General features: G+C 67.3%; 53 protein-coding genes and 5 pseudogenes (1 of these 58 cut by a window edge). 30 read left to right on the forward strand and 28 right to left on the reverse strand.

Annotated elements, in window-relative coordinates; translation table 11 throughout:
- Positions 1-102: 102 nt before the first annotated feature.
- Entirely contained in the window at positions 103-1,494 is a 1,392-nt protein-coding gene (locus BST14_RS11050; RefSeq protein WP_083064556.1) for a PPE family protein, SVP subgroup, read from the reverse strand.
- Positions 1,495-1,961: 467 nt separating this feature from the next.
- Between BST14_RS11050 and BST14_RS11055 the strand changes: the two genes are divergently transcribed.
- The gene (locus BST14_RS11055; RefSeq protein ID WP_083064557.1) at positions 1,962-3,128 is read left to right on the forward strand and encodes a glycosyltransferase; all 1,167 of its coding nucleotides are present in this window, start codon (positions 1,962-1,964) and stop codon (positions 3,126-3,128) included.
- Here BST14_RS11055 and BST14_RS30880 read toward each other — a convergent pair.
- The gene (locus tag BST14_RS30880; RefSeq protein WP_245845376.1) at positions 3,120-3,350 is read right to left on the reverse strand and encodes a hypothetical protein; all 231 of its coding nucleotides are present in this window, start codon (positions 3,348-3,350) and stop codon (positions 3,120-3,122) included. The two genes, BST14_RS11055 and BST14_RS30880, sit on opposite strands and share 9 nt — an antisense overlap.
- On the opposite strand from BST14_RS30880, the gene BST14_RS11060 reads away from it, so the two are divergent.
- The gene (locus tag BST14_RS11060) at positions 3,241-4,233 is read left to right on the forward strand and encodes a class I SAM-dependent methyltransferase (RefSeq protein WP_245845370.1); all 993 of its coding nucleotides are present in this window, start codon (positions 3,241-3,243) and stop codon (positions 4,231-4,233) included. The two genes, BST14_RS30880 and BST14_RS11060, sit on opposite strands and share 110 nt — an antisense overlap.
- 13 nt (positions 4,234-4,246) lie before the next feature.
- Here the strand turns inward: BST14_RS11060 and BST14_RS11065 are convergent, their stop codons facing one another.
- Positions 4,247-5,737 (reverse strand): FAD-dependent oxidoreductase, encoded by a 1,491-nt coding sequence (locus BST14_RS11065; RefSeq protein ID WP_083064613.1) that lies wholly within the window; start codon positions 5,735-5,737, stop codon positions 4,247-4,249.
- Between the two features lie 62 nt (positions 5,738-5,799).
- Positions 5,800-6,621 (reverse strand): hypothetical protein, encoded by an 822-nt coding sequence (locus BST14_RS11070; RefSeq protein ID WP_083064559.1) that lies wholly within the window; start codon positions 6,619-6,621, stop codon positions 5,800-5,802.
- A 156-nt stretch (positions 6,622-6,777) separates the two neighbouring features.
- Between BST14_RS11070 and BST14_RS11075 the strand changes: the two genes are divergently transcribed.
- The 3 genes from BST14_RS11075 to katG all read left to right on the forward strand — a co-directional run bounded on the left by BST14_RS11075 (position 6,778) and on the right by katG (position 10,875).
- Positions 6,778-8,061, forward strand: a complete 1,284-nt coding sequence (locus BST14_RS11075) for a L,D-transpeptidase (RefSeq protein WP_083064614.1) — start codon at positions 6,778-6,780, stop codon at positions 8,059-8,061.
- Positions 8,062-8,156: 95 nt separating this feature from the next.
- The gene (locus tag BST14_RS11080; RefSeq protein ID WP_169926075.1) at positions 8,157-8,597 is read left to right on the forward strand and encodes a Fur family transcriptional regulator; all 441 of its coding nucleotides are present in this window, start codon (positions 8,157-8,159) and stop codon (positions 8,595-8,597) included.
- A gap of 37 nt (positions 8,598-8,634) precedes the next feature.
- Entirely contained in the window at positions 8,635-10,875 is a 2,241-nt protein-coding gene (katG, locus tag BST14_RS11085) for a catalase/peroxidase HPI (protein WP_083064561.1), read from the forward strand.
- A 103-nt stretch (positions 10,876-10,978) separates the two neighbouring features.
- On the opposite strand, the gene BST14_RS11090 is transcribed toward katG, so the two are convergent.
- Positions 10,979-11,797, reverse strand: a complete 819-nt coding sequence (locus BST14_RS11090) for a DUF1906 domain-containing protein (RefSeq protein ID WP_083064562.1) — start codon at positions 11,795-11,797, stop codon at positions 10,979-10,981.
- Between the two features lie 321 nt (positions 11,798-12,118).
- Here BST14_RS11090 and manT point away from each other — a divergent pair, with 321 nt between their 5' ends.
- The 3 genes from manT to mmpH are packed head-to-tail and all read left to right on the forward strand — an operon-like array spanning position 12,119 to position 15,184.
- Positions 12,119-13,369, forward strand: coding sequence for an MMP alpha-(1->4)-mannosyltransferase (gene manT / locus BST14_RS11095; RefSeq protein WP_083064563.1), 1,251 nt, complete (start codon positions 12,119-12,121; stop codon positions 13,367-13,369).
- The gene (locus tag BST14_RS11100) at positions 13,363-14,121 is read left to right on the forward strand and encodes a class I SAM-dependent methyltransferase (protein ID WP_083064564.1); all 759 of its coding nucleotides are present in this window, start codon (positions 13,363-13,365) and stop codon (positions 14,119-14,121) included. Before manT ends, BST14_RS11100 begins: the two co-directional genes overlap by 7 nt.
- Entirely contained in the window at positions 14,108-15,184 is a 1,077-nt protein-coding gene (gene mmpH, locus BST14_RS11105; RefSeq protein ID WP_083064565.1) for an MMP endo-(1,4)-3-O-methyl-alpha-D-mannosidase, read from the forward strand. Before BST14_RS11100 ends, mmpH begins: the two co-directional genes overlap by 14 nt.
- Before the next feature lie 12 nt (positions 15,185-15,196).
- On the opposite strand, the gene BST14_RS11110 is transcribed toward mmpH, so the two are convergent.
- Positions 15,197-15,859: a class I SAM-dependent methyltransferase gene (locus BST14_RS11110; protein ID WP_083064566.1), complete on the reverse strand. Its 663-nt coding sequence runs from the start codon at positions 15,857-15,859 to the stop codon at positions 15,197-15,199.
- 119 nt (positions 15,860-15,978) lie between these two features.
- Here BST14_RS11110 and BST14_RS11115 point away from each other — a divergent pair, with 119 nt between their 5' ends.
- Entirely contained in the window at positions 15,979-16,677 is a 699-nt protein-coding gene (locus tag BST14_RS11115) for a cutinase family protein (protein ID WP_211280705.1), read from the forward strand.
- Positions 16,678-16,694: 17 nt separating this feature from the next.
- On the opposite strand, the gene BST14_RS11120 is transcribed toward BST14_RS11115, so the two are convergent.
- Positions 16,695-17,846, reverse strand: coding sequence for an LLM class flavin-dependent oxidoreductase (locus BST14_RS11120; protein ID WP_083064568.1), 1,152 nt, complete (start codon positions 17,844-17,846; stop codon positions 16,695-16,697).
- Between the two features lie 64 nt (positions 17,847-17,910).
- Here BST14_RS11120 and BST14_RS11125 point away from each other — a divergent pair, with 64 nt between their 5' ends.
- From BST14_RS11125 to BST14_RS11145, 5 genes are all read left to right on the forward strand, one after another.
- The gene (locus BST14_RS11125) at positions 17,911-18,684 is read left to right on the forward strand and encodes an enoyl-CoA hydratase/isomerase family protein (protein WP_083064569.1); all 774 of its coding nucleotides are present in this window, start codon (positions 17,911-17,913) and stop codon (positions 18,682-18,684) included.
- 107 nt (positions 18,685-18,791) lie between these two features.
- Positions 18,792-19,469, forward strand: a complete 678-nt coding sequence (locus BST14_RS11130) for a TetR/AcrR family transcriptional regulator (RefSeq protein ID WP_245845369.1) — start codon at positions 18,792-18,794, stop codon at positions 19,467-19,469.
- A gap of 125 nt (positions 19,470-19,594) precedes the next feature.
- The gene (locus BST14_RS11135; RefSeq protein WP_083064570.1) at positions 19,595-20,236 is read left to right on the forward strand and encodes a carboxymuconolactone decarboxylase family protein; all 642 of its coding nucleotides are present in this window, start codon (positions 19,595-19,597) and stop codon (positions 20,234-20,236) included.
- Entirely contained in the window at positions 20,229-20,933 is a 705-nt protein-coding gene (locus BST14_RS11140; protein WP_158085864.1) for a GntR family transcriptional regulator, read from the forward strand. The genes BST14_RS11135 and BST14_RS11140 overlap by 8 nt, the downstream gene beginning before the upstream one ends.
- Positions 20,930-21,700, forward strand: coding sequence for an SDR family NAD(P)-dependent oxidoreductase (locus tag BST14_RS11145; RefSeq protein ID WP_083064572.1), 771 nt, complete (start codon positions 20,930-20,932; stop codon positions 21,698-21,700). The genes BST14_RS11140 and BST14_RS11145 overlap by 4 nt, the downstream gene beginning before the upstream one ends.
- On the opposite strand, the gene BST14_RS11150 is transcribed toward BST14_RS11145, so the two are convergent.
- The 5 genes from BST14_RS11150 to BST14_RS32630 all read right to left on the reverse strand — a co-directional run bounded on the left by BST14_RS11150 (position 21,647) and on the right by BST14_RS32630 (position 28,298).
- Positions 21,647-22,588, reverse strand: a complete 942-nt coding sequence (locus BST14_RS11150) for an LLM class flavin-dependent oxidoreductase (RefSeq protein ID WP_083064573.1) — start codon at positions 22,586-22,588, stop codon at positions 21,647-21,649. The genes BST14_RS11145 and BST14_RS11150 overlap by 54 nt on opposite strands.
- The gene (locus tag BST14_RS11155) at positions 22,585-23,784 is read right to left on the reverse strand and encodes an LLM class flavin-dependent oxidoreductase (protein WP_083064574.1); all 1,200 of its coding nucleotides are present in this window, start codon (positions 23,782-23,784) and stop codon (positions 22,585-22,587) included. The genes BST14_RS11150 and BST14_RS11155 overlap by 4 nt, the downstream gene beginning before the upstream one ends.
- A gap of 82 nt (positions 23,785-23,866) precedes the next feature.
- Positions 23,867-25,240 carry a 4-hydroxyphenylacetate 3-hydroxylase N-terminal domain-containing protein gene (locus BST14_RS11160; RefSeq protein ID WP_083064575.1) on the reverse strand — a complete coding sequence of 458 codons (1,374 nt, stop codon included), beginning with the start codon at positions 25,238-25,240 and terminating at the stop codon, positions 23,867-23,869.
- A gap of 17 nt (positions 25,241-25,257) precedes the next feature.
- Complete coding sequence (locus tag BST14_RS11165) at positions 25,258-27,570, reverse strand: acyl-CoA dehydrogenase family protein (protein WP_083064576.1); 2,313 nt, start codon at positions 27,568-27,570, stop codon at positions 25,258-25,260.
- Positions 27,571-27,929: 359 nt separating this feature from the next.
- Positions 27,930-28,298 (reverse strand): hypothetical protein, encoded by a 369-nt coding sequence (locus BST14_RS32630; RefSeq protein ID WP_083064577.1) that lies wholly within the window; start codon positions 28,296-28,298, stop codon positions 27,930-27,932.
- A 92-nt stretch (positions 28,299-28,390) separates the two neighbouring features.
- Here BST14_RS32630 and BST14_RS11175 point away from each other — a divergent pair, with 92 nt between their 5' ends.
- Complete coding sequence (locus BST14_RS11175; RefSeq protein WP_083064578.1) at positions 28,391-29,239, forward strand: glycoside hydrolase family 16 protein; 849 nt, start codon at positions 28,391-28,393, stop codon at positions 29,237-29,239.
- Here the strand turns inward: BST14_RS11175 and BST14_RS11180 are convergent.
- Positions 29,214-30,092, reverse strand: coding sequence for a class I SAM-dependent methyltransferase (locus tag BST14_RS11180; protein ID WP_083064579.1), 879 nt, complete (start codon positions 30,090-30,092; stop codon positions 29,214-29,216). The genes BST14_RS11175 and BST14_RS11180 overlap by 26 nt on opposite strands.
- Before the next feature lie 30 nt (positions 30,093-30,122).
- Positions 30,123-30,809, reverse strand: a complete 687-nt coding sequence (locus BST14_RS11185) for a hypothetical protein (protein WP_083064580.1) — start codon at positions 30,807-30,809, stop codon at positions 30,123-30,125.
- 157 nt (positions 30,810-30,966) lie between these two features.
- On the opposite strand from BST14_RS11185, the pseudogene BST14_RS11190 reads away from it, so the two are divergent.
- Positions 30,967-31,220 (forward strand): annotated as a pseudogene (locus BST14_RS11190) (hypothetical protein).
- A 71-nt stretch (positions 31,221-31,291) separates the two neighbouring features.
- Here the strand turns inward: BST14_RS11190 and BST14_RS11195 are convergent.
- The 4 genes and pseudogenes from BST14_RS11195 to BST14_RS11210 all read right to left on the reverse strand — a co-directional run bounded on the left by BST14_RS11195 (position 31,292) and on the right by BST14_RS11210 (position 35,247).
- Entirely contained in the window at positions 31,292-32,746 is a 1,455-nt protein-coding gene (locus BST14_RS11195; RefSeq protein ID WP_083064616.1) for an aldehyde dehydrogenase family protein, read from the reverse strand.
- A 172-nt stretch (positions 32,747-32,918) separates the two neighbouring features.
- A pseudogene (locus BST14_RS11200) lies at positions 32,919-33,041 on the reverse strand (AraC family transcriptional regulator); the annotation flags it as partial.
- A gap of 18 nt (positions 33,042-33,059) precedes the next feature.
- Positions 33,060-33,962, reverse strand: coding sequence for an NAD-dependent epimerase/dehydratase family protein (locus BST14_RS11205; protein WP_083064581.1), 903 nt, complete (start codon positions 33,960-33,962; stop codon positions 33,060-33,062).
- 100 nt (positions 33,963-34,062) lie between these two features.
- Complete coding sequence (locus BST14_RS11210) at positions 34,063-35,247, reverse strand: acyl-CoA dehydrogenase family protein (protein WP_083064582.1); 1,185 nt, start codon at positions 35,245-35,247, stop codon at positions 34,063-34,065.
- Positions 35,248-35,323: 76 nt separating this feature from the next.
- Here BST14_RS11210 and BST14_RS11215 point away from each other — a divergent pair, with 76 nt between their 5' ends.
- Together BST14_RS11215 and BST14_RS11220 are read left to right on the forward strand one after the other, a co-directional pair.
- Entirely contained in the window at positions 35,324-35,704 is a 381-nt protein-coding gene (locus BST14_RS11215) for an NYN domain-containing protein (protein WP_083064583.1), read from the forward strand.
- Positions 35,701-36,666: an NAD(P)H-dependent flavin oxidoreductase gene (locus tag BST14_RS11220; RefSeq protein ID WP_083064584.1), complete on the forward strand. Its 966-nt coding sequence runs from the start codon at positions 35,701-35,703 to the stop codon at positions 36,664-36,666. Before BST14_RS11215 ends, BST14_RS11220 begins: the two co-directional genes overlap by 4 nt.
- Positions 36,667-36,682: 16 nt before the next feature.
- On the opposite strand, the gene tpx is transcribed toward BST14_RS11220, so the two are convergent.
- Positions 36,683-37,177, reverse strand: coding sequence for a thiol peroxidase (gene tpx / locus BST14_RS11225; RefSeq protein ID WP_083064585.1), 495 nt, complete (start codon positions 37,175-37,177; stop codon positions 36,683-36,685).
- Positions 37,178-37,287: 110 nt separating this feature from the next.
- Between tpx and BST14_RS11230 the strand changes: the two genes are divergently transcribed.
- Together BST14_RS11230 and BST14_RS11235 are read left to right on the forward strand one after the other, a co-directional pair.
- The gene (locus tag BST14_RS11230; protein ID WP_083064617.1) at positions 37,288-38,238 is read left to right on the forward strand and encodes a GlxA family transcriptional regulator; all 951 of its coding nucleotides are present in this window, start codon (positions 37,288-37,290) and stop codon (positions 38,236-38,238) included.
- A gap of 19 nt (positions 38,239-38,257) precedes the next feature.
- Positions 38,258-39,004: a DJ-1/PfpI family protein gene (locus BST14_RS11235; RefSeq protein WP_083064586.1), complete on the forward strand. Its 747-nt coding sequence runs from the start codon at positions 38,258-38,260 to the stop codon at positions 39,002-39,004.
- A 51-nt stretch (positions 39,005-39,055) separates the two neighbouring features.
- Here the strand turns inward: BST14_RS11235 and BST14_RS11240 are convergent, their stop codons facing one another.
- Positions 39,056-39,532 carry a nuclear transport factor 2 family protein gene (locus BST14_RS11240; RefSeq protein WP_083064587.1) on the reverse strand — a complete coding sequence of 159 codons (477 nt, stop codon included), beginning with the start codon at positions 39,530-39,532 and terminating at the stop codon, positions 39,056-39,058.
- Positions 39,533-39,590: 58 nt separating this feature from the next.
- On the opposite strand from BST14_RS11240, the gene BST14_RS11245 reads away from it, so the two are divergent.
- On the forward strand, positions 39,591-40,370 hold the full coding sequence (locus BST14_RS11245; protein ID WP_083064588.1) for an SDR family oxidoreductase: 780 nt from the start codon (positions 39,591-39,593) through the stop codon (positions 40,368-40,370).
- Between the two features lie 7 nt (positions 40,371-40,377).
- Here the strand turns inward: BST14_RS11245 and BST14_RS11250 are convergent, their stop codons facing one another.
- Both BST14_RS11250 and BST14_RS11255 read right to left on the reverse strand, forming a co-directional pair.
- Positions 40,378-41,052, reverse strand: a complete 675-nt coding sequence (locus tag BST14_RS11250) for a hypothetical protein (protein ID WP_083064589.1) — start codon at positions 41,050-41,052, stop codon at positions 40,378-40,380.
- Positions 41,053-41,089: 37 nt separating this feature from the next.
- Positions 41,090-42,937: a fatty acyl-AMP ligase gene (locus BST14_RS11255; RefSeq protein ID WP_083064590.1), complete on the reverse strand. Its 1,848-nt coding sequence runs from the start codon at positions 42,935-42,937 to the stop codon at positions 41,090-41,092.
- Between the two features lie 211 nt (positions 42,938-43,148).
- Between BST14_RS11255 and BST14_RS11260 the strand changes: the two genes are divergently transcribed.
- Complete coding sequence (locus tag BST14_RS11260) at positions 43,149-43,616, forward strand: SRPBCC family protein (RefSeq protein WP_083064591.1); 468 nt, start codon at positions 43,149-43,151, stop codon at positions 43,614-43,616.
- Positions 43,617-43,787: 171 nt separating this feature from the next.
- Here the strand turns inward: BST14_RS11260 and BST14_RS11265 are convergent, their stop codons facing one another.
- The 4 genes and pseudogenes from BST14_RS11265 to BST14_RS11280 all read right to left on the reverse strand — a co-directional run bounded on the left by BST14_RS11265 (position 43,788) and on the right by BST14_RS11280 (position 48,759).
- The gene (locus BST14_RS11265; protein WP_083064592.1) at positions 43,788-44,951 is read right to left on the reverse strand and encodes an LLM class flavin-dependent oxidoreductase; all 1,164 of its coding nucleotides are present in this window, start codon (positions 44,949-44,951) and stop codon (positions 43,788-43,790) included.
- Between the two features lie 161 nt (positions 44,952-45,112).
- The gene (locus BST14_RS30040; RefSeq protein ID WP_158085865.1) at positions 45,113-45,457 is read right to left on the reverse strand and encodes a hypothetical protein; all 345 of its coding nucleotides are present in this window, start codon (positions 45,455-45,457) and stop codon (positions 45,113-45,115) included.
- 194 nt (positions 45,458-45,651) lie between these two features.
- Complete coding sequence (aceA, locus tag BST14_RS11275) at positions 45,652-47,940, reverse strand: isocitrate lyase ICL2 (RefSeq protein WP_083064594.1); 2,289 nt, start codon at positions 47,938-47,940, stop codon at positions 45,652-45,654.
- Positions 47,941-48,182: 242 nt separating this feature from the next.
- Positions 48,183-48,759, reverse strand: a pseudogene (locus BST14_RS11280) (MBL fold metallo-hydrolase).
- A 95-nt stretch (positions 48,760-48,854) separates the two neighbouring features.
- Here BST14_RS11280 and BST14_RS11285 point away from each other — a divergent pair.
- From BST14_RS11285 to BST14_RS11300, 4 genes are all read left to right on the forward strand, one after another.
- Positions 48,855-49,178: an ArsR/SmtB family transcription factor gene (locus BST14_RS11285; protein WP_083064595.1), complete on the forward strand. Its 324-nt coding sequence runs from the start codon at positions 48,855-48,857 to the stop codon at positions 49,176-49,178.
- Entirely contained in the window at positions 49,175-49,591 is a 417-nt protein-coding gene (locus BST14_RS11290; protein ID WP_083064596.1) for an SRPBCC family protein, read from the forward strand. The genes BST14_RS11285 and BST14_RS11290 overlap by 4 nt, the downstream gene beginning before the upstream one ends.
- A gap of 52 nt (positions 49,592-49,643) precedes the next feature.
- Positions 49,644-50,090 (forward strand): SRPBCC family protein, encoded by a 447-nt coding sequence (locus BST14_RS11295; protein WP_083064597.1) that lies wholly within the window; start codon positions 49,644-49,646, stop codon positions 50,088-50,090.
- A gap of 65 nt (positions 50,091-50,155) precedes the next feature.
- Positions 50,156-50,779, forward strand: coding sequence for a YbhB/YbcL family Raf kinase inhibitor-like protein (locus BST14_RS11300; protein WP_083064598.1), 624 nt, complete (start codon positions 50,156-50,158; stop codon positions 50,777-50,779).
- Positions 50,780-50,789: 10 nt separating this feature from the next.
- Here the strand turns inward: BST14_RS11300 and BST14_RS29470 are convergent.
- Together BST14_RS29470 and BST14_RS11310 are read right to left on the reverse strand one after the other, a co-directional pair.
- Positions 50,790-51,731 (reverse strand): annotated as a pseudogene (locus BST14_RS29470) (phytoene desaturase family protein); the annotation flags it as partial.
- A pseudogene (locus BST14_RS11310) lies at positions 51,727-52,641 on the reverse strand (LLM class flavin-dependent oxidoreductase); the annotation flags it as partial. The pseudogenes BST14_RS29470 and BST14_RS11310, both read right to left, overlap by 5 nt.
- Before the next feature lie 197 nt (positions 52,642-52,838).
- On the opposite strand from BST14_RS11310, the gene BST14_RS11315 reads away from it, so the two are divergent.
- The 4 genes from BST14_RS11315 to BST14_RS30565 all read left to right on the forward strand — a co-directional run.
- On the forward strand, positions 52,839-53,321 hold the full coding sequence (locus BST14_RS11315) for a carboxymuconolactone decarboxylase family protein (protein WP_083064600.1): 483 nt from the start codon (positions 52,839-52,841) through the stop codon (positions 53,319-53,321).
- A 21-nt stretch (positions 53,322-53,342) separates the two neighbouring features.
- Positions 53,343-53,984: a nitroreductase family protein gene (locus BST14_RS11320; protein WP_083064601.1), complete on the forward strand. Its 642-nt coding sequence runs from the start codon at positions 53,343-53,345 to the stop codon at positions 53,982-53,984.
- On the forward strand, positions 53,984-54,478 hold the full coding sequence (locus BST14_RS11325) for an SRPBCC family protein (RefSeq protein WP_083064602.1): 495 nt from the start codon (positions 53,984-53,986) through the stop codon (positions 54,476-54,478). The genes BST14_RS11320 and BST14_RS11325 overlap by 1 nt, the downstream gene beginning before the upstream one ends.
- A gap of 72 nt (positions 54,479-54,550) precedes the next feature.
- Positions 54,551-54,622: the 5' portion of an Rv1352/Rv1906c domain-containing protein gene (locus BST14_RS30565; protein WP_083064603.1), read on the forward strand. It continues 516 nt past the right edge of the window; 72 of the gene's 588 nt are visible here — the first part of the coding sequence; its start codon is at positions 54,551-54,553; the stop codon falls past the right edge of the window.

A 54,622-nucleotide genomic window follows, 5' to 3' on the forward strand; every position in this document is an offset into this window, starting at 1 on the left:
TGTGGACCAAGACCGCCGACCAAATCCTGGACAGCATCGCCAACTACTGCCGACGAATTAACGACTCAGGACACTAGCGAACGCACAGCAGCTGCGCTCGGATCAGCTTGGCAGCAGGCGTTTTTTCTGCTCTTCGAACTCCTGCTGCGTCAAAATCCCCGCATCGCGCAGCGATGCGAGTTCGCGCAATTCTGCGGCGATGCTCGTGATCGGTCCCCCGGCGACAACCTGCGGCGCTGCCGGCTCCTTCGCCTGTTCCTTGGCCGGGTCGCGCTTCGCCTTGCCGGCGTCGGCGGCCCGGGCCCGCTCGCGGCCCGAGGCGCCGCCCGTACCGGCCATTGCGCGCCCGGCCATGCTCGCCACGGCCATCTCGCCGAACAGGCTCCCGGCGCCACCGGGCGCGGCCGCGGCCGCGGCGGCGGCTTCGACGCCGGCACCGGCACTGGTGGCCGGCAGCACCAAGGCGGCCGGCCGGATCGCCGGTGCGGCCGCCGTCCAGCCGGGAGGCACCGACAAGCCGCCGACCGTGTTGGCCTGACCCAGACCCGCGGACGCCAAAGTTCCGAAGCCGCCCGCCGGGTTGGTGATGACCGGGAACGGCGTGGGAGGCACCGCGCCCGTTCCGGGCCAGGACTGCACCCCGGCCCAGCCGCTGACGATGTCGTCGGTGTGGAAACCGGTCAGCGCGCCGGCGATGTCGAAGGGCAGGGCGATCGTGGCCGAGGGTGCGTCGACGCCCATCCCGACCACGCTGCCCGGGGCATCCAGAAGAATCGTGATGAGATCGGCCGATACGTCGAGCAGGCCCGTCGCCGACGGCGGGTCAAGGGCGGCGGCGTTCGGACCGAATGCCGCGCCGTTCAGCAGGTTGGGTACCGCGGAAAACGATTGCTGGGCCACGGCGTTGCGGGTGCCCCCGGCCGCCGTGCCGGTGGCCTGGGCCACCGCCTCGGACTGCGGGACGTCCGAGTTGGTGGTCCGGTCCGGTTGGGCGAATGGCGTCAGCCGCGTCGCCGCGGCTGTAGTGCCCGCGTAACCGAACATGGCCGCGGTGTCTCGCGCCCACATCTCGGCGTACTCCGCCTCTGTCGTGGCTATCGCGGGCGTGTTCTGCCCCAGAATGTTGGTGGCGACGAGCGTCGCCAGCAGGGTGCGGTTGGCCGTGACCACCGGCGGCGGCACCGTCTCGGCGAACGCCGTCTCGTAGGCGAACGCCGCGGTTCTGGCGTGGTTCGCGGCCTCTTCGGCCTGGGCGCCGGTGGTCCTCATCCACTCCAGGTAGGGGGTGATCGCTGCCACCATGGACGCCGCGGACGGCCCGACCCACGGGCCGGAGGTCAGGGCCGTGATCTCGGCCTCATACGACGTCGCCGTCGACTGCAGCGCGGCGGCCAGCTCGTCCCAGGCCATCGCGGCGGCCAGCATCGGTCCCGACCCCGGACCGGCGTACATCCGCGCGGAGTTAACCTCCGGCGGTAGTATCGCGAAGTCCATGTCGTTCTTCTCCGGTTGCCTTCATGACCGCGAGGGCCTCGAACGCGCTCGATGCGCGTCGTATGGGGATAGCCAGCCGAGCAGCAAACAAATCGCGTTCCCTCCGGTGCTGCCAGTGCCACGAACCAAAACAACCGAATGAGACCGTCCCCAGCGTTAGCGGACCGGCCTCACGGGTTGCAGCTGCCCCCGCGTCAACGAATACAGCGAAATTGTTGCCGCGCGGGTTAACGATAGGTTACCTGCACATGACAGCAGAAACCCGCAAGGGTTCTGCTCGCATTGCGCGAATCCCTCAGGCAATCCTGAACGGGACTGCGCGGGGCCGCGCCCACCGCGCCGCGGTGGGCGCGTACAGGGTAACCGCCGGCAAAAGGCGTGGTCAGCGCGCTACGCGCGCGTCCATCGAGTCGGGCGGGGGCAATTCTGCTTGGATCTGTTTGCATCCCCGCGAGTGAGGTCTGTTGATGAGATTTGTGCTGGCCGGCTACGGCAGCCGCGGCGACGTCGAGCCCTGTGTCGCCGTCGCCCGCGAACTGCACTGTCGAGGACACGACGTCGTCATTGCGGTGCCGCCCGACAAGCTCGGCGTGGCCGAATCGGTGGGGCTGGCGGCGGTCCCGTACGGGCCCGACAGTCGCGAGCAGGTCAACATGGCCACCGCGTTCGTCCGCACTGTGCACAACCCGACGAGCGTGTTGCCGCAAGTCATCGAGCGAGTCACCTCGGTGTGGACCGGCAAGAGCGAGACGCTGGCCTCGTTGGCGGCGGGCGCCGACCTGCTGGTGGCCGGGATGAACGAGCAGCGGCTCGCCGCCAATGTCGGACAACATCTCGGCATCCCGCTGGCCGCGCTGCACTTCTTTCCCGCCGAGACGCTGGAACTCGGCCGGCTGCAGTCGGACGTCGTCAGCGCGGCCGAAGGTGCGCAGCGCCGAGCCTTCGGTCTGCCCGACACATCGCCGGCGCGATCGCCCCTGGAGATTCAGACCTACGACGAGCTGTTGGCGCCCGAGCTGGCAAGGCAATGGGCCGGCTCGGGACACCGCCGGCCCTTCGTCGGCTCGCTGACCCTCGGACTGCCCACCGACGTCGATAACGAGGTGTTGTCCTGGATAACCGACGGGACGCCGCCGATCTATTTCGGATTCGGCAGCACGCCAGTTACCTCCCCCGCCGAGACGGTGGCCGTGATCGGCGCGGCCTGCGCACAGATAGGCGAGCGTGCGTTGATTTGCAGCGGCCCAAACGATTTCACCAATATCCCGCCCGCGGCCCACATAAAGATCGTGGAAGCGGTGAATCACGCCGCAGTCTTTCCGGCGTGCCGTGCGATCGTGCACCACGGCGGGGCCGGCACCACCGCCGCGGGCATGCGGGCGGGCGTGCCCATGCTGATCCTCTGGCTCTGGCTCGATCAACCGATCTGGGCCGAAGCGGTCGGCAAGCTGGAAATCGGGGTGGGACGGGCGTTCTCGGCCTCCACCCTGGACTCGCTGGTCGCCGACCTGCGCTCGGTGCGCTCCGCGCTTTACCTCAGCCGAGCCAGGCAGGTCGCCACCCGGGTGAGCAAACCCGCCGAAAGCGTCGCGGCGGCGGCCGACCTTCTCGAAGGCGCCGCCCGGTCAGCGTAGCCGGAGGGCCAGTTCGTCTTCAGCGGTGGTGCAAAGGCCGGCGGTCGTGTAGAAGGTTCTGGTGCAGGATCCGCCGAATGCGTCGTTCGACCCGCTGATGTTGCGCGAAGCGATGATCAGGCGGCTGTATCGGCGCTTGTCGGCCGAGGGCCACATCAGGGTGCCGGCGGTGCCGGCCCTCATCGACGAGTACGTCCAGCTCTGCGGCAACGTCTGCGCCACGCTGGGAGTCTGGTACACCGCCGAGAACTCCGCAAGGTTGCGGGCCGCGCTGGAAGTCGAGTTGGCGAAGGCCTTCAAGGCCTCGCCGCGCTCGGAGGTACTGATCTCGTACCAGGCCCCGTTCGGGATCGACGTGAATTTCCGGGTGCAAGCCGATTGGCGCACGATCGAGGCCGACTACGACCAGTGGGTGCAATTCCGCCCGCCGCCGCTGTTCGGAACCGCGCCCGATGCACGCGTGCTGGCGCTGGCGGCGGAGGCGGCCGATCCTTCGGCCTATCGGGTGCTGGACGTCGGCGCGGGAACCGGACGCAACGCGCTGGCCCTGGCCCGGCGCGGGCATCCGGTCGATGCTGTCGAGATGACCGCCAAGTTCGCAGAGGTGATCGTTGCCGAAGCCGCCGGAGAATCGTTGAGTGTGAACGTTATTCAAAGCGATGTCTTCACGGCGATGGAGGGCGTACGCGGGCGGTATCAGCTGATGGTGCTCTCGGAGGTGGTGTCCGACTTCCGGACGCCGCGCGAGTTACGCGGCATGTTCGAACTCGCCATTGATTGTCTGGCGCAGGGGGGACGGCTGGTTTTCAACACCTTCCTGGCCCGCGACGGCTATGTTCCCGACGACGCGGCGGTGCAATTCAGTCAGCAATGCAACAGCATGATTTTCACCCGCGACGAGGTGGCCGCGGCGGCGGCCGGCCTGCCTCTCGATCCGATCGCCGACGACTCCGCCTACGAGTACGAAAAGGCCCGTTCAGCTTCGGACGCCTGGCCGCCCACGGAATGGTTCGAGGGATGGGCCGGCGGCCTCGATGTGTTCGACGTCGAGCGTGACGACTCACCAATCGAGTTGCGCTGGCTCGTCTTTGAGAAGACGGGCTGAATACGGCGCCCGTCTACGCGGTCAGATCCCGGGTGGCCGGCCCCTCCAGCAAGGTGCCGTCGGGCGCGAACCGCGACCCGTGCAGTGGGCACTCCCACGCCTTGTCGGCGTCGTTCCAATTCACGATCCCACCCAGGTGTGGGCACACCGGCGAGACACGATGCTCGGTCCCGTCGACGCGGCAGCGCGCCTCCAAACGCCATGGCGGGCCGCTCACCACGCCGCCCTCCCCGTTGACGGGGCTGCGGCGGTGCGTCCGTATCGCCGGGGTGATCCAGCCCTTCGTCAGATTGAAGCCGACCTCCAGGTTGGCCTGCAGGGCCGTCGTCAACCCCGACAGCTCGTGCGGACTCCAGCTGGCGAACGCGCGGGCCCAATCCATCCGCCCGCCCAGGATGCGGCTCGACAGCGCCAGCGCCGCGGCGGCCCCGTTGGTCATGCCCCACTTGTTGAATCCCGTTGCAACAAAGATGCTTTCGGTGTTCGGCAGGATCGGTCCCACATAGGGCAGATGGTCGATGGGCGTGTAGTCCTGCGCCGACCAGAAGTGGGTCTGCACGGCACCCGGGTAGTGCTTGCGCGCCCATGCCGATAGCTCGTCCAGCGCCTGGGACGGACTCTTCTCGCGCCCCACGGTATGACCGGCCCCGCCCACGATCAGCCTTTCCCCGTCCGCGACCGGGGCGTAGCGCACCGAACGGGTCGGCGAATCGGTGGAGATCATCATCGGCCGGGTGACGTTGCCCGGAACCTTGAAGGCCAGGCAGTAGGACCGGCTGGGCTTCACCCGCGCGAAATAACCGCCGCGATCCAGGATCGGGATGCCGGTGGCAAGCACCAGCTGGCCGGCCTGCAGCTCGACGTCGCGCTCGGCGGCATCGTTGACCTGCACGCGCACCTGCTTGCCGCGCCAGGAGACCCGCCGCACCCGGGTGTGCTCGACCAGCCGTCCACCGCGGTCGAGTAGCTCGACGACCAGCGAGTCGAGGAATGACATCGGGTTGAACTGCGCCTGGTCGGCCAGCCGCACCCCGCCGTGATACGCGAACGGCACGTCGGCGTCGTCGTCCCATACCGCCGGCAGGCCCACCGCCTGACACGCGGCCAGTTCGGCGCGCGCCGACGGTACGCCCCGCACGGACTGGGCGTAGGTGTAGGCGTCCTCGCGCTGCACCGCCAGACCCTTGGCCTCGCAGTGGCCCAGCACCCACTCCTGGCCTTCGCGGTTACCGTCGACGTATGCGCGCGTCACGTCGCGCCCGTGCCGCGGCAGCACCTTGGAGAGCTGACTGCCCTGCAGCAGGCTGATTTTGGCGGTGGTGTTCCCGGTCGCGCACGCTCCCACCGTGCGCGCCTCCAACACCAACACGTCCTTGCCGGCGCGGGCCAGCAGGACCGCCGTCATCAGGCCGGTGATGCCGGCGCCCACGACGATGACATCGGCCGACGAGGAACCTTGGTCAAGCTGGCTTGCGGTCCAGGGCTGTTCGGTTCGTTCTGTCATCCACAAAGAGGTCACGGCATTGCTGATACCCCGGCCCGGCCTGAGGAAACCCGCCGGCGGGCTCACGCCCGCTTCAGCCGCGCTTTGGCCTGTCGCACCGATTCCGCGGCGGCTCGGCTGACCCGGCGTGCCTCGTCGTAGTCCTGCTCGGCGGTGCCGAGTTCCCGTTCGGCCGCCCGCAACGCCCGCGCCGCTTCGTTCCGGCGCCGGCGGCCGGCGTCCCGGTCGGCTTGTCGCTGCGACAACGCGTCATCGGCCTCGGCTTTGACGCGCTCCGCGGTGTCGACGGCCGCGCGCAGTTTCTCTCGCCGTTGGCGTTGCGCCTTGGCGTCCGCCGACTGCCTCGCGGGCCGTTTCCGCGCCGAGGTGCCCGGCCGCTTCGCCGGTTCGCTCTGAGTATCCACCGATTCCGGCACCGCATCGCCGAAGGCGCCGAAGCCCGACCACTGCTCGGGCCGGGTCAACCGGCCCAAGCGCGCCCCGATCTGCGGGTCGGCGATGGCGGCCTGCAGCGTGCTGGTCAGGTCTTCGCGCACGGCCGCCGACGGTTGCTTTAGACCGGCCGCGTCGAGCGCCTTGCGGGTGAGTTCGTCGATGAGCCTGCGTTGCTGGGCCGTCAGGTCTCGGATCCGACCGCCATCCATCGCCGCGTGCGCGGCGCGCAGCCGCTCCCCGACGTCGGCGAGCCGCTGCCGGGTGTCCGCGTGCCGCAGCGCCAGCCGGTTGAGAATCCACGCGGCCGTCGTCGGCTTGTTGGCAGCGGAAATCCGTTTCGCCGCGGCGGTATCGCCGCGCTGCTTGGCCGCGGCGGCCAATCTGGTGCGTTGCGCGGTGAACTCCTTCGGCGCCACGTCATAGAGGCTGTCGAGTTCGTCATCGGCCATGAAGCCATGATCTCTCGCGAAAGCCGCTTGCGGGCACGCGCGCCGCCCGGCGGTTTAAAGACCGCATGTCGCGGGATACCTCATCTACACAATCGGCTTCGCCGGGCAGAATTTTTCAAGCCTGTGAGAACCAGAAAGCAGGGATTCGGCAGCTTCATGATGTCCAAGAACAGCGATCAGCTCGTCGGCCGGATCCTCCGGGTGAGCCGGCCTCGCCGACTCTTGCTTGCGGTGTGCGTGATCGTCGCCGCGATGGCCGCGATATACGTTGCGTCGACCACACATTGCCCGGGCGGCCACTGCGGTCCAACTGCACCCGCGAAAACCGCTGGGCCGGCCCAGATAACGATCACTCCTGGCCCCGACTCGCGCGACGTCGACCCGGTCGCCCCGGTCACGGTCAAAGCCGAGAACGGAACCCTGACCGGTGTCGAGATGGTCAACGAGAGCGGCAAACCGATCGAGGGCGTCATGACCCCCGACACCACCGTGTGGAAGCCGACCGTCCCGCTGGGCTACGGACGCACCTATACCCTGACGGTCACCAGCAGTGGTGTCAGTGGTGTTGCGGCCAAGCAGGTTTCGTCATTCTCCACGCTGAAGCCGTCCAACCAGACCAAGGTGTCGTTCACCGGCACGTCGGAGGCCGCGTTGCGCGACGGCGGCACGTACGGCGTCGGAACGGTGATCGTGGCGCACTTCGACGAGAAGATCGCGGATCGGGCCGCCGCCGAGCGACAGCTGTCGGTGACCACCGACCCGAAGGTCGACGGATCCTGGTACTGGGTCGACGACCAGAACGCTCATTGGCGACCCGAGCACTACTACGCGCCCGGCACGACCGTCACCGCCGAGGCGAAGATCTACGGAATAGCGTTGGGCGACGGCCTGTTCGGGCAGGACGACACCAAGGTGTCGTTTCGGATCGGCGATGCACACGTCTCGATCGCCGATGACGCCACCCACCAGGTCAGCGTCTTCGACAGCGGAGCCCTGGTGCGCACGATGCCGACCAGCATGGGAATGGGCGGCACCGAAGAGGTCGGCGGCAAGACGATCTCGCTGTGGACGCCCCCGGGCGTCTACACCGTGCTGGACAAGGGCAATCCCGTCATCATGGACTCGTCGACCTTCGGGCTGCCCAAGAACTCCAGGCTCGGCTATCGCGAGACCATCAACTGGGCCACCAAGATCAGCAGCGACGGCATATATCTGCACGAACTCGACGCGACGGTGTGGGCCCAGGGCCACCGCGACACGTCGCACGGCTGCTTGAACCTCAACGCCGAAAACGCGAAGTGGTTCTTCGATTTTTCGGTGCCGGGCGACGTCGTCGAGGTCCGCAACAGCGGCGGACCGCCGCTGACGTTGGCGCAAAACGGCGACTGGACCCTCGGCTGGGACGTGTGGCGCAAGGGCAGCGCCCTGAAACCCACCTGAGCGGCGGGTGACCCAGCTCATTGGCCACCCGCATTTGTGCCCCACTTCACAACAAAGTCTTGACTGGGTCCAGATAAGTGCGTCATATTGGTGGCGTGTCATCGACGGCCGATTACGCGAACAGGTTGCGAATGGCCGATCTGCGGGTGACCCGGCCCAGGGTCGCCGTGCTGGAAGCCGTTGCCGCCAATCCGCACGCCGACACCGAGACGATCTTCTCGGCGGTTCGGGTTGGCCTGCCCGACGTTTCGCGGCAAGCCGTGTATGACGTGCTCAATGCGCTGACCACCGTGGGTCTGGTTCGGCGCATCCAGCCCCTGGGCATGGTCGCCCGTTACGAATCGCGCGTCGGTGACAACCATCACCACGTCGTGTGCCGGTCCTGCGGGATCATCGCCGACGTCGACTGTGCCGTCGGTGACGCTCCCTGCCTCACCCCGTTCGACGACAACAACGTTTTAGATGGCTTCGTCCTCGACGAGGCCGAGGTCATCTACTGGGGCCTGTGCCCCGATTGTTCGACTGCAGGTTCCTAATCGCAGCCCAACCAACCCTCCACCGGAAAGGAATGCTGTGTCATCCGATATCTCCCAAGGCCGTCCGCCGCACGACGACAGCAAGACGGCTAGTACCAGCGAAAGCGAAAACCCGGCAATCCCTTCGCCGAAGCCGAAATCGCATGCGCCGCTTACCAACCGGGATTGGTGGCCCGACCAGATCGACATAGCGACGCTGCACCCGAACAACCCTCAGGCGAGCCCGTTCGGGCAGGACTTCGACTACGCCGCGGAGTTCGCCAAGCTCGACGTCGAGGAGCTCAAGCGCGACATGTTCTCGCTGATGACCACCTCACAGGACTGGTGGCCCGCCGACTACGGCCACTACGGCGGCCTGTTCATCCGCATGAGCTGGCACGCCGCGGGCACCTATCGCATCTTCGACGGCCGCGGCGGCGGCGGGCAGGGCCTGCAGCGCTTCGCCCCGCTCAACAGCTGGCCGGACAACGCGAGCCTGGACAAGGCCCGCCGGCTGCTGTGGCCGATCAAGAAGAAATACGGCAACAAGATCTCATGGGCCGATTTGATCATCTTCGCCGGCAACTGCGCCCTGGAGTCGATGGGTTTCAAGACGTTCGGATTCGGCTTCGGCCGTGAGGACGTCTGGGCACCCGAAGAGATCCTATGGGGCGAGGAGGACGCCTGGCTGGGCACCGACAAGCGCTACTCCGGTGAGCGCGACCTCGCCCAGCCCTATGGTGCTACCACCATGGGTCTGATCTACGTCAATCCCGAAGGGCCCGAAGGCAAACCGGATCCTGTCGCTGCCGCAATCGACATCCGCGAGACCTTCGGCCGGATGGCGATGAACGACGAGGAGACCGCCGCGCTGATCGTCGGGGGTCACAGCTTCGGCAAGACCCACGGCGCCGGCGACGCCGAACTGGTCGGTCCCGAGCCCGAGGCCGCCCCGATCGAACAGCAGGGGCTTGGCTGGAAGAGCTCGTATGGCACCGGCAAGGGCAAGGACGCGATCACCAGCGGGCTGGAAGTGGTGTGGACGCCCACCCCGACGAAATGGGACAACTCCTTCCTGGAGACGCTGTACGGCTACGAGTGGGAGCTCACCAAGAGTCCGGCCGGCGCCTGGCAGTTCGTGGCCAAGGACGGCGCCGGTTCCGGCACCATCCCGGACCCGTTCGACGGGCCGGGCCGCACCCCCACGATGCTGGTCACCGACATCGCGTTGCGGGAGTCGCCCATCTACCGCGACATCACGCGACGCTGGTTGGACCACCCCGAAGAGCTGGCCGATGCCTTCGCCAAGGCCTGGTACAAGCTGCTGCACCGCGACATGGGCCCCATCACCCGCTACCTGGGTCCGTGGGTTGCCGAACCGCAGTTGTGGCAGGACCCGGTTCCGGCCGTCGACCACGAGCTGGTCGATGAGAACGACATCGCCGCGCTGAAGAGCAAGGTGCTCGAGTCCGGGTTGTCGGTCCCGCAGTTGGTCAAGACGGCCTGGTCGGCGGCGTCCAGCTACCGGCGGACCGACAAGCGGGGCGGGGCGAACGGGGCGCGGTTGCGTCTCGAGCCGCAGCGCAGCTGGGAGGTCAACGAGCCCTCCGAGCTGAACAGGGTGCTGCCGGCGCTAGAGAAGATCCAGCAGGACTTCAACGCCTCGGCGACCGGCGGCAAGAAGGTCTCGCTGGCCGACGTAATCGTGCTGGCCGGCTCGGCGGCGGTCGAGAAGGCGGCCAAGGACGCCGGCTACGAGATCTCGGTGCACTTCGCGCCGGGCCGTACCGACGCCACTCAGGAGAACACCGACGTGGAGTCGTTCGCGGTGCTCGAACCGCGGGCCGACGGGTTCCGCAATTACATCCGTCCCGGCGAAAAGGCGCCCCTCGAGCAGCTGCTGCAGGAGCGGGCCTACCTGCTGGGGGTGTCGGGCCCGGAGTTGACGGTGCTCGTGGGTGGTCTGCGTGCCCTCGGCGCCAACCACGGCGGCACCAAGCACGGCGTGTTCACCGACCGACCGGGCGCGTTGACGAACGACTTCTTCGTCAACCTGCTCGACATGGGCACCGAGTGGAAGGCGTCGGAGACGGCCGAGAACGTCTACGAGGGCCACGACCGGGCGTCCGGCGAGCTCAAGTGGACCGCCACCGCGAACGACCTTGTCTTCGGGTCGAACTCGGTGCTGCGCGCATTGGCCGAGGTCTACGCCCAGGACGACGCCCACGGCAAGTTCGTCGAGGACTTCGTCGCCGCGTGGGTGAAGGTGATGAACAACGACCGGTTCGACCTGAAGTAACACCGGGCCATTGATGAGAACGGCACCCCGCGAGCCATCCGCTCGCGGGGTGCCGCGCCTTCACGCCTTGGTCAGCGCACGATTTGGTCAGCGACTCGATTGGTCAGCGATCCAGGTCCCACTGCCCGAAGTCGGCAGCGAGGACATCGTCGACGTCGACGTTGATGCCGCCGAGCAGCGGCCCCGGATTTCCCGGGCTGTTGACGACCGTTTGGTAGAGCACCGCCGCGGGTTCGCGCTCGCCGTGCGACCACGACCTCGTCTGCCACGCCCACTGGTGCCCGGCACTGGTGGACGGCCCGATGACGCCGTCCCTGATCGCCCACCCGCACGCCCGGGCATGCCCGTAGATGCCCGTGCGGCCCACGCCCAACACCGAGTTGATGCCTCGAAACCATTGGACGGCAAGGCCATTCCAAGTATTGGAGTCGATGTCATCGTCGACGCTGAAAAAGATGGGGGCCGAGTTCGGCCCGCCCGCCGCCGAGTGCAGCTGCATGGCCGTATGAGCATCGGCCACGCCGCCGTCGTAGCCGCGGGTGAGGTCCGACGGGTCCGGCCAACCGGGCTTGCCGTATTGGAAGTTGCTGACGATATGCAGCCCCGCCGCGCGTAGCGCATCGGCGTAATCCCGGGTCAGCGGCTTGGCCTCGAAGTTGGCGCCCGGCCTCGACTCCGACACGTAATTGACCACGCCGTCATAGCCCGCCGACTTGATCTCGTCCGGTGCGATCCTGCGCTCGGCGAAATCGATCAGCTTCATGCCGGCCGCCGAGGCCTTCGGCTCGTCGAGGCTCGCGGTTACTGCGCCCAGGCTCAGCACGGCCGGCGCCACGACGGCGGCGCCGGCATATCTGAGGACCTCGCGCCTCGAAGGCGACCGCCGATCGCCGCGTCCACTCGGTCCGGCCGAATACCGCACCGCGCGATGGTAACAAAAGGGCCGGGCCTTCTTCCGAGCGATCTTGGCCGGTCAGCGCCGATCAACCGGGGCGCCTCGCGTTGGGAACCGACCGGTCGGCAAGATCGCGGACACCGACCAGTGGCATGATCTTTGCGTGTCGGACATCCCGGAAGCCACCTGCGCGAGGGACGGTGGATTTCCGGCTCGTTGCGCACAATTAGGTGATCGAACTATAGTCTGGACACATGTCCAGTTTGCTGTTGCGGAGTTCGGGAGTCCGTTGACCGCGATGTATTCGGCGCCATTCCGCGGTCATTTTCCAGCACAGAAGAGTTGAGTATGCGAATAGCCCTGCTGTCCTACCGTAGTAAGACCCATTGCGGCGGACAGGGCGTCTACGTGCGCCATTTGAGCCACGGCCTGGTGGAACTCGGTCACGACGTCGAGGTGTTTTCCGGCCAGCCCTATCCCGACCTGCTCGATCCGCGGGTCCGGCTCACCGAAGTGCCCAGCCTCGACCTCTACCGGGAACCCGACCCGTTCCGGGTACCGCGGCCCAGCGAGATCCGCGACTCGATCGACCTCAGGGAACTGCTCACCACGTGGACAGCGGGCTTTCCGGAACCGCGAACGTTCACGATGCGGGCCGCGCGGCTACTTGCCCAGCGCACAGGCGATTTCGACGTCGTGCATGACAACCAGAGCCTGGGCACCGGACTGCTGCGCATCGCCGAGGCGGGACTTCCCGTGGTGGCCACCGTGCATCACCCGATCACCCGCGACCGCGTGCTGGATCTGGCGGCCGCGCGATGGTGGCGAAAACCGTTGGTGCGCCGCTGGTATGGGTTCTTGGACATGCAGCAAGAGGTCGCCCGACACATCCCCGACCTGTTGACGGTGTCCTCGTCGTCGGCCTCCGACATCATCGCCGACTTCGGCGTCGCGCCGGAGCAACTTCACGTCGTGCCGCTGGGTGTGAACACCGAACTGTTCAAACCGGGATCGGGACCCCGCGAGCCCGGCCGGATCATCGCTATCGCCAGTGCCGATACCCCGCTCAAGGGCGTTCGCACCCTGCTACAAGCGGTCGCCCGGCTGCGCACCGTGCGTGATCTCGAGTTGCGGTTGGTTGCCAAGGTGGAGCTCAACGGCCCGACCCACAAACTCATCGCCGAACTCGGAATCTCCGACATCGTGCACATCACCAGCGGGCTGTCCGACGCCGAGCTGGCCGCCCTGTTCGCCTCCGCGGAAATAGCCTGCATTCCGTCGCTCTACGAAGGCTTTTCGCTGCCCGCCGTGGAGGCCATGGCCAGCGGAACCCCGATCGTCGCCAGCCGGGTCGGCGCCCTGCCGGAAGTCCTTGGAGCGGACGGTTCCTGCGCCGAACTGGTGCCGCCCGCCGACGTGGATGCGCTGACCCAGGCGCTGGGTGAACTCTTGGACTCCCCGGAAAAGCGCCGCAGCCTGGGCAAGGCGGGACGAACCCGCGCTGTCGATGTGTTCAGCTGGGAAGCCGTGGCCGCACAGACCGTTCGGGTCTACGAGCGGGCGATCGCGCGCAACGCGCAGAGCGGAGCGCCATGCTGACAATCGATTTCGACCGGCTCAGGATCGGGCCGTCGAGCAAGGTCATCGACGTGGGATGCGGAGCCGGCCGGCACGCGTTCGAAGCGTATCGCCGCGGCGCCGACGTCGTCGCCTTCGATCGCGACGAGGCCGAATTGTGTTCGGTGGACACCATTCTGCGCGCGATGGCCGAGACCGGCGAAGCGCCCGCCGGCGCCTCGGCGAAGGTGGTCGTCGGTGACGCGCTGAAGTTGCCCTACGCCGACGAGACGTTCGACTGCGTCATCGCGTCGGAGATTTTAGAGCACATTCCCCACGACGACGCGGCGATCGCCGAGCTGATCAGGGTGCTCAAAGTCGGTGGCACGCTGGCGGTCAGCGTGCCGCGGTGGCTACCCGAACGGGTGTGCTGGTTGCTGTCCGACGAATACCATGCCAACGAGGGTGGCCACGTACGCATCTACCGGGCCAACGAATTGCGCGGCAAGATTTCCGGCGGCGGAATGAAATTGACCCATACCCATCATGCCCATGCGCTGCACTCCCCCTTCTGGTGGCTCAAATGCGCCGTGGGTGTGCAGAACACCGAGCACCGCGCGGTGACCGCCTACCACAAGCTTTTGGTCTGGGACTTGATGCAGCGGCCCAAAATCACCCAGCTGGCGGAATCGCTGCTCAATCCCCTGGTGGGCAAAAGCGTAGCGATGTACTTCGTCAAGCCGCAGGAGGCGAAAAGCCAGGCGACTGAAGGATATTCAGTTGCATCGGTCTAATCCGCCAGCCGTTCCAGGGGTGTTGACTCCCGAGCAATGCCGGCAGACCGCGCTTTCCATCGCCGCCACGCAGGAATCAACGGGCGCCATCCCGTGGTCCGACGGCGGGCACACCGATCCGTGGGACCACATCGAATGCGCGATGGCGCTGACCACCGCCGGGCTGCTGGAGCCGGCGCGGGCCGCCTTCGAGTGGAGCCGGCACACCCAACGCCCCGATGGCTCTTGGCCCATTCAGTTCCGGGCGGGGGTCATCGAAGACGCCAACAGCGACAGCAATTTCTGTGCCTACATCGGCGCCGGGGTGTGGCACCACGTGCTGGTCACCGGCGACGAGTCATTCGCGGCCGAGATGTGGCCGGTGGTTCGCAAAGCGATCGACTTCGTCATCGACATGCAGGTCGGGTACGGCGAGATCGGTTGGGCCCGAAGCGAAGCCGGTGTGCTGCCGGAGGCCCTGCTGACCGGGTGCTCGAGCATCTACCACAGCATCCGCTGTGCGCTTGCCCTGGCCGCGTTGGTCGGCGATCCGCAGCCGGAGTGGGAGCTGGCGCTCGGCCGCCTGGGACACGCCATCTGCGCGCATCCCGAAGCGTTCACCGAAAAGGACCGCTACTCGATGGACTGGTACTACCCCGTCCTCGGCAGCGCCCTGCGTGGTCCGGCGGCGGCCGCGCGCATCAAGCAGCGTTGGGATGCCTTCGTGGTGGACGGCCTGGGCATTCGGTGCGTGGGCGATCGCCCGTGGGTGACGGGTGCCGAAACGTGCGAGCTGGTGATGGCGCTGGATGCTATCGGACAACACTCCGACGCCCACCGGCAGTTCGCCGCGATGCAGCACCTGCGCGAGGACGACGGATCTTATTGGACGGGACTGGTTTTCGCGGACGGGAAGCGGTGGCCGGAGGAGCGCACCACCTGGACGGGCGCGGCGATGATCTTGGCGGCGGACGCCCTGTCGAACACCACCGCGGGCGCGGGCATCTTTCGCGGCGACGAGCTGCCGGTGGGTCTGCAGACCGATTTCGACTGCGAATGCGTGGTCACCGGCCCGGGCCGGTAACCCGCACCCGCGCTAGACCCGCTCCCCCGGCTGACCGCCGACACGTTCGAGCAGCCGCAACGATCCGGTGGCCGATACCTCCCGGAACTGTCCGGAATCGAGTGCGCGGCAGTAGATGTAGTAGGGCGGCCGCCCGCCATCCTTCGGGTCGGGAAACACGTCGTGGATGACCAGCGCCCCGCCGGGCGCAACCCACTGGGCCCAGCCGTCGAAGTCCTGGTTGGCGGCGGCTTCGCTGTGGCCGCCGTCGATGAACAGGAATTGCAGCGGCGCGCGCCATGCCCGCGCCACCAGCGGTGACTTCCCGACGATCGCGACGACATGGTCGTCCAAACGGGCGGCGTCGAGCGCCCGGCGAAACGTCGGCAGCGTGTCGAACAAGCCCGTCACCTCGTCCACCATCGACGCGTCGTGATACTCCCACCCGGCCTGGTGCTCCTCGGACCCGTGGTGGTGGTCGATCGTGTAGAGCACGCTGCCGGTTTGTTGCGCCGCAGCGCCCAGCAGAAGGGTGGATTTGCCGCAGTACGTGCCGATCTCGACGCCCAGACCGCCACCGAGATACCGCAAGGCGGCGTCGTACAGCGCGCGCCCCTCGTCGGCCGGCATGAACCCTTGCACCTGCTCGGCCAGCGCGAACAATCGCTCGGGCGCACCCGCGTCGACGTGACTCATCAGCTGAACCTATCGCCTCGCTCGACGCCGCCGGCACCATGGTCGATGTTCGCGCTCAGCGATCAGCAGAGCTCGGTTCACCGGCTGCCCAGCGGCCGGAGCGGCTTCGCTTTACCATCATGGGCGTGCGCGCCTTACTTATCGGAAAATTTGCTGGTGTCGGTCTCGCCGCGGTTGTGGCCGCGGCCGCCGTGTTGCTGCCCGCCGCGGTGGTGCCGCCCGGGGCGCCGGGGGCGGCGCCGCCGGCCGCGGCCGCGAACTGTCCGCCGATACAGGTGGTGTTCGCCCGGGGGCGTAACGAGGCCGCCGGCCCGGGCGTGCTGGGCAATGCGTTCATCAGCGCCCTGCGATCCAAGGTGAATAGGACCGTGGGCGTATACGCCGTGCGATATCCCGCCGACACCGAGGTCGCGCAGGGCGCCAACGACATGAGCCACCACATCCAGGACATGGTCAACAACTGCCCCGACACCCGGCTGGTGCTGGGCGGCTATTCGCTGGGCGCGGCGGTCACCGACGTCGTGCTGGCGGCCCCCATCGGTGCGTTCGGCTTCGACAGCCCGCTGCCGCCGGGCGCCGACCAGCACGTCGCCGCCGTCGCCCTATTCGGCAATGGCAGCCAGTGGGTGGGTCCGATCACCAACTTCAATCCCATCTACAACGACCGGACCATCGAGTTGTGCCACGGTGCCGATCCCGTCTGCAACCCGGCCGACCCGAACACCTGGAAGGAAAACTGGCCACAGCATCTCGCCGGGGCCTACATCGACGCCGGCATGGCCAACCAGGCGGCCGACTTCGTCGCCAGCAAGCTCTGAGCCAGAGGCTGGCGCGCCTACCGCAGGTTGGTGGGGTTGAGGTCCTCGGGCATCTGCTGTCCGGCGTCCTCGTAGGCCTTCTTGATCGCGGCCATCGCCGGCGCACCGTAATCGCGTTTCTTCGCGACCACCATGTCATAACTGGCGCGCAGCGAATCCATCTGGCCGCGGAATTCGGGAATCACGTAGCGGCCCATCAATTCGTAGCTGCGCAGCGTGGCCTCGCGGTCCGCCCAATCCCCGGCCAGCACCAGGAAGCCTCCGAATCCGCCGGTGATGTTCTGCAGCCGGTGCAGCGCCTCGATCATGTCGTCGGGCGTGCCCACGATGGCGGCGTCCTCTTCGATCTCCTGCTCGAGCGTGTAGTCGTTCTTCAGCCCGGCGACCCGCTTGAAGTACCCGACGCGTTCGGCCTCCCGCCCCTCGATCACCTCGGCCTTGGCCTGTTCGCGGGTGTGCGCGAGATGGGCCCGGATCACCAGGCGCCATTCGTCGCGGCGCAGTTGCTTGCCGCTTTCGGCGGCGGCCTTCTCGCCCAGTGCCCAGTGCGCCGCCAAGTCCTTCTTGCCGCCGATCAGCCCGGCGCCCAACGACAGCACGCCCACGCCGTGCGTGCCGGCGGCCGTCATGCCTGACGGCGAGGTGCTGGACGCGACGGCGATCGGCATGGACCCGTTGACCGGAAGCATCTGCAGCCGAGCCTCATTCAGGGTGAACCAGTCGCTGTGATGGGTGACGACCTCACCGGCCAGCAGCCGGATGATCACACCCAGGGCCTCGTTCATCCGTGGGCGCTGCGTGCTGGGGTCGATCCCCATCATCGTGGCGTCGGAGATGAGTGCCCCGGGTCCCACGCCAAGCATCGCCCGGCCGTGCGTCAGGTAGTCGAGCTGCACGAATCGGTCGGCCACCATCATCGGGTGGTGATACGGCAGGCTGACCACCCCGGAACCGAGCTTGATGCGCCGGGTCCGTTGCCCGGCGACCGCCAGAAACATCGCCGGGTCGGCGATGTTCTCCCATGCCGCCGAGTGGTGCTCACCCACCCACGCTTCGTCGAAGCCCCACCGGTCGCACCACTCGATGAGCTCGAGGTCGCGCTCGTAGGTGGTCAGCGGGCTCTCGCGGACCGGGTGGTAGGGGGCGATGAATGTTCCGAACCTCAACATGCCGTCCAGCTCCTATGATCTACATCAACGTTCATGTTCAAGCAGACTCTCAGGGGGCGCCTCAATGCTCGATCCCGCCGCATACCGCACCATCGACGTCGTCGTGGACAGCGCGACCGCCGTCGCGGTGCTGACGCTGAACCGGCCTGACAAGGCCAACGCCGTCGACGACGTGATGCATTCGGAGCTGTCGCGGGTGTTCGCGGCGGCCCAAGACGACGTCCGGGTGCGCGCCGTCGTGCTGACCGGGGCGGGCCGGACCTTCTCCGCCGGCGGCGACGAGTCCAGCGATCGCCAGTACGCGCCCAGTTCGGGACGGACCCCGATCGAGGAGGCTCGCCACATCGTCGACGACATCGTCGGACTGACCAAGCCGCTGGTCGCCGCGGTCAACGGCCACGCGATCGGACTGGGCGCGGTGCTGGCGACCCTGGCCGACGTCTCCTACGTCTCGGAGCGGGCGAAACTCGGTGACCTGCATGTGCACGCCGCGCTGCCGGCGGGCAACGGGGCGGCGGTGATCTGGCCACTGCTCGTCGGACTCAACCGCGCCAAATACCTGCTGATGACGGGCGAAATTTTCACCGCGGCAGAGGCCGAACGCTTCGGGCTGGTTACCCGCGTTGTCCCGCCGGCCGACGTGGTGCCCTCGGCGCTGGCGATGGCGCAACGACTCGCCGCGCTGGCTCCCCAGGCGGTGCAGGGCACCAAGGCCGCGGTGAATCGGCTGCTCGCGATGGCCTCGGGCGCGGTCTTGCCGTTCTCCCTCGCCCTGGAGGCGGCCGCCATGGACCACGACGACTTTCGCGCCGCGATGGCGAAGTTGGGCCGCGCGTGAGGCATGCATCAGTAGGGACGCTAAGACCCTGCCGAGGATTTGTCAACGTCAACGTTCACGTTGACGAGCGTGCTGATCCTCAGGTCAGGTCCCCGGATGGCGTATTTTTGACAACGCGACACCCGCACACCAGGAGGCCGACGATTCCAAACGCACGCCGGCAGAGCGACAACGCTCGGCGCCGCCACGAGCGGCGCAGCGCCGACCGCCGCGCGTCGAACGAGCGGTGGCAGACCATCCTCAAAGGTGCCGCGGAAGTCTTTCGTCGCGAGGGGTTCGCCCGCGCTCGGCTCGAGGACGTCGCCGTCGAGGTGGGCATCAATCGCGCCTCGCTGTATTACTACGTGGGCACCAAAGAGGAATTGCTGGTCGCGCTCATCGAACAGCCGGCCTACGAGATGACCCGGCACTGCCGCGAAGCGCTCGAATCGGATGCGCCGCCCGAGCAGAAGTTGCGTCGCGCGCTGGACTCCTACATCAGCGACCTGGCCACCTATCCCGAGCTTTTCCTGCTGTTCGGCGAAAGTCAGCACATCGCAACCATTCCCGAGGCGCAGGGCATCGTCACCAACGCCGACGCCTACGGCAAGACGCTGCTGGCGATCATCGAAGAGGGGGTGGCCGGGGGCGCGTTCCGCTCGGATCTCGATCCGCGGCTGGCCATGCTTGGAATTCTGGGCATGCACAACTGGATCCACCGTTGGTATGTCCCCGGTGGGCGCAACTCGCTGATCCAGATCGGCGACGCCTTTGCGGCCATGGTGCTGTCCGGGCTGCGCCCCTGACCGCGGACTGTACGCAATTACATGATTCGTGCGGCTACGAACTGCGTTGACGCGGTGACAGAACCTAGGATTGAATGCAATCTGCAGTATCGCCCCGATCCGAGCCGCCGCCGAGAGGAGACGCAATGCCGCGTCTGAACCCGATCCCGCGCGATGAAGTCACCGACGAATTCACGCTGAAGATGTATGACTTCATGTTCGGCGACCGTGACCCGGTGGCCGAGCCGGGCACGGTCGGCGGCACGCCGGGCAACTGGTGGACGGTGATGGCGCAATCTCCCGCCGCGCTGCGCCACGCCGTGCGCGGCTTTCGCCTCTACCGCGAAGAGGTCTCCATACGCGCCGATCACCGCGAGCTGGGCCAGATCCGGGCGGGCTGGGTGGTCGGAAGCCAGTTCGTCTTCTCCCAACACTGCAAGGCGTGTCGGTCGGCGGGCTTGTCCGAGGAGAAGATCGAGGCCATCCCGTCCTGGCAGACGGCGGACTGTTTTGATCGGACCGAGCGGCTGCTGCTGGCCTACACGGATTGCCTTGCGGGACAGCACGGCCGGGTGCCCGAGCGGCTGATGACCGAGCTGCGGGAAGTCTTCAGCGACACCGAGATCCTCGAATTCACCTACACCACAACCATGTACGTGATGCACGCGATCATGTCCCGGGCATTGCGGCTGGAATTCGATGACGTCGACGATCCGACCGTCGAGGTCGTCGACCCTGAAGGCGGCGGTGTGCTTGACATCGGCGCCGCGACCTCCGGGCGTGACTGAGGTGAGCGAGATGGACGGCCGCTCTCAGCTGGCGTACCGGCTGATCAGGCGTGCCATCGCCGAGGGCGAGTTCGAGCCGGGCTCTCGCCTGGTCGAACAACGCATCGGAGAGATGTTCGACCTGTCCCGCACTCCCGTACGAGAAGCGTTGCGGGCCTTGGCCGCCGACGGCTTGGTCACCATCGAGCGCAATCGCGGTGCCATCGTCGCGACCATGTCCGAGACCGACATCCGTGACCAGTATGAGCTGCGTGCCCGGTTGGAGTCGCTGGCCGCCGAACGCGCCGCGACCCGGATGGGTGATGACGGCATCGCGGCACTGGACGCCGCGATCACCGAGTTCGACCACGGCATCGAGCTGGTATCGGGCGGCTCGGTCGACGCCGGCCTGCGCCGCGTCACCGCGGCCAACGGCGCCTTTCATCAGGCCATCGTGGTGGGCGCCCAGCATCGGCGGCTATCCGCGCTGCTGGAACACGCTGTCGATATCCCCCTGGTGTACCAGGTTTTTCGGCACCAGACGCGCGAGGAGCGTGAGCGGTCGAATCTGTTCCACCGCATGGTGCGCGACGCGATCGCGGCGGGAGAACCGTTGCGCGCCGGCGCGCTGATGGCCGAGCACATCCTGCAGGGCCGCGATTCGCTGCTGTCGCTGAGTTCGCAGCGGGATCGCGAGACCGAGACGCACGCTTCGTGACCGTCGGCCTGGGCGAACGGTTCCGCCTAGACGGCCGCGTCGCCGTCGTGACCGGCGCAACGTCCGAATTGGGGCTGGCGATCGCGCGAGCGCTCGGGGCGGCGGGCGGGCGAATCGCGTTGGCAAGCCGGCGCCTCGATGAGCTCGACGCGCGCTGCGCCGAGCTGCGCGACGACGGCATCGACGCGGCGGCCTTCCGGGCGGACGTGAGCGATCCCCATTCGTGCGCGGCGGCAACGGATCTGATCATCGATCGGTTCGGCGGCGTGGACGTGTTGGTCAATAACGCCGGCGTGGGCACGGCCGCACCGGCGACGCGCGAAGACCCGGAGCAGTTCCGGCGCACCCTCGAGGTCAACTTGATGGGCGCCTACTGGATGAGCCAGGCGTGCGGGCGATCGATGCGGCCCGGCTCGTCCGTGGTGATGATCAGCAGCATCCTGGGGCTTACCACGACCACACTGCCGCAGGCGGGCTATGTGTCGAGCAAGGCGGGACTGCTGGGACTCACCCGCGACCTGGCCCGCCAGTGGACCGGCCGCAAGGGCATCCGGGTCAATGCCGTGGCGCCGGGATTCTTGTCGACCGGGCTGACCGAACTCACCCCGGACGGGTTCAACGACGACTTCGTCGCCACCCGGGTGCCGGCGGCGCGGTTGGGTGAACCCGACGAGGTCGCCGCTGCGGTGCTGTTCCTCGCCAGTCCGGCGGCCTCATTCGTCAGCGGTGCCGTGCTGCCCGTTGACGGCGGTGCCCTGGTCACCTGACCGGCGAGCGAACAGCAGGCCGCGCAGGTGTTCGGTGACGGCGGGGTCGATCATTTCCGGCTCGTAGAGCAGATCCGGCGGAAAGTACAGGACGATCTCGTCGATGCCCACCTGCTGCCAGCCGGCCACCCATTCGTCGAACGCCTGCACCGACGACCAGATCGGGTCCGGTGTGGTGGCCGGGCTGCCGGCCAGAATCTGCCGGCGGATGGTCGAGGGGTCGCGTCCGGATTCGGCGCAGAATTCGTCCAGGGTGGCCGAGCGCCGTGCGGTGAGCTCCAGCAGATGCCGCGACGACAACCCCCAGCCGCCGAACGAGCTCCAGATATCGCCGAACCGGGCCGCCAGTTGCAGGCTCGAACGGGCGTGCGCGGCAACGCAAATCGGGGGCCGGGGTCGCTGCAGTGGTGGGGGCCGCAACCGAAAATCACTGGCCCGGTAGTGAGCGCCGGAGAAGTCGACCGGTTCGGCGCGCAGCAGCGCATCGATCAACTCGACCGCTTCGGCGAATCGTTTCGCGCGTTCCTCGCGCGGCCAGCGTGCGCCGCCGACGAGTTCGTGGTCGGTGGGGGCATATCCGGCGCCGAGGCCCAATTGCAGCCGCCCGCCCGACATGTTCTCGATGGTGAGGGCCTGGCGGGCCAGCATCACCGGGTGTCGCAGGACGACGTTGGATACCAGCGGCCCGAGCAGGATCCGGCGGGTGCAGTTGGCCAGGCCGGCCAGCGTGGTGAAAGCTTCGAACCAATTCGACCTGGGCGCTTGCGGATTGGCGCCATGATCGTCGATCCACAAGCTGCGAAAACCCATCTCCTCGGCCCGTTCGCAGCGGTCCACGAGCGTGGCCCAGGAGACATTGGGGAACAGCAGCGCCCCGAAGTCGGTCACCGGCCCGCGGGCAGGGTTTCGGTGTGGGCTTCGTTCGCGGCGCGGCGACGCGCGTCGCGCTCTTCGAGGAACTGCTGTGTGGCACCGACGATCGCGTTGGTGATGTTGCCCATCAACGTTTCCCGGTGGAAGATCGTCCAGTCACGGCTGCGCTCCAGCGGCTCGATGCAATCCTGGAACACCGGCATGACGTAGCGGCTGATCATCTCGTAGGAGCGCAGCGTGGCCTCGCGGTTGGCCCATTCATGTGCCATCAACAGATAGGTGCCGAAGCCGCCGGATTGCTTTTCAAGCCGGCGCAGCTGCTCGATCGCCATGTCGGGTGTGCCGATCACGCCCACGCCGGTCTCATTGACGGCGGCCACGATGTCGTCACCGGGGTCGAAATCGCCCAAAATCGGTATCGCGCCGACGTTTTGGAAGTAGTCGACCCACTGCGCCAGACCCACCTCGACATCCTTGCGGGCCTGTTCCACGGATTCGGCGATGTGCATCGGCCCGCACATCCGCCAGCCCTGACGGCTCACCGTGGTCCCGTGCGCGGCGGCGGTTTCGGTTGCGGTGCGCCAGTTGCGGGCCAGCGCTTCGAAGGCCTTCTTCTGGGTGGCCGCGATCGAGAGCAGGCCGATGCCGAACTTGCCCGCGGCCACCGGCCCGGACGGCGACGCCGTCACCGCCACGCTGACCTCGATGTTGGGCTTGCTGTACGGGCGCAACTGTAGCCGGGCGTCGCGCAGCGTGAACCAGTCGGTCTGCCGGTTCACCGGTGCTTCGTCGCGCCACAGTTCGAGCACCGCGTCCAGGGATTCGAGCATCATGTCGCGCTGACGGGTGGTCTCGATGCCCATCATGTAGGCGTCCCCGGGCAACGCGCCCGGGCCGACGCCGACGATCAGGCGCCCGCGGGTCAGGTGGTCGAGTTGCACCATGCGGTCGGCGAAGATGAACGGGTGGTGATACGGCAACGAGGCCACCCCGGTGCCCAGCCGGATGCGCTTGGTGCGGGCCGCGGCCGTCGCGATCATCAGGTCCGGCGCGCCGATGATTTCCGTTCCGCCGGAGTGGTGTTCGCCGAACCACGCCTCCTCGTAGCCGAGATCCTCGACGGCTTCGACTAACTGCAGGTCACGCTCGAAAGCGAGCGTCGGATTGTCGCCGACCATGTGGTACGGCGCGATGAAGACACCAAAGCGCATAGGTTGAATCTACGTCTACGTTCACGTTCATGCAAGCGGCCGCGTCGCCGCGCCGATGAGGTACCCGGGCGGGTTGGGGCGCTCAGTCCAGCGCGGCGGCGTGCCGGGCCAGGCGCTTGGCGCGTTCCATGTCGTAGTGCTTGCGCGTCACGAGCCGCTGCGCGAACAAGCCGCCGCCGGATTGCACATTGGTCACCAGATGCCAGCCCCCGTAGGAATCGGCGGTGGTGTCGCGGATGGCGTGGAACAGCTTGGCGCGGGCGTCCCCGGGCACGGCGGCGGCTCCGGTCAGGTACTTGCGCAACTGGGGGCCGATGTCCGGGTTGTCCAGGTCCGCCATCGACGGTGTGGTGATCACCCCGCCGCCGGCGATGTCGTGCAGATGCCGCACCATCAGGTTGAAATTTGCCGCGCCAAGGTATTTGGTCGCATTGGTGTACAGATCGTCGGGATAGTAGTAACCCTCGGGCGTGGTGTGCGCGTTGCTGATCGCGGCCTCCATGCCGGCCCGCAAGTTGGTGGCATGGATCATCATCTCGTCGATCTTCTCCCGGATGTGTGACACCCGGGCGGTCCCGTTGGCCTCGGCCATCAACTGAGCCAGGCCCACCATCTCGTCGGCCTGTTCCACCATCACCGCGGTGCCGCCGAGCCGCTCCCACAGGCCCAGCGAGTGCGCGAAGATTCCGGCCTGTGCGGCAACGCCATCGAGGAACACGTGCTCGGTCGGGACGAACACGTCGTCGAAGATCACGAACCCATCCGGCATGCTGCGCCGCGCGCTCACCGGATAGTCGCGCTCGTCCCCGCCGCGGGCCTGTACGGTGCGGCTGATGACGTGCACCCCCGGGGCGTTGACCGGTACCGCGCAGGCGATCGCATAGTCCTCCTCCCCCGGCTTCATCGACTTGGTCGGCATCACCATCAGCTGATGGGCGAACGGTGCCGCGCTGATGTGGAGTTTCGCGCCGCGAATCACCACGCCGTCGTCGCGGCGCTCCACCACGCGCACGTACTGGTCGGCGTCGTCCTGCGCGGATGGCGCTTTGGATCGATCGCCCTTGGAGTCGGTGATGCATTCGGCGATTCGGATGTCGTCCCGGCGGGCTTGTGCCACATAGGCATTGATTCGCACGACGAACTCGGGGTGGGCCTCGGCCAGCTGCGCCGCCGCCACCACGAGCGTCATCAGGGACTGGTAGGTGACGTTGAGCAGCAAGTCCATGCTGGTGAGGATGGGCACCCGGTCACGCAGTTCCTCGACGCTGCGCGGCGCCTCCACCAACGGGTTCACCGCGTCCGAGTCCGGCCGGTAGTACTGGTCGTATCCGGCGGCCACCGCGTCGAGCGCCGGCGCCAGCAGCGGATCGGTGTCCATGTCGGCGACCAGCTTGCCGTCCTGGTAGATCCGCCGTCCGTCGCGGAGTGAGTTCTTGTATTGATCGCCGGTCATCATGGTCGGTGCGCTCTCCTCTATCGATTGGTGCGCTGATTGAAGGGGGTGTCACGGTCGGGGTCGGTCTCGCGGGGCAGCCCGAGCACGCGTTCGGCGATGATGTTGCGCTGGATCTCCGAGGTTCCCCCGGCGATGCAGTACTTCTTCATCTCGAGGAATGACCTTGTGCCCGCTGGCATTTCGGCGTCGACCGGCCAGCCCATGGTGAGTTCGGGCAGCAGATCGATACGGATGCGGCCCGCGCGCTCGTGCAGGTCCGCACTGACGAGCTTGCGGATGGAGTCGATCGCGCCGGGGTTGCGGTCCGCGGCGACGCTGCCCCGCAACCCGGCGCTTTGCAGTGCGCGTTCGTCGACGAGCATGTGCTGCAAGCGGTCTCGCACGTCGGCGCGTTGCCACGCGCCGCTGTCCACCGCCTCCGCGATGAGCCGGTCGGCCACCCCCGGGCCGACGACGGGGGGCCCGGTCAGGCTGTTACGTTCCTGCATCAGGGTGCTGATGCCGACCTTCCAGCCGGCGTTCAGCGGTCCCAGGCGGGCGCAGTCCGGCACCACCACGTCGGTCAAAAAGACTTCGTTGAATTCGGCCTCGCCCGTCATCTGGCGCAGCGGGCGTACCTCCACACCCGGGGTGCGCATGTCGAGCAGGAAATAGGTGATGCCGGCGTGTTTGGGCAGCGTCGGATCGGTGCGGGCCATCAGTAGCCCGAAGTCGGCGGTGTTTGCGAACGAACTCCAGATCTTCTGCCCATTGACCAGCCAGCGGTCACCGTCGAGCCGCACCGCCGAGGTCGACAGCGACGCCAGATCCGATCCGGCGCCGGGCTCACTGAACAGCTGACACCAGCGGTGCTCCCCGCGCGCAAGCGGTCGCAGGTAGCTGTCGCGCTGCTCGTCGGTGCCCCACTGCAGGATGGTGGGACCGGCCAGCCATACCCCGACGAAGTCCTCCTCGGGCCGGTCGATCCCGTGCCGGCGCAACTCCTCCACCGCGGCCCCGCCCTCGTCGCGACCCAGACCGCGGCCGCCATATTCGGTCGGCCAGGTCGGCGTGGCCCAGCCGGCCTCGCCGAGGCGGCGATACCAGTCTCGTCGCACCGGCGAATATTTCTCGCCCGGCAATGGCGGGGCGTGATCGCGCAGGATCTCGTCGGTCAGGTTGTCGGCCAGCCATCGGCGCAGCTCGTCGAGGGCCGGCGATTTCCCCCGGGCTTGACCGGATACGGTTTCCGTTGCGGTCGAACGGTTTTCGGCGACGGCCGTGCCGAGCCGGTCGCGGTGCGCCGACGGCGTGCCGAACAGGTACTGGTTGGCCTTGGCGCGGCGCAGGTACAGGTGCGCGACGTGCTCCCAGGTGTAGCCGATTCCGCCGTGCAGCTGGATCATCTCTGCGGCGTTCTGCAGGGCGGCTTCCCCGCACGCGGCCGCGGCCACCGTCACGGCGAACTCCGCGTCGGCCGCGTCGCCGGCCAGCTGCCGGATGGCATACCAGGCGCTGCCGGCACACAATTCGGCCCGCACCGCCGCATCCGCGAGGCGGTGCTTGAGGGCTTGGAATGCCCCGATTTGCCGGCCGAACTGCCGGCGATCCAACAGGTACTGCTTGGTGAGTGTGACGCAATGTTCGGCGAGCACGGCCTGCTCGGCGGCCAACAGCGCCGTCGCGCGCAGCCGCACCGGGGCCAGGATCGCCTCGGCCGCCCCCTCGGCACCGACCTGCCGGCCCGGCGCGCCGGTCAGCCGGAGATTGGCAAGGCCCCGGCTGGTGTCGAGGGTGGACAACCGCTCGCGGTCCACACCGTCGGAGTCGGCGACGGCGTACAGCGTGTTGCCTCCGTCGGTCTGAACAGCGACCAGGACGATGTGAGCGTCGGCGCCGTCGGGCACGTGGGGGAATTCGCCCGATATCACCCAGTTCGGCCCCTGGCGCTCGGCGCGCCCGGTGCCGTCGGCCAGCGTGGCGGTCAGCTCGCCGGCGACCAGCCCGGGTAGCAGGTCCGCGCACGCGGCGTCATCGCCGGAGGCCAGCACCGCTTCGGCGGCCAGGCAGGCGGTGGGCAGATACGGCACTGCGCCCAGTTCCCGCGCGAGTTCCTCGCAGACGACGGCTTGTTCGTACAGCCCGGCGCCGCTGCCGCCGTACCGCTCCGGGACCGCGATACCGAGCAGTCCCAATTCGGCCAGCTCGGCCCACCCCCCGCGCCGTGCGGCTGCGGGATCGGCGTGCCGCGTCTCGTGCAGGGGAAGGCGCCTGGTGACGAGTTTGCGCACCATGTCGCGCAGGTCGTCGAGTTCGGAGGCGGACGACAGCGTGTCCAGCGAGACGGCCATTTTGTATACAGTAGAGGCGATTTGACGGGTGTCAATAATCGAAGGCCAGCCGGTACTGCACGCCTGCTATTGGTTGTATGCAATCCCGGCTGAAGACCGGTGGCTCACGGAAACGGCCGATCTCGCGGACGGCGGTTGACCGGGAAAATCGGGGCTCTTGGCTGCCCGGCCACGCGCGAGGGCGACTTCACATCCACAAGAAACGTCGGCGGCGAATGCGCGCAGACGACCGGCAATAGCCGGATGTCTCTCTACTAGAACTTCAGAGTTTGTCGCCGAAGCGGCTTACACAATTCAACGACTGCAGGCCAGCTTTTCGGGGAGCTCAGAAACTGCGGTCACCACAATTTGCGGCGAAATCAGGCCGGCGTGCTGCCGCTCGAGTAGAGCTTAAAGTTGCGGACCAGCGGAACGACCCGGTTACCCGCTGCGGCGCGCTGGCGGGCGCGAAATGAGGGATGACGACGCATCGCTTCCTTACGTTCGCGTTCGCGACGCTGCGCGGCGGCCCATGCCGGATGGGACTGAAGGAAAATAACCGTGCCTTCTGATGTATTCGCCACGATCGTCACTCCTCTCAGCACCACCCGCAAAAGCAACAACAGCGCGGTTATCGGATCGTGATTCCAGAATGCCCGCCGAATCCTGAGACCAAACCACCTGTAAAGGTAAAAATTGGCCGTGAGTTCGCGAGCGTAATCCGTTGCCACCGCCGTGCTGTCGGCCACGCTGATGTGACCGCGATCAAAACGATAGCGATGGGCACCGACAGAATTCCGTTTCAACGTCGTGCCGGGTCGGCTGCTAGGGTCCCTTGCTTATGCCGGAGATTGATCGCCGCCGCATGATTTTGACAACCGGGATCGGGGTGCTGGCAGCCACGCTGCCCGCCTCGAATGCCTGGGCCCACCCGGCCCGACAGGACGAGCCTGCCCGCCGGATACCGCCGCCCGCGGCGCCGAGCGGTCAATCCGGGAGTTACATCTTCTCGGACGAATTCGACGGTCCGGCGGGATCGGCCCCCGACGGGTCGAAATGGGCGGTGGCCAAAGCCCGCGAGACGATCAAGGACCCGACCTTCTGGGAGCTGCCCGAGCACATCGGGCAGTACCGCGACGATCGCCGCAATGTGTTCGTGGACGGCAAGTCCAACCTGGTGCTGCGCGCCACCAAGGACGGCCCCACCTACTACAGCGGCAAGGTCCAGAGCCTGTGGCGCGGCGGCGTCGGCCACACCTGGGAGGCCCGGATCAAGCTGAACTGCCTGACCCCGGGTGCCTGGCCGGCGTACTGGCTCGGCAATGACGACCAGGGCGAGATCGACGTCATGGAGTGGTACGGCAACGGCAAATGGCCGTCGGCCACGACCGTGCACGCGAAGGCCAACGGCGGCGAATGGAAGACCCACAACATCGCGGTGGACAGCGCCTGGCATACCTGGCGCACACAGTGGGACGAGGCGGGCATCCGGTTCTGGAAGGACTACACCGACGGCGCTGCGCCCTACTTCGACGTGCCGGCGAGCTCGCTGCCGGACTGGCCGTTCAACGGGGCGGGCTACACGGTGTATCCGGTGTTCAACCTGGCGGTGGCCGGATCGGGTGGCGAAGACCCGGGGCCCGGCACCTACCCCGCCGACATGCTCATCGACTGGATTCGGGTCTGGTAGGCGGCACGCCCGGGTGCGTCAGCAGGGCGACGGCAGACGAGGGTTTGCCACCCGGACTGCGCAGGTCCGCTCGCCGCCAGGCGAGCGGGCGCATCCATATCGGTAGTCGGCGGAATCGTCTGGCGGCCATCAGCACCGCTTCCGCTTCGACCGTTTGCCAGCCGAGGTCTTCGAAGAAGGCCAACCCGTTTTCAGGCGCGAACTTGAAGGGCGCGTTTTCCGAGATGCCGGCGACGTTCTTGTTGATCCGCACTTTGAGGCCGGGAAAGGCGAAATCGATCATCCACCAGGTGACCTCGGGTCGCTTGATCGCACCCGAAAGGGCCGCGACGTCGGAGGCCTCCAGGTACATCGACAGCCCCTCGGTGAGCACGAAGGCCTTGGTCGCGCCGGCCAGCGCTTCGTCGAAGAAGGCGTCTCGGGCCTGCGGGTCGGCGAGGTCGACCGCTATGCGGTTGAGCCGGCAGCTCGGGGTTTGATCGGCGAGCGTTTGCGTCTTTTCGGCGAGCAACTTGGGTAGGTCGGCCTCGACCCAGGTTAGGTCGGGTGGGAGGTCCAAGCGATAGGGCCGGGTGTCCAGCCCGGCGGCCAGGTTCAGGACGCGGTCACAGCCGTGGGCGACGGCATCGGCGATGGCGTCGTCGATGAGCTTGGTCCGTGCGACCAGCCACCAACCGCTGCGGTCCGTCCATGGAACTCCCGCGACGATCGCGCGGCCTTGCTCGCCCGCGAGGCGCGCGGCGAGCGGGTCGCTGAACAGCGCGTCGGGGCGGGCCGATTCGGTTGCCCGGTGCAGCGCCGTCCACCGGGCGGTATCGGAAACATGGGTGATCGTGTGTCCAGGACCAGGCATACGTTGCGTTATAGCAGCACCGGCGCCGCCCTATTGGCCGGCCCTGCCTCCCGCGAACCACGCGGCGGTCACGGTCCGGGTGGCGGGTGGTGGAAGGACGGCGTCCGGCGCGCCGAGGCGACCGACCTCGACGGTCCACGCCGGCGATGAGCGGTCGATACAGGTTCCCGCGCCCCGGCTGGGCAGCCACAACACGGCAGGGTCGCTGCCTCCGCCGCCGCCGCATCCGTAGACGCCGACGTATCCGTCGGCGCGCCCACCCCACGCGCCGCCGTTGCGCAGCAGGCAGCGGGTGCCGTCATCGAGGGTGAGCGCGAACGGGTCCGGGTTGGCGGTCGCCCGCACGGGTGGAAGGTGGCCATCGAACGTCACCCGGTGCAACTGCACTTCCCACGGATTGTCCACGCACAGAAGCGATCCCGGCGTCGCCGGCCAGCACGTGCCGGCTCCGGCCGCGCTCGGCGAACAGTAGTAGACGTTGTCGGCCACCGCCGACGGCGACGGTTGCGAGCAGTCGCTCGCCTGCCCGACGTTGCCCGGCCCGGACGCCACGTGATAGCCGTTGATCGGTTCGCCGCTGGGCCCGACGGCCATCACCGTGATCGACTGGGTGGGCGGCGGATCGGCGGCGGCGGGCCCGACCGCCAATACCGAGGCGATCGACAGGCCCACCGCGCCAGCGGTGACCACCCGGGCCGTGCAGCGCATCACGTTCATCGAGCCAACCTTTCGTCAGCCCCCTTCGCCAGAGTAGGGCGCGGGTCGCATTCGGTGGGCCGGTTTGGGCGGCTTGGGATCGGTAGCCGGCGCGCGGGGCTGTACTTGCTCCCATGACGCCGCCAAACAGGCGGCGCCCCAGAAAGGGAGACGGCAAATGAACATCGTGCCGACCAGCATCCAAGAGCAGATCAACCGCGTCGATCGGCAGCGCAGCCTGTACATCGGGATCAGCACCGGCCTGCTTGCGCTCTGGAGGTGCACCGACTGATCTGGATGCTCTACCTCGGAATAACTTTCGGCTGGTTTTTCGGCGCGATGGCTTTTCAGGTGGTGCTGTGGGGTGTGATCGGCACGGCCGCCGCGGTGGCCTCGGTCGGATTCCTCACCCGCTACAACAAAAGATCTTGACTCGTCAGAGCGCCGCGGCGAAAAGTTCCGGATCTGGTGAGGGTCCGGGACTTCCGTTGCGCCGCAACGGGTTAGAGCTGAGCCCAGACCGACTTCGTCTTCAGGTAGATCTCGAGGCCCTCTTTACCGAACTCGTGACCCCAGCCGGACTGCTTGTAGCCGCCGAACGGCACGTCATGGTCGAACACCAGCTGACAGTTGACCTGCACGCTGCCGGCCTGCAGTCGGCGCATGATCCGGTGGGCGCGGCCGAGGTTTTCGGTGTAGGCGGTGGCCGCCAGGCCGTAGCTGGTGTCGTTGGCCAACGCCACGGCCTCGTCTTCGTCGTCGAACGGCAGGATGGTGACCACCGGGCCGAAGATCTCCTGCTGGTAGAGCCGCATGCCGGTGCCGACGTTGGTGAGCACCGTCGGGTGCACGAAGTAGCCCTTGCGGTCCAGCCGGTGGCCGCCGGTGACAACTTCGACGCCGTCCCTCTTGCCTTCGTCGATGAAGCCCATGACCCGGTTCAGCTGCTTCTGGCTGATCAGCGGCCCGCTGACGCAGCCCTCCTCGCTGGGGGCACCCAGCTTGAACGAATTCGCCATCATCGCAATGCCTTCCACGACCCGGTCGTAGACACCGCGCTGGGCGAAGATGCGCGACCCGCATACGCAGCCCTGGCCGGAATGCACGAAGATGCCCAGCGAGGCCATCATGATGGCATTGTCCAGGTTCGCGTCGTCGAAGATCAGCACCGGCGATTTCCCGCCGAGTTCGAGCGTGACCTTCTTCAGGTTGTCGGCCGAAGCCCGCACGATCTCCTTGCCGACCTCGGTCGAGCCGGTGAAGGCCACCTTCTGGACATCGGGGTGCGCGGTGATCGCGGCGCCGGCGGTGTGGCCGTATCCGGTCAGCAGGTTGACCACCCCCTCGGGCACGCCGGCCTCATGGATGAGCCGGTCCAGCAACAGCGCCGACAGCGGTGTCTCCTCGGCTGGCTTGACGAGTAAGCTGCCGCCCGCGGCCAGGGCCGGTGCCAGCTTCGCGCTGGCGTTGAAGATGGGTCCGTTCCACGGGAAGATCAGCCCCACAACGCTGTACGGCTCTTTCAGCGTGTAGGCGTGCATGTTGACGTAGTTGTCGGTCGCGATGCCGTCGGTTTTCACGTCGTAGGCGACGCCGTTGATCTTCGAACACCAACCGGCGTAGTAGCGAAAGAACTCCGAACAGGTCGACATCTGCAACTGGGCCTGCAGCAACGGCATGCCGGTGTTGAGCGAGTCCAGTTGGGCGAACTCCTCTGCGTGTTGGTCGATCAGCTCGCCGATCCGCCACAAGATCTTGGCCCGCTCGCGGCCCGGAAGCTCGGACCACACCCCCGACTCGAAGGTCGCCTTCGCTCTCGCTACGGCGTCATCGACCGCTTCTTGCCCGCAGTCGGTGAACTCGGTGATCGTCTCCTCGGTCGCGGGATCGATGACCGCAATGACGTCCCCCGTTCCCGGGCGCTTGCGAATGTCGTCCAATACCGCCTGCAGCGTCATCTGATCCCTTTCGTATTGCCAGTCGTGGCGCCCCAGCGCCCGGGCGCGCTTAGTGCTGAGCACTTGCTTAGCATTGTGCACACGGCCGGTCAAGCATCCGCACGCGGAGGGGGTCAGCGCGATTCCTGGATCCGGATCAGGTTCCCGGCGGGATCGCGGACGGCGCAGTCGCGGCCCCGCGGGCGAGCGTTTCAACGTTCAACGGCTGGGTGTAGTCCCTGTCGATGCGGTCGCGAACGCGGCGCAACAGGGCCAGGGTGCGCAGGCGTTGCGCCGGAGCCGGGGATGCGGGGATCACGTCGCGGTGCCGCCCCTAGACGCCGACCAGCTCCGGGTGGAACTTGGCGGCCATGCGATGGATTCCGTCGCGCCAGTCGACCGAGGTGCCGCCGATGAGCTCGTGCATCCGGTCGATGGTGGTCGGATTGCCGCGCAGCGCTTGTGCGCTCGGCTCGAAGACCGGCTTGGCGCCGACGAGCGATCCGAGATAGTCGCACCACTCCTGCAAGCTGACGGTCTGGTCTCCGCACCAGTTGACCGTGGTCGCCGGGACCGACGCGACCTCGAGCAGTTTGGGGATGGTGGCGATGATGTCGTCCTCGTGAATCGGGTTGTAGCGCGCGGGTTCACCCGGCGGGACGGGAATCGGGATGCCGCCCAACATCATCTCCATGTGGTAGAGTGGCCAGCCGCCGTTGTCGCCGTAGGGAACGTTGAGCCGCGCGATCGTGGTGGGCAGGCCGAGGACGCGAGCCGCCGACCGGGCCACCACCTCGCCGGCGATTTTGGAGATGGAATAGGTGGGAAACAGTGGCTTGTGGTTGTCGCCCAGGGCGGACCGCTCGCTGCGCGGCTCGTCGTCCGGTGGGTCGTACACGGCCGCCGACGAGCAATGCAGGAAGGCCTTTGCGTTGCGACAGTGGGCCATCAGCAGGCCGACCGACTCGGCGTTGGCCGCAAGGTCTTTGTCCCAGCTTCCGCTCTTGGCCACCGCCAGGTTGAGCACATAGTCGAAATCGGTTGGCAGGCCGGTAAAGTCGTCGGCGGCCAAATTCACTTTCTCGCAACGGATCCCGGCCTTCTCGAGGCTTTCGCGCGCGGCGGGGTCGGTGAACCGGGCGATCCCCCAGACCTCGTTGTCGCCGGCAAGCGCCCGGGCGATGGGGGTGGCGATTTGACCGGTCGGGCCGGTGATCAAGATTTTTGCGCCGCGCATGCGCGCAATGGTAGCGATGGTCGGTCGCAGTACTAGATTCAACGCGCCATCGATGGCGCGCGGTGCTCCTTGACCGGTTGACGGTACCCGCGCCCTCGGCCTACAGCCCGGGCTGGTCTTCGATGAGGCCCAGCCAGATCTGCGCCACGTCGATGGCGACCTTCTCGCTGATGAATGCGTGCTGCGTTCCGGTGTAGATGTCGCGGAAGGCGCGCTCCAAGCGGCTGCCCTCGCGGATCGAGCTGGTCCCGGCCACCAGATGCGCCCATTCGGCGCAGCCGCGCGCGGTGTCGGTGGCATACACGGCGGCCACCCGCATGTCGGCGCGCAGCGCGGGGGTCAGGTCCTCCCCCGCCGCCACGGCAGCCTCAGCGGTGGTGAACGCGTCGAGCACCAACAGCCGGGCCGCTCGCCAGGCGGCGCGGTGATGCGCCAGGCCCTTCTGGAAGGTGGGGCGGCTGGCCAGCGACGCCATGTCACTCATCCGGAACTTCGTCGCGGCCAGGTCCTGGACGTCGTCGAGCATGCTCTTGGCCACGCCCAGCGCCCACGACGCGTGCCCGGCCGCGGTCACCGCCATCAGCCCCATCCGGGTGGCCGGCGACGTTCCGCGGTTGGGCTGCCGCACGAACAGTTCGAACGTCCGGCCCTCCGGTACGAACACCGCCGAGGCGCTGTAGTCGTAGGAGCCCGTTCCCTTCAGCCCTTGCACAAACCAGCCGTCGTTGCAGCTGATCTCGTCGCGCGGAATGATGGCGACCCGCATCTCGGGGAAACCCTCACTGATCCAGCGCATCTCGCCGTTGTCCATCGGCAGGAACCCGGCCGCAATGTATTCGGAGTGCCCGATGCCCGAACCGAAGTTCCACGCTCCGTTAAGCAGGTAGCCGCCGTCGACGGCGGCGCCTTGCCCATTGGGAAAGAACTGGCCGCCCATGGTGACCCGGTTGTCGTGGGCGGTGAACACCTCGGCGAAGCCCTCGTCCGGCAGGTAGGCCGCCGCGGCGAAGGACGACGGCAGATTGGCGATCCCCACCCAGCCGAACGACCCATCCTGCCAAGCCATTTCGATCCAGGTCTCGATCATCTCGGTGAAGGACGGCTCCACGCCACCGGCCACCACCGGATTGAACGCCGACATCAGCCCGCTGGCCCACATCGCATCCACGATCGCCGGGGTGAGGGTGCGCAGCCGCTCCGATTCGGCGGCTTCGGCCCGCACCAGGTCCCGCATGCCGCGGGCCAGCGCGACAACCCGGCCTGCTGTGTCGGCGAACGAGGTCATGAGGGTGACCGTATCAACCAGTCCTGGCTTTGCGAACGAATTCATCCGTCGTGACGAGTCGTTTACGGTGTGGGTTGTGCGCTGGATTGTCGACGGCATGAACGTGATCGGAAGCCGTCCCGATGGCTGGTGGAAGGACCGCAACGGTGCGATGGTCACCTTGGTGGAAAGGCTGAATCGATGGGCGGCGAGCCACGGAGAAACGGTGACGGTCGTTTTTGAGCGACCGCCGTCGAGTGCCATCACGTCTCCGGTGGTCGAGATAGCGCACGCGCCCATGGCCGCGGCGAATTCCGCCGACGACGAGATCGTCCGACTGGTCACGGCCGACGCTGCGCCGCATGCCATTCGCGTGGTGACATCCGACCGTGCGCTGACCGAGCGGGTGCGAAGTCTGGGCGCATCCGTCCACCGGTCGGAAGGCTTTCGCGACCTGATCGATCCGCGGGACCGATGATCACCGGCAAGAGTCCTGCGACCAATCGGGTCTGCGCGCTTGCGCACATCGAGATCCCGATCATCCAGGCGCCGATGACCTATATCGCGGGCGCCCAGCTGGCCGCGGCGGTGTCGAACGCCGGTGCGCTGGGAATTATCGAGACCACCTCGGATCAGGGACGAGCCGACCTGCGGCGGGTGCGGCAACTGACCGCCGGCGCCATCGGCGCAAACATCGCGTTGCTGTTCAACCGTGACCCAGCGATGCTGGACTTGCTTGTCGCCAACAACATTCGATTCGTGACCACCTCCGCCGGCAGCCCATCGATTTTCACCGAACGTCTGCACGATGCGGGCATCACGGTGTTCCACGTGGTGGGCACCCTCGCCGCGGCCAAGAAGGCCGTCGATGCCGGAGTGGACGGGCTGGTGGTCGAAGGCGTCGAAGGAGGCGGATTCAAGAACCGGTTCGGCGCATCGACCATGGTGCTGCTGCCGCTGGTGGCCGCCCACGTCGACGTCCCGATCGTCGCCGCGGGCGGGATCTGCGACGCGCAATCCATGGCGGCCGCCTTTGTCCTCGGCGCCGACGCGGTCCAGATGGGCACCCGGCTGCTCGCCTCCGCGGACTCCCCGGTGCACGTCAACCTCAAGCAAGCGGTCGTCGACGCCGACGAGACCGGCACGGTGCTGCTACCCCTCGCCGGCAATCGGACGATGCGCGTCATCCGTACGCCCGCCGCCGAGCGACTCGACGCCGCGACGTCCGCCGAAGCGGGCGCCGCGGCCCTCCAACGCGTGCAGCGGCTCTACTTCGACGGCGACCTAGACGCCAGCGTCGCCAACACCGGCCAGGTGGCCGGGCGCATCCAAGATCTGCCGGCGGCCGCCGACATCATCAAGCAGATGTGGCGAGGCTGCCGCGAGGTGCTGGCGGCCACGGCGGAGCGGGTGGGCCGGGCCGAACTCGAACAGGCCTGACTCGCAGCGGCGCAGATCAGCCCGCGGCCGCCAGGGCCGCGTCGTAGTTGGGCTCTTGCGCGATCTCGGGCACCAACTCGGTGTAGGCGACGTTGCCGTCGGCGCCGACCACCACGATGGCGCGGGCGAGCAATCCGGCCATCGGGCCATCGGTGATCGTGACGCCGTAGTCCTCACCGAAGCTGCCCCGGAACGCCGACACCGTCTTGACGTTCTCGATGCCCTCGGCGCCACAGAACCGCGCCTGCGCGAACGGCAGGTCCTTCGAGACGTTTACCACGGTCGCCCCGCCGCCGGCGGCGCGCTCGTTGAAAGTCCGCACGCTGGCCGCGCACACCGGCGTGTCGATAGACGGAAAGATGTTGAGCACCAAGGGCTTACCGCCAAATTGCTCGCTGCTGACCGCGGCCAGATCGCCGCCGACCAGGCTGAACGCCGGGGCTTTGGAGCCGACGGCAGGCAGCTCGCCGACAGTGTTGATCGGGTTTCCACGCAACGTTATCTGTGCCATGGGCAACAGTCTGCCAAGGCCGCCGCGGCCGCCATGGGGCAGGTCCCATGTCCTAATCAGTGGGGTGCCTGGCGTAGACGACGTGTGCCCGCGTGTCCAACACTGAATCCATGCCTCGCAAGGTGGTCATCGCCGGCTTTCCCGGCGTGCAGGCGCTCGACGTGGTGGGCCCGTACGACGTGTTCACGGGCGCATCGATGTTGACCGGCGGCGGGTATGACGTCGCTTTTGCCTCGGTCGGCGGCCAGCCGATAGCGACGGCGACCGGGCTCGCCTTCATGACGACGCCGCTACCGGACCCGGCCGACCCGATCGACACGGTCGTGCTGCCCGGTGGCGCCGGCGTGAACGCGGCACGGTCCGATGCCGAACTGGTCGCCTGGATCAAGGCGGTCTCCGGTCGGGCCCGCCGCATGGTGACGGTGTGCACCGGCGCGTTTCTCGCGGCCCAGGCGGGGCTGCTGGACGGGCAACGGGTAACCACCCACTGGGCCTTCGCCGAGCGGTTAGCGGCCGAATTCCCCGCCATCGAGGTCAACGCCGACCCGATTTTCGTGCGGAGTTCGGAGACCGTGTGGACCGCAGCGGGCGTCGCCGCGGGCATCGATCTCGCGCTGGCGCTGATCGAGGACGACCACGGCACCGAGATCGCGCAGACGGTCGCCCGCTGGCTCGTGCTGTATCTGCGCCGTCCGGGCGGCCAGACCCAATTCGCGGCGCCGGTGTGGATGCCGAGGGCCAGACGCGATTCGATCCGCGAGGTGCAAGAGGCAATCGAGGCCGAACCGGGCCGTCCGCACAGCATCGATGATCTGGCCCGCCGCGCCGCGATGAGCCCGCGCCACTTCACCCGGGTGTTCACCGCCGAAATCGGTGAGGCGCCCGGCCAATACGTCGAACGCATCCGCACCGAAGCCGCGCGCCGGCAGCTGGCGGAGACCGACGACACCGTCGTCGCCATCGCCGCCCGATGCGGATTCGGCACCGCGGAAACCATGCGGCGCAATTTCCTTCGCCGCGTAGGTATTTCGCCCGATCAATACCGCAAGGCTTTCGCCTGACACCGAAAGGACGACATCGATGACCCAAATCGCGATCGTGGCCTACCCCGGGTTCACTGCGCTCGACATGATCGGGCCGTACGAGGTGCTGCGCAACCTGCCGGGCGCCGAGGTGCGCTTCGTGTGGCACGAGGCCGGACCGATCACCGCGGACTCCGGGGTGCTGGTCATCGGCGCCACCCACTCCCTGGCCGAAACACCCTGCCCCGACGTCACTCTCGTGCCCGGCGGTCCGTCCACTCCGGTTCATGCCCGCGACGACGCGTTGCTCGATTGGCTGCGCCGGGCCCACGGCAGCGCGAGCTGGACGACGTCGGTGTGCTCGGGGTCGGTGATCTTGGCGGCCGCGGGGCTGCTCGACGGCCGGCGGGCGACGTCACATTGGCTGACGATCCCCGCGCTCAGGGCCTTCGGCGCGGTCCCGGTGACCGACGAACGCATCGTGCATTCCGACAACATCGTCACCAGTGCCGGCGTGTCCGCCGGGCTCGACCTCGCGTTGTGGCTGGCCGGACAGATCGCCGGCGAATCCCGCGCCAAGGCAATCCAGCTCGCGCTCGAATACGACCCGCAGCCCCCATTCGATTCGGGCCACATGTCGAAGGCCTCGGCGACGATTAAGGCCGCCGCGACGGCGCTGTTGTCCCGCGACAGCGTGAAGCCCGCCAACGTGAAGGCCACGACCCTGCTTGCCTGGGATCAGGCGTTGGGCAAGGTCCGGTCGCGGCGGCGCAGGCGGCCGCGGAGCGTGCAATTCACGACGTGACACGCCGTCGCACCGTCGCAGAGTGCACGCCGGGCGGTCAGGGCGGCGCCGCTACGGCTGGGGCTGCAGGATCTCGGTGGTGGCGAGCTGTCCGCCGGCCCGCATCCACGCCGCAACCACGCCGGGAGCGTCCCGGTCCGGGTTGTAGATGTCTTCCTCGCTGGAGAACAGCCCGTCGCCGGCGTAGACCAGGCGGGTCCAGTTGGGAAACCAGAACGGTTCACCGTTCGGATCGGTCGGGTGGTCGAGCAGGTTCTTGATCATGACGACGACGGCGTCGTTGTCCTCGTCGTGAGCGATCCAGTCACTGGGAAATCGCATGTGCGGGAACGGCGCCATCACCGCGACGATCCAGTCGCGGACCGCCTCGCGTCCGTGGAAGACGCCGTAGTGATGCTCGGTGTAGACAACGTCTTCGGTGAAGAGGTCCGCGAACGGTCGCCAGTCTCCGGAAGCGCTGCACCCTTCGACGACCTTGGTGTAGTTCGCGACGGCTTCATCGATTTCTGCCCTGGTGAATTTGCCCATAGCGGACACACTAGAACGTGTTTCGGTTTCGGGTCGCTCGTACGTATGGGGAGTTCGAATGAACGTGTTGGACTTGTTCAGCCTGCGCGGCAAGCGGGCGTTGGTGACCGGGGCGTCCAGCGGCATCGGCAGGAAAGTCGCGCAGGCCTACCTGCAAGCCGGCGCCCACGTGGCGATCGCGGCGCGAAACCTCGACGGCTTGCACCACGTCGCCGCGAAGCTTGCGGCGGACGGCGGTGATTCTCAAGGCGAGATCGTGCCGATCCGATGCGACGTGACCCAGCCCGACCAGGTGAACAGCATGATCGACCGGGTGACCGCGGAGCTGGGCGGCATCGACATCGCGGTCTGCAACGCCGGCATCATCGCGGTCGTCCCGATGCTGGACATGTCGCCGGAGGACTTCCAGCGGATCCAGGACACCAACGTAACCGGAGTCTTCCTGACCGCGCAGGCGGCGGCTCGGGCGATGGTCACCCAGGGGCGCGGCGGCGTCATCATCAACACCGCGTCCATGTCGGGCAGCATCATCAACGTTCCGCAACAGGTCGGCCACTACTGCGCCGCCAAGTCGGCCGTCATCCAGTTGACCAAGGCCATGGCGGTCGAGTTCGCACCCCACAACATTCGGGTCAACAGCGTCAGCCCGGGCTACATCCTCACCGAGCTCGTCGAGCCGTTGACGGAGTATCACCGCCATTGGGAGCCGAAAATACCGCTCGGCCGCATCGGGCGCCCCGAGGAACTCGCCGGCCTCTACGTGTATCTGGCCAGCGAGGCGTCCAGCTACATGACGGGTTCGGACGTCGTGATCGACGGCGGATACACCTGCCCCTAGCGCGGCCCTATCGCTCCAGCTCGCCGGAGATCCCGCGCTCCAGGTTCGTTTGCGTCGCCGACGGCAAGACCAGCAGGCCCTCGAGCTCGCTGCGGGCCACATCATAGGCGCGTTGACGTTCCCGGGCGGCGGCCGCGGGGTCGGCCGCGACCCGAAACAGGCTCTGCGCCCGCGCAATTCGCTGCTGATCCGCCCGGGAGAAGTCGTTGCGGCGCCGGCGGATCGCCTCTGCCTCGGCGGCGTTGAACGCCGTGACGTAGTCCTCGACCGCGGCCATGTACTGTTCGGCGCCGTCGCGGTCGTCGAGCAGGTCCTCGGCCTTTACCGGGCGCAGGAAGTCGGCGCGCAGCTTGGCCTTATGGAACGCGATCGTGTTGGCCTCGCGCATGTCGGTCATCAGCGGGAAGTCCAGCAGCTTGGCGACATCGAGTTCGTACTCGAGCCAGCGGGCATCCGTGCGACCGTGCTCATCGAGCACGCGCCGGATCGCGCGCCACTGGGCGGCTTGATTTCTGCCCGAGCCCTCGGCGGGCGCGCCGGGCAACGGTTCCCGGTCGAACTCCCGCGACCGCTCGTCGGCGCGCCGTCGGTAGGTGCCGAACGCGCGTACGGCGGCGACGATCGCGCCCGTCAGCGGCAGGATGACGATCAACAGCTCCGCCAACCGGAATATCAGACCCACATGGCCAGGATGCCAGCAACCGCGCGTTGACTCCCGGTCAGCGCACGCCCAGGGTGCCGGCGAGATACTCCGCGCGACAGGCCCTGCGGGCCAGCTTGCCGCTGGTGGTTCGCGGGATGGCGCCGGCCGGCAGCAGACGCACGTCCGACACGCTCAGGCCGTGCCGCTGCGCGATCGCCGTGCGGATCGCCTCGATCGCCGGTTGCGGATCCTGACGGCTGGTGCCCGCCGCGCGCTCGGCGACAACCACCAGCCGGGCGGCATCCGGGTCATCGACGGCGGGAACGGAAAACGCCGTCGCGTAACCGCGGCGAACGATCTCGGACGCTTCAGCGACGGTGGCCTCGATGTCCTGCGGGTAGTGGTTGAGGCCATCGATCGTCACCAGGTCCGCCACCCGGCCGGTCACGTACAACTCGCCGTCGAGATACACGCCCAAGTCCCCGGTGCGCAGCCAAAAGCCGTCCAGATCGGCGCCGTCGCCGTGGCTGCCCTCGGCGAGCCGCGAGTGCAGCTTGGCGGCGAAGGTCCGCCGCGTCTCGTCGGGCCTTCTGAAGTAGCCGCGGCCGACATTGAGGCCCTGCAACCAGATTTCGCCCACCTCGCCGTCCGGCAACTCCGATCCACTGGCGGGATCGACGATGACGGCCCACGCGCTGCGCGCGACCTGACCGCACGACACCTGCGCGACGGCGTGCGGATGATCGGCCTCGACGCGCACCGCCAATCCGGCGCCCAGCCGTTCCGAGTCGAGGTAAACCGCCGTCGGCGCGGCGGCTGGCGCGATGGTCGCGACGAACAACGTGCCCTCGGCGATGCCGTAGGAGGGTTTGAACGCGGTGGGCGACAACCCGTAGGACGCGAACGCCTTGCTGAAGGTCTTGATGGCGTCGATGCTGACCGGTTCGGAGCCGATGATCATCACCACGTTGCGCAGATCGATCTCCGCGTCGGGTCCGGGCAGTCCGCGCTGCGCCGCCCACTCGTAGGCGAAGTTCGGTGCGGCGGTGACGACGTTGCCCTGCCGGGACCCGTCAGACAGCGCCTGTATCCAGCGCTGCGGGCGGCGGACGAACGCGGTCGGAGACATCAGCGTGGAGTGGCCGCCATAGACGGCCGGGAAGCCGATCATCGACAAACCCATGTCGTGGTAGAGCGGTAACCAGCTGACGCCGTGGGTGTTTCGGTCCAGCAGGTCGATCGACAGGATCATCTGCACCAGGTTGGTGCCCACCGCGCGGTGGGTGATTTCAACGCCGACGGGCGGCCGGGTTGCGCCCGATGTGTACTGCAGGTGCGAGACGTCGTCCATGCCCAGCTCGGTGGGCACGAACGACGCCCCGGACGAGTCGGGTATCTGGTCGATGGCGATCACCTGCGGCCGGCGCAGATGCGGATGGCCGGTCAAGAACGCCTCCACCGCCTCTTGGGCGGCCGTCGTCGTCAGTACGACGGTGGGTTCCGAATCTCGCAGCGCCGTATCGAGGCGTTCAGCGTGCCCGGGCAGCTCCGGGGCGAACAACGGCACCGCGATGGTTCCGGCCTTCACCGCCGCGTAGAACCCGGCGACGTAATCGATGCCCTGCGGCGCAAGAACGGCAACGCGCTCGGCGCGGCCCACGGCTTGTTGGATGCGGGCGCCGATGGCTTCCAGCCGCACACCGAACTGGGCCCACGTCACCTCGTCGGCTTCCCCATCCGCCGAGCGGCTGAAATCGAGATAGCGATACGCCACGGTGTCACCGACGTTCGCGATGTTGCGGTCGATGAGCGAAATCAGGGTGACCCCGCTCGGCAGCACCACACGGCCCGCGGCGTCCAGGCAGTCTTCGATGCGAAGTAGGCCACCGGCAGCCGGGCCGTCGCGCCGGGAACCGCGATCCATGACTGCAGTCTAGGCAAGCCGAGGCGTTGGTCCCCGCGCCGGTGAATCGGCAAACAGCAACAGCGGCGCGGGCATTCGCCGCCGCGGGCGGGCCACTCGGGCGCGGGGCGCACGGAGACGATCAACCCGATCCGCCCGCGGCGCGGGTCGGGCGGTAGCCTACCGGCGAGCGGCGTCCAGGGCCGTCCCTTTGCTATCACGAGGAGTCGTTATGCCGGGCCGCAAATATTCCTTCGAGGTCACCCGCACCAGCAGTGCGCCTGCCGCGACGGTGTTCCGGTTGGTTGCCGACGGCGCCAACTGGTCGCGATGGGCCAAGCCGATCGTCGTGCACTCGAGTTGGGCGCGTCAGGGCGACCCAGCGCCCGGTGGCGTCGGGGCCGTTCGCAAGGTGGGCATGTGGCCCGTCTACGTGCAGGAGGAAACCGTCGCGTACGAGCCGGACCGCCGCCACGCCTACAAGCTCGTGGGCCCGCGCACCCCGGCCCGGGATTACGGCGGCGAGGTGGTCCTGACGCCGAATGCGGCGGGCGGGACCGACATTCGCTGGACCGGTTCGTTCACCGAAGGCGTTCGCGGGACGGGTCCGCTGATGCGAGCCGCCATGGGTGGAGCGGTGCGGTTCTTCGCGGGCCGGCTGGTGAAAGCGGCCGAACGGGAATCGCGCGCCGGGCGCTGACCTGCCCGCATGACGCATGACGGCCGCACTAAGCGGCCGCCACGCTTGCATTCACGAATTACGGGTCGTTGAACTGGTTTTCGTACATTTGCTGTTGCTGGCAGATGGGCTCGATCGCCGTCGTCGTCGCCCGCGAAACCGCCTCCACATGAAGCCGCTCGCCACGAGTCGCTATTTCGCCTCGACCTCGTCCTGATACTTCTTGGTCATGTGTGCGACGGCGTCCAACTGCGACTGCGCCAGGTTCTCGCGGGCCTGGCCGGCGCGCGCGGCGGCGTCCAGCGTCGGCTGCGCCTGGCCCTGGAAGTGCGGCATCACCTCGGCGGCGAACAACTCGGCGGACCGTCGGGTGGCGGCGGGGTTGGCCCATTCGTGACCCATCTGCAGCATGCAGCCGAACCCGCCGGACTGGTCCCAGAGCCGCTGCACTTGTTCGCGCGCCCGCTCGGGCGTGCCGATCACGCCCGCACCGTTGTCGTTGATGACGTCGATCATTTCGTCGAGCTGCTCACCCGGCATCGTCATTTGCGGGAACGCGGCCACCTTCTGGAAATACCGGAACCACGGCTCGATGCCGAACTTGACCTCTTCGCGGGCCTGCTTCTCGGTCTCGGCGAGGTGGAACAAACCGACCAGGCTCCAGTTCTTGCGGTCGACCTGCGTGCCAAAGGCCGCGGCGCGCTCCTCGACGATGCCCCAGTGGTAGGACAGCGCGTTGAAACCCTCGACGGTCAGCGTCGCCCCGATGGACAGCAGGCCGATGCCGTGCTTACCCGCCAACCGCGCGCCCGTCGGTGAGGCGACCGCGGCGACGGACAGCGGGATCCCGCCGTCGGAGTAGGGGGCAAGCTGCAGCTTGGCATCGACGAGCTGATGGGTGGCGGTCTTGGCGCTGACCGTCTCGCCCGCCAGCAGCCGCGCGACGATGTCGAGATTGGTTTCCAGCAGCTCGCGGGTGTCGGTCGGGGTGAGCCCGATCATGGACGAGTCGCTGGGCAGTGAACCCGGCCCCACGCCGCCGATGATGCGGCCGTGCGTGAGGTGATCCAGCAGCATCAACCGGTCGGCGACCCACAGCGGGTTGTGGTACGACAGCGAGATGACGCCCGTGCCGAAGCGGATCCGCTTGGCGCGTTCGGCGGCGGCGGCGATGAAAATCTCTGGGGCACTGATGATCTCGCTACCTGCCGAGTGGTGTTCGCCCAACCAGACTTCGTCGAAGCCCAAGGCGTCGAGGTGCTCAACGAAGGCGAGATCGCGTTGCAGGGCCAGCGTCGGATTGGTGCCCGCGCGGTGGAACGGGGCGATGAAGTATCCGAATCGCAGCTTCGCCATCGAAGTCCCCTTGCATCCGAGTTGGCCAGAACCATAACCCGGATTGTGGCTGCGACCCTAGCCCCAGACAGGGGTTCAGCCGATGGGGCCAGGTGATCCCGGCCCCACCGGCTAGGGGGCAAGTCTTGGTATTGCGCTTTGTGCGCTGGCTCAGCGAGCGATCAGTAGCCGCCGCAGACGTTGCCGACGCAACCTCCGCCGCCGCCCGGACCGCCGCCGCCACCGCCGACGCCCGGAATGCTGCCGCCGCCCCCGCCGGGTCCGCCGCCACCGGTCGGGCCGCCGGGCACGCTGCCGCCGCCGCCATTAGGGCCACCGCCGCCGGTCGGGCCGCCGGGCACGCTGCCGCCACCCCCGCCGGGTCCGCCGCCACCGGTCGGGCCACCCGGCTCGCCACCGGGTATTGAGGAGGGCGCGACGCTGGACGACGGTGTCGTCGTCGGGGTCGTGGTGCTGCTTGGGCCGCCCTTATGACCGCCGCCGCAGGCGACCGATAACACGAGCATTGTCGCACCACCGAAGAGTGCGACCGCCGTCCTCGGTCCAGATCTCATCAGATCCCCCAATCTCCACATGCGCCACTGCGCGCCGCCCACTTTTTCTTACCCCGGGGCCTCGCGGCGCAAACAGATTCCGATCGCGAAATCGCGCCCGTCAAAGATGGCCTGACACGCAGGCGTGATGGGCCGTCGGGTGCTGGCTAATCTTCCTTGGTGATCAGCTTGCGCAGCGCGACGCGGTCGGGCTGCAGCAGTTCGGCGATGCGGGGCCGGTTCACCTCGGCGACGATGATCTCGCCGACCTCCTGATAGACCTCGCTGAAGATGCCGTGCGACTTCATCTTCGAGGTCTGATATTGGTTGTCCTCGGTCGGCGTCACGTAGATCACCGCGTCGGCCTTGAAGCGGTGCACCAGCCACAGGTGGATCAGCGTCATCAGCCGCTTCTGCCGTAGCTTCTCGGCGAAGGTGTTCTGGTCGCGGACCTGAAGGATGCTGCGGCCGTGCCGGTCCTTGATCGGGTCGACGACGACGTTGGCCAACTGCTCGTCGTCGTTGCCATAGATCCCCAGTTCCAGCACGTCCGAGCCGGCCCGGCGGGGCCGCAGCTGCACGCGCAGCTTTTCACCCAGGCTGTAGTTGTCGCTCCACATCGCCAGCCACTCCTCGAGCAGCTTCTTCGGCACCTCGGTCTGCACCAGGTGCTGGTGCTGGGTCGAGCCCTCGCCCATCGCCTTGGTGGTCGCGGTGCGTCCCGACGAGGCGGTCAGCGCCGCGTCGCTGCGGGGGCCGCCGACCAGGGTTTGCGGTGTGCGGTAAGGGGATTCGACCAGACGCATCTTGCGCTGCAGGCGGGCCAGCGCCAGCATGCCGTCCTGTTGGAGCGAGGTGGCGAATTCCTCGGCCGCGACGCCGTCGATTTGGTGTCCGCCGTAAGTGATGAAGTTGAAGACGAAGCCCATCTTGCCCAGTTCCTCGGGGAACTGCCTCATCTGCTCATCGGTCATACCGGTGGTGTCCCAGTTGAACGACGGCGACAGGTTGTAGGCCAGCATCTGGTCGGGGAACTCGGCGTGGATGGCGTCGGCGAACTGCTTGGCGTCGGCCAGGTCGGCGGTCTTGGTCTCCATCCAAAGGATGTCGGCGAACGGCGCGGCCGCCAGTGATTTCGCGATGGCGTACGGGATGCCGCCGCGGATCTGATAGTAGCCCTCGGGGGTCTTCGACAGCTCGCAGTCCCAACCCGGGTCGACGCCCAATTCCTTCGCTTTTTTCTTGGCGGAGTACAGGGATGCGCGTGCCGCGAAAGCCCGCCACTCGTCGACGCTAATGTCGGCCGGCTCGCCCTCGCTGGCATCGAATTCGAGCACCTCGGCCACGGCCTCGCCATAGGTCATCAGCCCGGCGTCGTCCTCCCAAGCCGCCACGAACCGCGACTCGATCTGGTCGAACAGGTCGCCGATCGACTGTTGGCCGTCCCCACGCCACGTGTTGACCGCGTCAGAGATGGCGTCCTGGATGCCTTGTCGCTCCAGCCAGGCCCCGGCCTCGGCGTACTCCCCCTCGGGGAGCGCATAAAGAAGGTGACCGTTGATGTCTTTGGCACCCAGCTCGTAGAAGCGGCGCACCATCGCCAGAAAACAGGATTTGTACGACGGAATGTTGAGGTTGGTGGCGCCGAGCAGGAACGGCTGGTCGCGCTCGTCGGCCCGGCTGTCGAGTAGGTTGGCCGCCTCGGCATCGGTGCGGGCGACGATGATGCCCGGCACCTTCATGATGTCGAGCTGAAAGCGCGCGGTGTTGAGCCGTTTGATCTGCTCGTCTGACGGCACCAGCACCTTGCCGCCCTGGTGGCCGCACTTTTTGGTGCCGGGGCGCTGGTCCTCGATGTGGTACCCCGGCACGCCGACCTCGACGAACCGGCGGATCAAGTTGCGCACGTGCGGGTCGCCGCCGTGGCCGGTGTCGGCGTCGGCGATGATGAACGGCCGGTAGTCGTACTGCGTAGCGGTCGCCTGCTGCTTCTCGCTCATGCTCACGCGCTGGTAGTGCTGGTTGCGGTCGGCGGTCAGCAACGCTCGCACTAACACCGCGGCGTCGTCGGGTACCTGGCTCAGCGGGTAGCTGGCGAGGTCGGGTCCGGGATCCTCGGTGGTGGAACCCTTGGCCGACGTCGCCCAACCGCCCAGGTAGATCCCCTCGATGCCCATGCGCTTCATGGCGACGGCCTGCCCGGGCGAGTAGGGGCCGAACGTCGTGATGCTCTTCTTCTCGGCGAACAGCTCGCGCAGCCGCTCGTAGAATGCGGCCGCCGCATCGCGGGCGACGGTGTAGTCGGTGGGGATGGTGCCGCGCTGCTCGGCGACCTGGCGGGCGGTGTAGAGGCGGGTGATGCGGGAGAAGCGCGGGTCGTCGAAGTATTTCTGGGTGGCAGCGACCTCGTCTTCGAACGATGGCCGGACTTGCGTGTCCGTGTCAATGATTGCCATGTCTTACGCTCCTCTTCACGAATCCACTGAACGTGAGTCTATCCCCGGGAATGGCAGTTCAATCAGGGGTCGAAGGACTTGAGCCAAAACTGTTGTCGCACCCTGCACTTGCGAGACCTTTTCGACGGCGGATCGATGATCGGCGCCGACCCGTCCGTTGCGCACAACGCACCTCCGCCACGCCGCCGCGCTGCGGCAGTGCCACATGCCTTGCGAGCCAATAGTTTTCGCCACGATATCGATCACGGTGCGGCCGCGCGACGGGCCAGCCAGTCCCGCTGGCGCCGGACGAACCCCGCGTCGACGACGTTGCCATGGCCCGGAACGTACATCGCCTCCGGGCCGCCCAGGGCCAACAGCCGGTCCAGGGTCACGGACCATGACTCGGCATCGGAGTCGTCATCGATCGCTGGGGCGCCGGATTCTTCCACCAAGTCGCCGGTGAACACGACGGCCGGCTCGCCGGCGTTCGTGCCGGGGGCGACCACCAGCGCCGTGACGCAGCGCGTCCGCGCGGATGTGGCCGGTCGCCGAGGAAAGATGAGCGGCCACCTCGGGGGCGCAGTGAACGTGGGCTCCGGTGAATTGGGACGAACCCAACACGTGGTCGAAGTGCTTGTGTGTCAAGACAATATGGCTCACCGCACGTCCGGCAAGCAGCCGGACGTCGGCATCGATCGCGACCGCCTCCGCCAGGGTGGTCCCGGTGTCGACGAGCAATGCACCGGTGTTGCCGCATACCAACCCGATGGCCACGTCGCAGAACGGAAGCCGGCAGCGGTGCACGCCATAGGACAGCCGTTCCCAGACGAGATGCACACCCAGGAAGGTAGCCGCCCCGGCCCCCGCCGGACGCGGATTATGCCCGGCATTATGTCGGAAATAGTTGACATGTCGGGAATACCCGACATAAGATGGTGGCTGTGGCTAGCGTCGACCGCGTCCTTCTCGCCTTGGCTAACCCGGTGCGGCGCGAACTGCTGGAGATCCTCTTCGAACGACCGCTCTCGGCCGGGGAACTCAGCGAACGGTTCGAACTCAGCCGGCCCGCGGTCGCCGAACACCTCAAGGCGCTGCGCGACGCGGGACTCGTGGCCGACCAGCCGCATGGGCGGCACCGCATCTACCGCCTGACCGCGGAGCCGTTGGCGGAACTCGGCGACTGGCTGCAACCCTTCGAGAAGTTCTGGCGCGGCCGACTGGCCAAGCTCGCCGAGGTAGCAAAGGAGCTGAAATGACCGAGACGTCGCGGTTCGCGACCATCCGGGTGGACCAATTCGTGGCGGCGCCACCGGACACGGTGTGGCGAATGCTCACCGAACCCGCGCTGCTGAAGCTGTGGTGGGCCGAGGATCAGGTGGCCGCGGTGGTGGGGCACCAGTTCACTCTCGACATGCCGGGCTACGGCGAGCAGCCGTGCAGGGTGATCCAGGTCGACGCGCCGCGCCTGTTCGCCTACACGTTCACCGCCGCCTGGACGCTGACCTGGCGACTGCAAGCCGAAGGCAACGGCACCCGAGTATTCTTGGAACACAGCGGCTTTGACCTGGACGACGGCCGCATGGCGCGGGCATTCGAGCGCATGGGGGCGGGATGGCGCGACGTCGTCCTCCCCCGGCTCGCTGCGCTGGGCGCTCGACCGCGTCCCTGACGCCCCCTCGTGACCGGGTTTCGAGCCGCACCGCGTTGGCTATCTCCCCGAGATGGCTATCACCGATTCTCGCGACGTGGTCATCGAGGCGACGCCCGACCCAATCATGAATGTGCTGTTCGACCTCGAGTCGTTGACCGAGTGGTCGCCGGCGCACAAGAAGGTCGAGGTGCTCGAGCGCGATGACCAGAACCATCCGACCAGATCCAGACAGGTCGTCAAGCTCGTCGGCGTCAGCGACGAACAGGAGCTCGCATACACCGTTCACGACGACGGCGTGGGCTGGACCTTGGTCAGCGCCAAACAGCAACGCGCTCAAGAGGGTCGCTACACCCTGATCCCCGAAGGGGATGCGACCCGGGTTCGTTTCGAGCTCACCGTCGACCTGGTGGCCCCAGTCCCCGGATTCTTGGTCAAGAGGGGGGCCAAGAGCCTGATGGACACGGCCACTGAGGGACTGCGTAAGCGGGTCCTCGAAGTCGAGAAGCGCGGAAGGTAGCGAGTCCTCGCTCGGGTGAAGTCGGGTCCTTCCCGAGCGCGGGCGCGCGAGTCAGACTGGTAGTCATGGAACGGACGTCGGCGGGCAGGCTGCACCGAATCACAGCGATCATCGGCGCACTTTCTATTGCCCCGGCTTCTATTGCCCCGGTGCTGGCCGGCTGCGGCGGCCACGGTGAGAACCACATGACGACGTCGTCGCCCCCGAAGGTCACCACCCTGGGCCGCACGGCGCCGCGCGCACCCGCGGCCGGCCCGCTGACCATCAGCAGTCCGGCTTTCGCCGACGGGGCGCCGATTCCGGTGCAGTTCACCTGCAAGGGCGCCGACATCGCGCCGCCGTTGGAGTGGTCGGCGCCGTTGGGTGCCGCCCTGGTGGTCGACGATCCCGACGCCGTCAACGGGCTGTACGTCCATTGGGTCGTCGTCGGGATCCCGCCCGGTTCGGGGACTACCGCCGATGGGCAGACCCCGGCCGGGGCGACCTCCCTGCCCAATACGGCCGGCCAGCCGGCCTACAAGGGGCCCTGTCCCCCGGCGGGAACAGGCACCCATCATTACCGGTTCACCCTTTATCAACTGCCCGACGGATATCGATTGCCCGCCGGCCTGGCCGGGGTGCGGGCGGCGCAGACGATCGGCGGTGCCGCGACCGCACAGGCTCAGCTCACCGGCGTGTTCGGCGGCTGATTCTCCCTCGTCACGACGCGCCGTCGAGAACCTGATAGCCGGCGTTGTAGCCGGGAGTGAACGTGATCCCGGGCCCGCCGTGGCATCCGGCGGCGGCGAGATACAGACCGTCGATTCCGATGGCCATATCGACAAAGCCCTTCGGGCCGGGCCGGTTCGGACCCATGAGGTCGGGGTGCAACAGCCCGTGGCAGAAGTCGCCCGAGGGTGCGCCGAACATGGTGTTCATGTGGTGGGGCGCGAAGGTGATGCGGCGGATCACGATATCCTTAAAGTTCGGCGCCAACCGGGCGATCTTGTCGATAACCCGTTGCGCCATCTCGCTTTTGAGGTGTCCATGCTGGTCGCGGGCGACTTCGACCGGGAACGCGTAAGCGAACGCGCTGGCCGCGTGCTTGCCGGGCGGCGCCATGCCGGGATCGTGCACCGACGGAATCTGCAGGCCCATCGACGGGTTGTCCGGAACGACGCCCCGGCGACAGTTTTCCCAGTGCAACTGCTGCTCCTCGGGTGACCCGAAGATTCCGACCGACTGTTGCATGCCTTCGTCGTTGAGGAACTCGTATGGCGGGGCACGAACGACGCCCGGTGGTCACGACCGGAGACACGCGAGACCAGTTGCGGCCGAACATGTTCGGGTGCGATCAGCCCGGTGAGCGTGATGTCGGGCGACAGGTTGGACACCACGATCGGTGCCGAGACCCGTCGACCCGTCGCGCAGCCGCACGCCGGTCACCCGGTGCCCGGCGACGAGGATCTCTTCGACCCTGGTGCGAAACCGGATCGCGTCGCCATGGGAGACGAATAGCTCACGCAGGTGATCGGTGAGGGCACCGATGCCACCCTTCAGTTTGGTCATCATCGCGGTGCTGGCCGCGTCGTCTTGGGGCACGGCCAGCGCGAACGCCAAACATGCTGCGCTGCCCGGGGTATACGGGCCGCGATAGGAGTTGACGGGGAAAGAAGTCTTTTGCGCCGAAGAAATCAGCACCCATTGGATGCTCCACGCCATGGTCGGCCCATCGTTTCCGCCGGAATGTTCAGCGCGAAAGCCTTCGAGGCGTTCGAATTCAGGATTTCGTCGACCTCCTCGCGGCTGCCGCCGGTGACGACGAACAACCAAATTGCCGGGGTGATCGTCATGGGGTCGCGCCCGGCGTCGGACGCCGCCGTGCGGACCGCTTGCAGGCCTTGTGCATAGTCTTTGGGCCGCATCACAGCCGCCGGAAACCAAGCATCGGCGTAGCGGCCGGTGGCTCGTAGCATGCGCGGACCGTGGGCGGCGACCCAAATCTCGGGCCATTTGCCGCGGTAGGGCGGAAGATCAAACGCCGCATTGCGCAATGGAAAGTATGGCGAGTCCCGCGAGAAGAGTTCGCCACCGGAGTTCCACAGAGCACGGATGGTGGCGAGTGCTTCTTCGAATCGCGCCACCGGCTTGGTCCAATCGACACCGTAGGGTTCGTTGCCTTCACGCTCCCCTACGCCGATGCCCAGAATGGCGCGGCCTCGGCTAATCAAGTGCAGAGTAGCGGCCGCTTGTGCGGTGACCGCGGGATTGCGGCGGCTGGCGTCGGTGACGCCGACACCGAGCCGGACGCGTCCGAAGCGGCTGCGAGCGGCGAGGTGTCCGAGCAGCGTCCAGGGCTCTAGACATGCGTCGATTTTTGGGGCTACTTTCGCCACCCCGACGTACTGCGGCGTGTAAAGCGACCGGGAAACAGCGAATTGAGATGATCACCCACCCAGTAGGCGTCAAGGCCGGCCGTCGCTGCGGTCAAGTAATCGGTGCGCGCCAACGCCGTCGCGGAGTATCGCGAATTGATGATCTGGTTGCCCAGTCCTACCCGAAACTTACTCATAACTGGCATAGTCGCAGCCTCCCACCGAGCAACTCGTAGATTTCGAGTAACCGCCTACTCCATTGCGCCCGCCCGGCGCGGCCCGGGCTTTGTGCGGCGGGGGATCGGCAAGGCGTTTGCGGGTCTATGCCTGGCCTCGGCGACCAGGATCTGGTTTGCTCAGCTCAGTACTTCTCTTCCCCGGGCAGGAGTTCGCGATGGCCCGTCTCAATGTGCCGGATGGCCCCGGCGGCGAAGCCGCCATGATCTGGACGCTGCGGCCACAACTCGCCGGCATGGTCGAATGCATGATCCGCGGCGCATATCAGCAGAGCATCCTGCCGGCCGAGGAGCGGGAGCTGGCCCGGATGCGCATCGCCTTGATCAACGACTGCGTCGCCTGCGCCGATTTCCGCGCCCAGTCCGTGCGCGATGCCGGCGTGGCGCCCGAGCTGTACGAAAACGTCGCCGCATACGCCGATTATCCGGGATACACTCCGCGCCAACGCCTTTGCATCGAGTACGCCGAACGCTTCGCCACCGACCACGCATCGATGGACGATGCCTTCTTCCAACGACTTCGGCAGTCGTTCTCCGACGAAGAGATCCTGGATCTCACGCTGTGCGTCGCCGTCTTCCTTGGGCTGGGACGCTCGTTGAGCGTGCTGGGCGTCGACCAGTCTTGCGCCATCGACCTTTGATCACGCATCGGAAAGGACCCCATGGACATCGCCACCGTCGACGAGCTGCTGAGCACCACGCGGTCGGTTCGCAGACGCCTCGACCTGACCCGCCCGGTCGGTCGCGACGTGATCCTGGAGTGCATCCGGCTGGCGATGCAGGCGCCCACGGCAAGCAACACGCAGAACTGGCGCTGGCTGGTCATCACCGACGCGGACAAGCGCGCCGCGATCGCCGAAATCTACCGCAGCATCGGCGCGCAGTATCTGGCCTACGCGGCCGACAACGCGAGCGACGCCCAGACGCAGCGGGTGTATCAGAGCGCGATGAGCCTGACCGAGACGTTGGCAGAGGTGCCCGTGCATGTCATCCCCTGCCTCACCGAGCGCATCGACACCGCCGAACCGGGCATCGCCGCGGCCGCCTGGGCATCGATCATTCCCGCGGGGTGGAGCTTCTTGCTGGCACTGCGATCGCGGGGGCTGGGGTCGGTGTGGACGACGATGCATCTGTTCAAGGAGAAAGAGGTCGCCGAGCTGCTGGGCATTCCGCCCACCGTCACGCAGGCCGCGCTGTTCCCCGTCGCCTACACGACCGGCACCGACTTCCGGCCGGCCAAGCGGCCGCCCGCGGAGACCATCACGTACTGGGACGCCTGGGAACGGGCCGTCGGAGATAGCTGATGCGGTCCTACACCGTGCGATTCCACATCGATGCGCCGCCGCACAAAGTCTGGCGGGTGCTGCATCCGCCGCCCCCACCGAACGCCCCGCGGCCACGGGTGCTCAAGTGGCCGACCGGCAGCATGGAAATCCTCAACGAGGGCAACGAAGCCGGCGAGGGCCTGGTCCGCACCTGCATCTTCGAAGTGCCCAAGTACCTGCTGACCGGCGGTAGGGCGCGGTCCTGGGAGACCGTGACGGAGGCCGAACTCAACAAGGTGTCGCGCTACGTCGCCGTCGGCGCCCCGCTGTGGTCACGCGCCGAGGGATATCACCGGCTCGAAGAGCAGCCGGACGGCACCACCGTGCTGACATTCCACGAGACGTACCACGCCTACAACCCGGTGCTGCGCTTTTTCCTCGAACGCCCGGTGCACGCGAAGATTTCCCGCGACAACCTCGAGACCTACGAGCGCGCGCTCGGATACGCGGGCCGGGTGCGGCGGCTCGACTAGCCGTTCTTTGCCGGTCCGGAAGATTTCACAACGATGTGAATTGGGTTGTCTACCCCGGTACCCTCGATCTCTATGGGTGCAAAACCTGCTGCGGCAAGGATGGTTGCTGCGAGTCTGATGGTCGCCGGCTGGGCCGCGTCCACG

It is taken from the genome of Mycobacterium arosiense ATCC BAA-1401 = DSM 45069, from assembly GCF_002086125.1.
Lineage (GTDB): Bacteria > Actinomycetota > Actinomycetes > Mycobacteriales > Mycobacteriaceae > Mycobacterium > Mycobacterium arosiense.

Bases quoted from the DNA above. Each gene is read 5' to 3' on its own strand.
- BST14_RS11050 (WP_083064556.1), bottom strand. From the start codon at position 1,494: ATGGACTTCGCGATACTACCGCCGGAGGTTAACTCCGCGCGGATGTAC.
- BST14_RS11055 (WP_083064557.1), top strand. From the start codon at position 1,962: ATGAGATTTGTGCTGGCCGGCTACGGCAGCCGCGGCGACGTCGAGCCC.
- BST14_RS11060 (WP_245845370.1), top strand. From the start codon at position 3,241: ATGATCAGGCGGCTGTATCGGCGCTTGTCGGCCGAGGGCCACATCAGG.
- BST14_RS11065 (WP_083064613.1), bottom strand. From the start codon at position 5,737: ATGACAGAACGAACCGAACAGCCCTGGACCGCAAGCCAGCTTGACCAA.
- BST14_RS11070 (WP_083064559.1), bottom strand. From the start codon at position 6,621: ATGGCCGATGACGAACTCGACAGCCTCTATGACGTGGCGCCGAAGGAG.
- BST14_RS11075 (WP_083064614.1), top strand. From the start codon at position 6,778: ATGATGTCCAAGAACAGCGATCAGCTCGTCGGCCGGATCCTCCGGGTG.
- manT (WP_083064563.1), top strand. From the start codon at position 12,119: ATGCGAATAGCCCTGCTGTCCTACCGTAGTAAGACCCATTGCGGCGGA.
- BST14_RS11100 (WP_083064564.1), top strand. From the start codon at position 13,363: ATGCTGACAATCGATTTCGACCGGCTCAGGATCGGGCCGTCGAGCAAG.
- BST14_RS11110 (WP_083064566.1), bottom strand. From the start codon at position 15,859: ATGAGTCACGTCGACGCGGGTGCGCCCGAGCGATTGTTCGCGCTGGCC.
- BST14_RS11115 (WP_211280705.1), top strand. From the start codon at position 15,979: ATGGGCGTGCGCGCCTTACTTATCGGAAAATTTGCTGGTGTCGGTCTC.
- BST14_RS11120 (WP_083064568.1), bottom strand. From the start codon at position 17,846: ATGTTGAGGTTCGGAACATTCATCGCCCCCTACCACCCGGTCCGCGAG.
- BST14_RS11125 (WP_083064569.1), top strand. From the start codon at position 17,911: ATGCTCGATCCCGCCGCATACCGCACCATCGACGTCGTCGTGGACAGC.
- BST14_RS11135 (WP_083064570.1), top strand. From the start codon at position 19,595: ATGCCGCGTCTGAACCCGATCCCGCGCGATGAAGTCACCGACGAATTC.
- BST14_RS11155 (WP_083064574.1), bottom strand. From the start codon at position 23,784: ATGCGCTTTGGTGTCTTCATCGCGCCGTACCACATGGTCGGCGACAAT.
- BST14_RS11160 (WP_083064575.1), bottom strand. From the start codon at position 25,240: ATGATGACCGGCGATCAATACAAGAACTCACTCCGCGACGGACGGCGG.
- BST14_RS11165 (WP_083064576.1), bottom strand. From the start codon at position 27,570: ATGGCCGTCTCGCTGGACACGCTGTCGTCCGCCTCCGAACTCGACGAC.
- BST14_RS11175 (WP_083064578.1), top strand. From the start codon at position 28,391: ATGCCGGAGATTGATCGCCGCCGCATGATTTTGACAACCGGGATCGGG.
- BST14_RS11180 (WP_083064579.1), bottom strand. From the start codon at position 30,092: ATGCCTGGTCCTGGACACACGATCACCCATGTTTCCGATACCGCCCGG.
- BST14_RS11185 (WP_083064580.1), bottom strand. From the start codon at position 30,809: ATGAACGTGATGCGCTGCACGGCCCGGGTGGTCACCGCTGGCGCGGTG.
- BST14_RS11195 (WP_083064616.1), bottom strand. From the start codon at position 32,746: ATGACGCTGCAGGCGGTATTGGACGACATTCGCAAGCGCCCGGGAACG.
- BST14_RS11205 (WP_083064581.1), bottom strand. From the start codon at position 33,962: ATGCGCGGCGCAAAAATCTTGATCACCGGCCCGACCGGTCAAATCGCC.
- BST14_RS11210 (WP_083064582.1), bottom strand. From the start codon at position 35,247: ATGACCTCGTTCGCCGACACAGCAGGCCGGGTTGTCGCGCTGGCCCGC.
- BST14_RS11220 (WP_083064584.1), top strand. From the start codon at position 35,701: ATGATCACCGGCAAGAGTCCTGCGACCAATCGGGTCTGCGCGCTTGCG.
- tpx (WP_083064585.1), bottom strand. From the start codon at position 37,177: ATGGCACAGATAACGTTGCGTGGAAACCCGATCAACACTGTCGGCGAG.
- BST14_RS11230 (WP_083064617.1), top strand. From the start codon at position 37,288: ATGCCTCGCAAGGTGGTCATCGCCGGCTTTCCCGGCGTGCAGGCGCTC.
- BST14_RS11235 (WP_083064586.1), top strand. From the start codon at position 38,258: ATGACCCAAATCGCGATCGTGGCCTACCCCGGGTTCACTGCGCTCGAC.
- BST14_RS11240 (WP_083064587.1), bottom strand. From the start codon at position 39,532: ATGGGCAAATTCACCAGGGCAGAAATCGATGAAGCCGTCGCGAACTAC.
- BST14_RS11245 (WP_083064588.1), top strand. From the start codon at position 39,591: ATGAACGTGTTGGACTTGTTCAGCCTGCGCGGCAAGCGGGCGTTGGTG.
- BST14_RS11255 (WP_083064590.1), bottom strand. From the start codon at position 42,937: ATGGATCGCGGTTCCCGGCGCGACGGCCCGGCTGCCGGTGGCCTACTT.
- BST14_RS11260 (WP_083064591.1), top strand. From the start codon at position 43,149: ATGCCGGGCCGCAAATATTCCTTCGAGGTCACCCGCACCAGCAGTGCG.
- BST14_RS11265 (WP_083064592.1), bottom strand. From the start codon at position 44,951: ATGGCGAAGCTGCGATTCGGATACTTCATCGCCCCGTTCCACCGCGCG.
- BST14_RS30040 (WP_158085865.1), bottom strand. From the start codon at position 45,457: ATGCTCGTGTTATCGGTCGCCTGCGGCGGCGGTCATAAGGGCGGCCCA.
- aceA (WP_083064594.1), bottom strand. From the start codon at position 47,940: ATGGCAATCATTGACACGGACACGCAAGTCCGGCCATCGTTCGAAGAC.
- BST14_RS11285 (WP_083064595.1), top strand. From the start codon at position 48,855: ATGGTGGCTGTGGCTAGCGTCGACCGCGTCCTTCTCGCCTTGGCTAAC.
- BST14_RS11290 (WP_083064596.1), top strand. From the start codon at position 49,175: ATGACCGAGACGTCGCGGTTCGCGACCATCCGGGTGGACCAATTCGTG.
- BST14_RS11295 (WP_083064597.1), top strand. From the start codon at position 49,644: ATGGCTATCACCGATTCTCGCGACGTGGTCATCGAGGCGACGCCCGAC.
- BST14_RS11300 (WP_083064598.1), top strand. From the start codon at position 50,156: ATGGAACGGACGTCGGCGGGCAGGCTGCACCGAATCACAGCGATCATC.
- BST14_RS11315 (WP_083064600.1), top strand. From the start codon at position 52,839: ATGGCCCGTCTCAATGTGCCGGATGGCCCCGGCGGCGAAGCCGCCATG.
- BST14_RS11320 (WP_083064601.1), top strand. From the start codon at position 53,343: ATGGACATCGCCACCGTCGACGAGCTGCTGAGCACCACGCGGTCGGTT.
- BST14_RS11325 (WP_083064602.1), top strand. From the start codon at position 53,984: ATGCGGTCCTACACCGTGCGATTCCACATCGATGCGCCGCCGCACAAA.